Source organism: Roseovarius sp. (assembly GCF_018066915.1).
GTDB lineage: Bacteria > Pseudomonadota > Alphaproteobacteria > Rhodobacterales > Rhodobacteraceae > Roseovarius.
This window is the reverse complement of the sequence record NZ_JAGPVV010000177.1, coordinates 1-41,020: the sequence shown is the minus strand read 5'-3', so window position 1 is coordinate 41,020 and position 41,020 is coordinate 1. Positions and strand designations below refer to the sequence as shown.

Here is a 41,020-nt window from a genome sequence, read left to right as displayed (position 1 = left end):
CCTTGATCGTGACATCCAGCCCGGAATGCACGGCCACGCCCTGCGCCCAGAGAAGAATGTCGCTATCAGCCAGCGAAATCCAAAAGTGGTTTTCGGCCAAACGCAGCAGGATCGGATCGTTGAGAATACCGCCATCCGCATTGGTGATCAGGATGTATTTGCATTGGCCCACGGCCATCTTGGACAGGTCGCGCGGGGTCAGCATCTGGACAAAACGCGCGGCATCGGGGCCGGTGATCTCGACCTGACGCTCGACCGCCACATCGCAGACGATGGCGTCATTCACGAGGGTCCAGAAATTCTGCTCCGGATCGCCGAAATCACGGGGGATATACATATGATTGTAGACCGAAAATCCCTTGGCGCCCCAACGCACTGTGGCGTCGAAATAAGGGGATTTGCGGATCTGAGTGCCGAACCCAAAGTCGTCTGCGTGCATCATGGTTTTCGCCCTTGCTGTCCCGTCGCGCCATCAGCGGCGGACTGTCTGAAACTGGCGATCTTCTAGGGCCAAATGATGCTGCAAATCGGACTGAAAAAACGATCCGCGCAGACTGAACAGGCTGATTTTTGGTCGTGAACGGGCTGCCCGGTCGGGCGGATCATTTGGCGTCCTTCGCCGTCAGAATCGCAAGGTTCGGCGGACCGGATTTGACCCGGCGCGTGGCGATATAAGTCATGTAGCGGTCGATGCCCAATTCACCCGCAAGCATGGCCTCCATCACGCTCTGGAACCGCGCGAGGCTGGGGCAAATGACCCGCATGACATAATCCATGCCCCCACCTGTCGCGACGCATTCAGTGATCTCGTCCCGCGCACGAACAAACCCCTCGAACCGGTCGAAATCCGATTTGCGGTGATGGGTGAGCGAGACGGTCACGACGACCTCGGAGAAGTCGCAGATCTTTTCGAGCACGAGGTCCGCGTGATAGCCGCGAATGAAGCCTGCGGCCTTCAGCCGGTCGAGACGCGCCCAACAGGGGGTCGGGGAAATATTGGCAATCTCGGCCAACCGGGTCTTGCTCAGGGGGCCATGCTGCTGCACCGCATGCAGAATGCGGATATCCGTCGCATCAAGCCCGAGCCGTTTCATCCGTGGTTAACCCCCTTGCCAGAACAGAGCCACAGGCATGGCGCAGGATCACCCCTGCGCGGTTCACCCTATCGCGCATATCCGTGCAACCTCGTCATTTTGCAACCTGTTTTGCCGCAAAAGCGACGCGCTTTTCGGTGCTTTGATCTGGTCCTGACGCATGTGATTGAACACCGGACCCTTTCCTTGGTAGAGGTCGACGGCAATCAGGTCAAACGAGGGCGGAGACAGTCATGAGCGGATTACTGGCGCTATTCGATGATGTGGCCGCTATCGCCAAGCTGGCCGCGACGCAACTGGATGATGTTGCGGCTCAGGCAAGCAAGGCCGGGACCAAGGCCGCCGGTGTGATCATCGACGATGCTGCCGTCACGCCGAAATACGCCACCGGCCTGCCTGCTGCGCGCGAGTTGCCGATTGTGTGGAAAATCGCCCGCGCGTCCTTTTTCAACAAGCTTGTGATCCTCTTGCCCGTGGCGCTGCTGTTGGATGCCTTTCTGCCATGGATGCTGACTCCGCTATTGATGATTGGCGGTGCTTATCTGTGTTTCGAAGGGGCTGAAAAGGTCTGGCACCTGATCATGCCGCACAAGGAGCATGGCCCGCAAGAGGCTGACACCCTCGAAGCGGCACATCTCGAAGAGCAGCGCGTCAAAGGGGCGATCAAGACCGATTTCATCCTGTCAGCAGAGATCATGACCATCGCCCTGTCGCAGATCGACAGCGGCACCTTCTGGATAGAGGCAGTTGCCTTGGCCATGGTGGCCATCGGCATCACCGTCTTGGTGTATGGGGCTGTGGCCATGCTTGTGAAGGCGGATGATGTCGGCCTGCATCTGAGCATGAGCGGGCGCTTTGCCCCCACGCGGGCGGTGGGGCGGGGCATTGTCCGGTCCATGCCCGGTGTCTTGGTGGGGATCGGGGCCATCGGCACGGTGGCAATGCTGTGGGTCGGCGGCAGCATCATCGTGCATGGGCTGCACAGCCTTGGCTGGCATCTGCCCTATGAGCAGATCAAGCACGCGGCGCAGGGGGCGGCAGAGATGGCCGGCACGATGCCAGGTCTGGTGACATGGGTTGTCACGGCGGGGCTGGACGGGATTGTCGGGCTGGCCACGGGTCTTGCACTCATTCCGGTTGTCACGCGCGCGCTTGTTCCGGTCGCCGGGTGGCTCTTTCCCGAAAAGTCGTGACCGTGACGGCCTCTCTTGTGGCGGTGTCCGCCGCCCCTGAGCCTCTTCCAACTTTCCTTGGCTTGCACGGTGGCACCTCTTGAGACACGGCTCGGCAGAGATGACGCAATCGGGGGTGCGCGAGGCACTCTTGCGTCGTGGTCTGGCGCAGCCCGGTGCCCGTTGGACCAAGCTGCTTGGCGGGCGCAGCAATCAGAGCTGGCGCGTGGACGCGCAAGAGCAGCCCATTGTCGTCAAGCTCTTTGCTGCGGGGTCCGACAATCCCCTGTTTCCCAATGACCCGGCGTCGGAGGTTGCCAGCCTCAGGCATCTGGAAGGCACACATCTTGCGCCTGTCTGGCTTGATGATTTTTCCACGGAGGCCGGGTATTGCGTTGTCTATGGGCATGTTCCGGGGGAGACTTGGCAGGAAGGCGCTGCCGAGATTGCAGCACTCCTGCACCGGGTTCATGGGCTGATCGGGCCGGACCATCTGCGCAGGGTGCCCGATGGCAGCGCAGAATTGGTGCAGCAGACCGAGGCGATCCTAGACCAATGTGCCCCTTCGGATGCAGAAATGCTCCGAAAACTGCAACCCGCCAGAGTGATCGCCGCGTCAGGCCGCCAATGCTTGCTGCACGGCGATCCAGTGCCCGGCAATATCGTAGGCACCCCCGGCAATTGGTGGCTTATTGATTGGCAATGTCCGGCGCTCGGCGATCCGTGCGAGGATATCGCGCTGTTCCTGTCGCCCGCGATGCAACTGGCTTATCGCGGGGCACCGCTGTCGGTTGGCGAATCCCAGAGCTTTCTGGCGGCCTATCCGGACGGGGACGCCATCGAACGCTACCACTCCCTTGCAGGATTTTACCACTGGCGGATGGCGGCCTATTGCCTGTGGCTCGATTCGCGCGGAAATTGCTCTGCCCGCGAGGGTGCAGAGGCAGAAATCGCCGCGATGACAGAAGCATGCCCCTGAAATCGCATAAAAAGTAATCACTGCGTTGCAGCGATACCTCTATGAGGCGAGATTGGGCGCATGGCGAAATTTCAGGTTTCCTTGGACCTTGAGCTATGGCATAAGGAACCCCAAGTCCTTTTGGGATGTTACGGTCCATAATGGATAGGAGAATGAAATGAACAAGATTACGACTTTTGTCGCTGCTGCCGCTCTGGCCGCTTCCGCCGCTGCTCCGGTTCTTGCTGAAGAAGCAAAAACCAATGCTGACCCGTTTGTGTCCACCCAAGGTCAGGGTAACGGCTTGGGTCTGGGCGTTAACACTGGCACCGCTGTGGCGGTGGTTGCAGGTGCGATCATTGTTGGCGCGGTTGCCGCTGCGGGTGGCGATGGCTCGTCCTCCTCGACGACCACCAACTGATAGCGGCTCGGCGTTTTTACGAACGTCAGACTGTATACCTGATACGAAAAACGGGCCTTATGGCCCGTTTTTTGCGTTATCAGGGATAGGATGGGGGGAGACCCAACAACTCGTCCAATTGCCGCGCGATCCAACCGCGCGGGATGAAATGACCGCGGCTATGAACGTCGAGCATCACTTTGCCCTCGGCACAGTCCTCCCATGAGGTGCGCTGAAAGCTGAGCGGTTCTGTCACGCTCCAGTCCCCACGTGACACGCCGGGCTCGGTGCAATCCAACCTGTCACGCCAGAGTTTGACCGGCCATGTTGTCTCGCCCTCTGGACCAAAGGGGAAATCCATGACTGTGTCAGAGGTGCCGTGGACGTGGCGAATCTCTTGCGGGGCGGTCGCGCAGGTTTCCGATTGGCGCAAGGTCCCCGAGATGGCCAGCAGGGCAGCGACCCATTCGCCCCTCTCACACACATAGCGCCAGGCCATCGCGGACCCATAGGAATAGCCCGAAACGAAGAGGCGGGAGCGGTCTATCGGATAGCGTGTGGCGGCATCCTCGATCACGGCGGCGGCAAAGGCTACATCATCGGTTTGGGCGGTCCAAAAATCCCATGTCCGGCCCTCGCCATTGGGGGCCAGCAACAGCACGCCGCGCTGCCGTGTGGCACCCGCGACGCGAGGATGTTTGACCACGACCGAGCCTTGCCGCTTCCAGCCATGAAAATGCAACAGCACGGGAAGGGCAGTTTTTCCGTCCCAGCCATCCGGTTCCAGCACATGATAGGACCACGTGCCCAAGGGGCAGGGCACCTCGGCATGACAGGGCTCTGTTGTTGCCTCAAGGGCGAGCGCCAGACCGGGCCAGAGACAACACAGCAGGAACAACAGGGAACGCATGACATCTCCGACAAGTGACCTGCGATCAGACTATGCACCGCGTCTGAAATGTCATGTCACAAGGGTGTCAGGATGGGCCCCGAACACTCTGTGCCGGGGCCTTAATAGTCAGATCAACGCAAAGATACGCGCAGGCCCCCCAGAGCCGCCGCGATGTTTGGGCGCGCCGATCACGATGGTTGCCCCGGCGGCGGGCACCTTGTCGAGATTGGCCAGACATTCGATGCCGAACCGGCCCGTCGGCAACCAGGCGTAATGGGTGGCGAAATCGGCGGAGGGGCCGTGATCGAGCGACAGCGTATCGCTGGCAATCGAGCGGGCACCGGTTTCCTCGATCAGCATCTGCGCCGCCTCGATGTGAAAGCCGGGATAGTGCTGTTTCTCGCCATCAAAGCCGCGAAAGGCTTCGGTGCCGGTCTTGGCCCCCCAGCCGGAATGCAGCGCCACACAGGCCCCATCGGGGATCGGGCCATGGGTTGCAATCCATGCCTTGAGATCGTCAGGGGTGAGCATCGTGTCGGCATCCTGCGCCGCGCGGGCTGCGATATCCACCACACAGAGCGGCGCGACCAGATCGCCCACGGCGATTTCATCGACCGACGCCCCATCCGCAGAAAAATGCAGCGGGGCATCCACATGCGTGCCCGTGTGTTCGTTGACCGTCAGCGTCATCAGGTTAAAGCCGTTTTCGGCAAAGTTGAAATTCTGCTCGGTCGAGATGCCGGGCGCACCGAAATAGGTGGGAAAATCCGCGTCATAGGTATGGGTCAGGTCCTCGACCTTGGCATGTCCATTCGCCAGAGCGGGCGTGCCGCCAAGGGGCGAGAAGGCGGCGGCCGCCCCTATCCCCGCTGCGGCGGTGAAAAAGCTGCGGCGCGACAGCATCCTGTCCTTGACCGCGTTGATGATACAGGCGTCACACATGGCATGTCCTTTCGGGTTTCGGTGCATATGGGGTGCAGCCTAGCATGATTCTGCGGTATGCAAGGGGGCGGCTTTGGTCGGAACTTGAAAACAAGGAGCATGCCATGGTGGCGCTGATGCGCTTGCTGATCTTTGGGTTGATCGCTCTGACGGTGCTCTATCTGGCGATTTCCTGGTACTCGCGTTCCGTTCGGCGGCAGAAAATGGAGCGCGATTGGGAAGAGGCGGGTCGTCCCGGCGACAGGAATGCCTATATAGAGGCTGGGATGAAGCAATATGAGCACTCGCTGCGCAAGCGGCTGATCTGGCTGGTCTATATTGTTCCGGTGACGACGGTGGTGGTCATCATATATCTGACGAACTTCATGTAAGGGGGCCGACGATGGTCTATGTCAAATGGGTGTTCTGGGGTCTGTTCTGGACCTGCGTGATTGCGTTTCTGCATTACACGCTGCCGCAGCATGATGTGGTGCGGATCACGGACACCTATGAAAAGCGGGTCAATCCGGGGGATAATTCGCTCTTCTGGTCCAATGCGGATACCGGAGAGGACCCGACGGCGACCGAACGGGATGTGTTCTTCATCCAGACGTTCCGCGCCAATGACAAGCCGATGATCTACCGCAACGAGGATACGGGCTGGGGCTGGCCACCCTATTTCAAGTTCGATACCTCGAATTTGCAGGCCGAAGCCTCGGACATGATGTCCAAGAAAGCCGCCGAGAATGCCCAGTGGGTCGTCGTGCGCCACTATGGCTGGCGGGTAGAGTTTTTCTCTATATATCCCAATGCCGTCAGCATCTGGCCGGTTGCGGGGCCGGATGTGCGGATCATTCCATGGGTCAAGATTGTGATCCTCCTCCTGCTTGCCGCATCTGCTTGGGCCATCCGGGTTCGCTGGCGGCGGTTCTGGGAGGGGCGTCAAGAGAAGGGCGACACGGAATGGAGCGTCGGGCGCGGATAAACCCGCGCCCCCCGGTTTCAGCGTTTGCCGTAGTAGAGACCCACGACATGCTCTGCCTCGGCAAAGAACAACCAGCGTGATGCCGCGATCCCTGCGACATGCGCGATGACCGCAACCAAGGCGAGGGCATGGCTGAACGGCACCAGCAACAGCAGGATGGGCAGGGCATATCCCAAGCCAAAGGCAATGCCGCGCAGTTTCAGGGCGTGTTTACGCCCAACCTGAAAGACCAGTTCACGCAAGAGGTAGTTTGGCCCGGTATGGGGTGGCTCAAACGCGCGGACAGAGCCGATATGCCCGAGGCCCGTTGCTGTCGCCATATCCGTGCCCGAGGCGGCAAAGGCACCATCGCCGCGCACCCACCACAGGATTTGCAGCACCCCTGCAATCGGGATCAGGATCAGCGCCGCGCTGACCTGTCCCGCCAAGAGCGCGCCCCCCGCCAGTGAAATCGCGATCAAGAGCGCGGGTGTCAGAGGCGTTTTCCAGCGCGGCACGGTTTTCAGTTGGGCATAGATCATCGACGTGGTGAACACGGTGCCAAGAGCGAGCGCCGTGCCGAGCCAGCCCAAGAGCGCCAGACGTTCGTCAAAGAACACAAGCCCGGCGCCGTAAATCCCCATGACGACAAGCGCCGCGACTGCGCAGACGCCTTCACGGCTCAGCCAGCTTGATCGCCATTGGCTAAACGCCTTCCACGCCCGTTCAGGATGCCCGAGGTGAAAGGTCGAGGCCATCAGCCCGCCCACGGCCAGTGCATAGCCGATGGCGAAAAAGACAAAGGCAACCCAACCCGAGACCGCAGGCAGGCCCAGACCCAGCCAAAAAAGCAGGCCAAAGCCCAAGCCCGAGAGTGTGGTAAAGACGATGACGGAAGGGGCTGGATGCATCAGAGCTTCTCCAAGGTCTTGTCGAGCCAGCCAAGGAAGCCCTTGGGTTCCTCAATCACGGGGGCGAGGAACGGCGCCAGAATGTCGATCTCGCCCACCGGCTTGGGCTGGTCGAGCCGGTCCTTGGGGCGCGGCGGCAGGTATTTGTTGACGGGTTTGGTGGCCTGCTCTGGCATGAGGTCTAGGCCGCCGCGTTCGGCGGTCAGCTTTGAGACATTGCTCTCGGGGTCCGCGAAATCGCCGAAATGGCGGGCACCGGCGGGGCAAGTGCGCACGCAGGCAGGCACGCGGTCGACCTCGGGGAGGTTCTCGTTATAGATTCGGTCCACGCAGAGGGTGCATTTCTTCATCACGCCTTCGGCCGCGTCCATTTCGCGCGCGCCATAGGGGCACGCCCAGGCACAGAGACCGCAGCCGATGCAGTCGGTTTCGTTGACCAGAACGATCCCATCCTCGACCCGTTTATAGCTGGCGCCCGTGGGGCAGACGGTGACGCAAGGCGCATCCTCGCAATGCAGGCAGGATTTGGGGAAATGCACCAATTGCGCGGCGGGGTGCGGCATAGCCGAGGTTGCCAGCGGCTGGGCCTCGTAGCTGTGAACGCGGTTGAGGAACGTGCCCGATGGGTCCGCGCCGTAGGGCTGCTGATCACTGAGGGGTGCGCCGTAATTCTCGGTGTTCCAGCCCTTGCAGGACACGACGCAGGCATGACAGCCGACGCAGGTGTCAAGGTCGATCACAAGGCCCAGCTTGCGGGTGGTGGTTTCGGGAAGCGTTGTCATGCGCGGCGCTCCTCACTGTTATGGGGCCGGATGCTTACCGGCTCTTCCCGGCTCTTGTCCCATGTGGCGATGAACCAGATGAACGAGCCGACGCTGAACGCGACAAAGGCCAGAATGGCCAGCAATGTCAGGGTTTTGCCGCTCATTTCCCGACCTTCCATTTCAGGTTGTCAGGACCCTTGCCCACTGGCGATTTGATCGGCGCAAAGGCGGGCTGTGCTTCTTGGGGTGGCGTGGCTTTCTCGATCTTGACGCGCAGATCGAACCACGCGGCCTGTCCGGTGATGGGATCGGAATTGGACCATCTCAGACCATCCCCCTTGGGCGGCAAAAGCTCGTGGATAAGATGGTTGAGCAGAAAGCCGCGCGTGGCCTCGGGGGCATCCTCGGAGAGCGCCCAAGCGCCCTTGCGCTTGCCGATGGCGTTCCATGTCCAGACCGTGTTTTCGTTGAGCGCGGCCATGTGGGCCACGGGCACGGTAATCTCGCCATGGGCAGAGGTGACGCGTGCCCAATCCCCGTCGCTGAACCCGTGTTTCTCCCAGAGTTTGGTGGGCAGATAGAGCGGATTTTGTCCGTGGATCTGGCGGAGCCATGCGTTTTGCGTGCCCCAAGAGTGATACATCGCCATCGGGCGCTGTGTCAGCGCGTGGACGGGGAATTCATCGGGGTCGACATGCGTGTCCTCGAAGGGAGGATACCAGATTGGCAGCGGGTCCATCGTGGCCTTGATCCGATCGCGCAGGTGGTCGGGGGGCTGGCGGGTGCCATGCCCCTCGGCGGCCAGTTGGAATTTGCGCATGGTTTCAACGTAGAGATCAAACACATAGGGCTGCGGCGTGTCAAAGAGGCCCATGCCGACGGCCCAGTTCTGATAGGCCATGTTCCACGGTTTGTAATACTGCGCGCCGTCGGGGATGTGGCTGACGAAAAAGCCGCCGTTCTCGATATAGCGGTCAAGCTGCTCGGGATTGGGGGCGCCGCGCCCGGTCTCTGTGCCGTCGCCGCGAAAGCCCGAGAGCGGGCCGATTCCGGGCTTACGCTCGTGATTGACGATGTAATCGGCGTAATCGGTGTACTTGGCCGCGCCATCCTCGGCGGTGAAGCCGGGCAATTTCAGTTTATTGGCCAGTTGCACCAGCACGGTTTGAAAGCCGCGCACATCGCGGTCGGGTTTGATCACCGGCCAGCGGATCGCATCGGCGGCGGCATCCGCCTCGCAGATTGGGCGATCCAGCAGCGAGATGCAGTCGTGGCGTTCCAGATAAGTGGTGTCGGGCAGGATCAGATCGGCATAGGCGACCATTTCAGAGCTATAGGCATCCGAATAGATGATGCGGGGGATGACATAGGCGCCGCTCTCATCCTTGTCCGTCAGCATCTCGATCACGCCGCGCGTGTTCATCGAGGAATTCCACGACATGTTGGCCATGTACATGAAAAGCGTGTCGATCTTGTAGGGATCACCGGCATGGGCATTGGAGATGACCATATGCATCAACCCATGCGCCGACATCGGGTTTTCCCAGGTAAACGCCTTGTCGATGCGGGCGGGCGTGCCGTCAGGCTTGAGCGCCAGATCCTCGGGGCCGCGCACAAAGCCCAAGTGCGGGCCGTCGAGCGGGCAATCGGGCTGCACGCCGCAATGCGGTTTGGGATGGGCGGTGATGGGCTTGGGATAGGGCGGTTTGAAGCGGAAACCGCCGGGCACTTCGACCGTGCCGAGCAGGATTTGCAGCACATGCAGGGCGCGACAGGTCTGGAACCCGTTGGAATGGGCCGAAATTCCACGCATGGCGTGAAAGCTGACGGGGCGGCCGGTCATGGTCTGATGGGTCTCGCCGCGGAAATCGGTCCATTCGTGGTTGAGCGTGATCGCCTCGTCAAAGGCCACGCGGGCGATTTCGGCGGCGATGCGGCGGATCTTGTCAGGGGTGATGCCGCAGCGCGCCGAGACCGCTTCGGGGGCATATTGCGGATCGAGATAGCGTTCGGCCATCAGGTGCATCACAGGGCGATGCGTGATGCCGTCGGCCACATATGTGGCGCTGAGATCAGGACGCACTCCGGGTGTGTCAAAGGCGGTGAGCTGGCCGGTCTTGCGGTCGATCACCAGTGGTTTGCCATCGGCGTCACGCAGGAAAAGCCCGTGTTCGGGCGATTTGGGGTCGGCATTCATCAGAACAGGGGCATTGGTGTAGCGGGCGAGGTAATCGAGGTCAATCTTGCCTGCCTGCATCAGTTCGTGAATGAGAGACAGGATAAAAAGTCCATCTGTTCCGGGGGTTATGCCCACCCAGTCATCGGCCACGGCGTTGTATCCCGAGCGGATCGGGTTCACGCCGATGACGCGCGCGCCCCGCGCCTTGATCCGACCAATGCCCATCTTGATCGGGTTGCTGTCATGGTCTTCGGCCACGCCGAAGAGGATGAAAAGCTTGGTATGATCCCAATCCGGCTGGCCAAATTCCCAGAATGCGCCGCCCATGGTGTAGATACCCGCCGCCGCCATGTTGACCGAGCAAAATCCGCCGTGTGCGGCATAGTTGGGTGTGCCGAAATTCTGCGCCCAAAAGCTGGTGAAAGACTGTGATTGATCGCGCCCTGTGAAGAACGCGAGCTTGGACGGATCGTTATGGCGGATCGGTTCGAGCCAGTCAGTGGCGATTTGCAGCGCCTCGTCCCAAGAGATTTCCTGAAACTCGCCCGAGCCACGGGGGCCGACCCGCTTGAGCGGCGCGCGCAGGCGCGAGGGGGCGTTGACCTGCATGATACCCGCCGAGCCCTTGGCGCAGAGCACGCCCTTGTTCACTGGGTGATCGCGATTGCCCTCGATATAGGCAACCTTGCCGCCCTTGAGATGCACATTGATGCCGCAGCGGCAGGCGCACATGTAACAGGTGGTTTTGCGCACCTCATCCGAGACATGCGGCGAAGTGTCGATGCGGGGCTGATGTGTCATGGCTGGCCTTTTCCTCCGTCGGCGTCACGTTATGGCAGAAAGCACCAGTTCGCGACCATCTTCTCGTTTGTTTTCATTTCCTGAAAACATGTCTCGGAAATTCCGAATTTACAGGTCTGTTTTCCCGATATGAAGCCTCATTCGTGCGATAGAAGGCGCTGTGCATCGCCCGCGATCATGCGTTCCTCTTGGGCCGGGACGATCCAGCAGGCGATGTTCGAGCCGGGGGCGTGCAGGCGGGTTGCGCCCGTTGCATTGGCGCGGGCGTCGATCTGCGCCCCGAGCCAGGCCAGTCCGTCCATGATCCGGGCGCGCACGGGGGCCGCGTTTTCGCCGATGCCGCCGGTAAAGGCCACGGCGTCGAGGCCCCCCATTGCGGCGATCAACGATCCGGCGTGGCGGATGGCCCAGTAGCAGAAATGCTCGACCGCGAAGGCGCTTGCCGGGGAGGGGTCAGCGAGCAGCGCGCGCATATCCGAGAGACCGCCTGAGAGGCCGCGCAGCCCGCTTTCCTTGTTCAAAAGCGTGTGGGTGGCCGCGATGCCATCCTCCTCGGCCAAGCGCAGCACCGCGTTGCCGTCGATCATGCCGGTGCGGGTGCCCATGGTCAGCCCCTCAAGGGGCGAGTAACCCATTGATGTGGCGATAGATTGCCCGTCACGAATGGCGCAGATCGACGCGCCGTTGCCAAGGTGAAGGGCCAAGAGGCGCGCCGGCAGGGGCGTGCCGGTCAGGGCGGGCAGGCTGTCGACCAAAGAGGCATAGGAGATGCCGTGAAAGCCATAGCGCCGGATGCCGCGCGCCTCGATCTGCGGCGGCAGGGCGTAGCGGGTGGCGACCTCGGGGTTGCTCGCGTGAAAGGCGGTGTCGAACGCGGCCACCTGCGGCAGTTCGGGGGCAAGCGCGGACAGCGTTTCAATCGCGGCGATGTTGTGTGGGTTGTGCAGCGGGGCAAGCGGCGTGCAGGCTTTGATCGCGGTCAGCACCGCAGGCGTGAGGCGCGTGGGCTGGGTCAGTGCGGTGCCACCATGCACCACGCGATGCGCGGCGGCGGCAAAGCGATTGATGGGAAAGCCTTGGGTTTCAAGTGCTTGCAGGATGGCGTGCAGGGCTGTGGCGTGGTCAGGGAAGTCCTGAGCAGTTTTCACATCACCCAGTTTTAGGGTGCCGGGGCCGCCGATCCCATCGGCGATCCCGGTCAGGATTTGGGTGAGCGTGCCGTCAAAAACGGCAAGCTTGATCGAGGATGACCCGGCATTCAGGACCAGAATGAGATCGCTGTTGCCGGGTCTCGACATGGGTCAGACCTGCTGCTCGCGCATGTCGGCGGGGTTGATCCCGGCGACGGCCACGGGCTTTTTCATTGCGTCGCGGCGGAAGGGCTCGCCCAGTTCCTGATTGATCATGGCCTCGATGAGGGTGGTCTTGCCATGCTCCATCTGGTCCTTGATCGCGGTGTTGAGCGCGTCGGTCAGTTCCTCCATCGTGCGGGCGATGACACCCTTGAGGCCGCAAGCCTGTGCAATCCCGGCATAGCTGACCTGCTGATCCAGCTCTGTTCCAACGAAATTGTCGTCAAACCAAAGGGTTGAGTTGCGCTTTTCAGCGCCCCACTGGTAATTGCGGAACACGATCTGCGTCACGGCGGGCCATTCCGAGCGGCCGATGGCGGTCAGTTCATTGACCGCGATGCCAAAGGCGCCGTCGCCCGCAAAGCCCACCACGGGAACATCCGGACAGCCGATCTTCGCGCCCACGATGGAGGGCAGGCCATAGCCGCAGGGGCCAAAGAGGCCGGGGGCGAGGTATTTGCGGCCTTCTTCGAACGACGGATAGGCATTGCCGATGGCGCAGTTGTTGCCGATGTCGGACGAAATGATCGCCTCGCGCGGCAGGGCGGATTGGATCGCGCGCCATGCCATGCGGGGGCTCATCCAATCGGGTTTATCGGCGCGGGCGCGCTCGTTCCAGGTGGTGCCGGGATCGTCATCCTCGTGGTCCATCGAGCTGAGCTGTTGTGCCCATGTCGATTTTGTCTGCGCAATCAGAGCCTTGCGGTCTGCGCGGTCGGTGTCGCCCGCGCTCTCGCCCAATTTGGCGAGGATCGAGGTGGCGACCTTTTTGGCGTCGCCGACGATGCCCACGGTCACTTTCTTGGTCAGGCCGATGCGGTCGGGGTTGATGTCGACCTGAATGATCTTGGCCTCTTTGGGCCAATAGTCGATGCCATAGCCCGGCAGGGTCGAGAAGGGATTGAGGCGCGTGCCAAGGCAGAGCACGACATCGGCGCGCGAGATGAGTTCCATCCCCGCCTTGGAGCCGTTGTAGCCCAAGGGCCCGGCGAAGAGCGGATGCGAGCCGGGGAAGGCGTCATTGTGCTGATAGCCCACGCAAACCGGGGCATCGAGACGCTCGGCCAGTTGGCGCGAGGCGTCGATGCCGTCCGCCAACACCACACCGGCCCCGTTGAGGATGACGGGAAACTTGGCCTCGGTCAGAAGTTTGGCCGCCTCGGCAATCGCGGTCTCGCCGCCGGAGGGGCGTTCAAATTCGACGATGGCGGGCAATTCGATGTCGATCACTTGCGTCCAGAAATCGCGGGGCACGTTGATCTGGGCCGGCGCAGAGGCGCGTTTTGCCTTGAGAATCACACGGTTGAGTGTTTCGGCGATGCGGGTGGGATCGCGCACCTCTTCCTGATAGGCGACCATGTCTTCGAACAGTTTCATCTGTTCGACCTCTTGGAAGCCACCCTGACCAATGGTCTTGTTGGCGGCTTGCGGGGTCACGAGGAGGAGGGGGGTATGGTTCCAGTAGGCGGTTTTGACGGCGGTCACGAAATTGGTGATGCCGGGGCCGTTCTGGGCGATCATCATCGACATCTTGCCGGTGGCACGGGTGTAGCCATCGGCCATCATGCCGGCAGAGCCTTCGTGCGCGCAGTCCCAAAAGGTGATCCCGGCCTTGGGGAAAATATCCGAAATCGGCATCATGGCAGAGCCGATGATCCCAAAAGCGTGTTGGATTCCATGCAGTTGCAGGGTTTTGACAAAGGCCTCTTCGGTGGTCATCTTCATCGGCTGGGTCCTCTGGGTCGGGCGCGCGGTGGCGGTTAAGGGGATATCTCAAGCGAAACTAGCGGTCTGTGAGGGTTACTTCTAGGGCCAGAAGGTGATGTAGGGTAAGACCAGAGTAATTTAAAAATGAGAACTCAGGTATCAAAAATCGAGGATATGTATTGGATCATTATCTTTGAGAGGCGATCGCGGCACATCCAAGCCTATGAAAAAAAACACAAAGAGTGCCAATCTAGCCCTGTGGCGTCAACTCTGGGGTCAAGGCCAATTCCCGGGCAATGTGGGCAATCCCCTGCGGGATGCGGTCCGAGGGGATCGAGGAATAGGCGAGGCGGTAGAAATTGCGGGGTCTGTCGCTGCCGTGAAAGAACGGGTGGCCCGGTTCGATCAGCACGCCCGATTTTCTGAGGCTGCTGTCGATCTGGCCCATGTCGATGTGATCCGGGGCCTGCATCCAGATGGAAGAGCCGCCAAAAACACCGCGCCCGGCGATGTCGAGGCCGTGTTCGGCCAGTGCGCTCTCCATCACGCTGCGGCGGCGGGCAAAGACCTGACCCATCCGGCGCACGAGGCTGTCGTAGTGCCCAAGCGAGAGGAAATAGGCCGCCGTGCGTTGGATATGGCCCGGCGGATGGCGCAGAACCGAGGCGCGCAGGGCCCGGCACTCGCGGATAAACGATTTGGAACCAACAAGATAGCCTAGGCGTAAGCCGGGGAAGATCGACTTGGAGAAGGAGCCCACATAGATCACCCGCCCCTCGGTATCGAGAGATTTCAGAGCCGGGAGAGGGGCGCGGAGGAAGGAGACCTCGAACTCGTAGTCATCTTCGACGATCAGCGCCTCCATCTCGGCGGCGCGGGTGAGCAGCGCCTTGCGCCGTGCTAGGGGCATGGTGGCATTGGTGGGGGCCTGATGGCTGGGCGTGGTAAAGATCACGTCGGCCGCATCGGGCAGGTTTTCGGGCGGCAGACCGTCGCGGTCTACGTCCACCGGCATCAGATGGCAGCGGGATTGCATGAGAATGTCGCGCAGGGCGTGGTAGCAGGGGTTTTCGATGGCTGCGGTGCGGCGTTGGGTCAAAAGCACCTGCGCGGTCAGCCACAAAGCGTTCTGCGCGCCCATTGTGACAAGGATTTCATCGGGTTGCGCGATGATGCCGCGGCGCGGCAAAGTGTGGCGGGCGATAAACTCGATCAGCTTGGGATCGTCCTGATCGTAGTAATCGGCGGTGAGCGCCTGAAAATCCTTGGCCCCAAGGGCCTGAAGCGCGCAGTGACGCCAGTTGGCATGGTCAAAGAGCGCTGGATCGGTCTGGCCATAGATGAAGGGATAGGGGTAGCGCGCCCAGTCCTGCGGCTTTTCGGGCGTGTCGCCACCCGTGAAGCGGCGGCCAAGCGCGCGGGACCAGTCAATCGTGTCGCCGCGTGGCGCGGGCGCGGTGAACGCCGGAGGTTCTGGTGCGTTTTCAGAGACATAGTAGCCAGAGCGGTCCCGCGAGGCGAGGTAGTCATTGGCCTGCAACTCGGTGAGCGCCAAGGTCACGGTGATGCGGCTGACGCCCAGATGCGCGGCGAGTTTGCGGGAGGAGGGCAGTTTCTCGCCTTTGCGAAAGCGGCCTGACAGGATGCCCTGCGCGATCATCTGCTGAATCTGCGCCTGAAGCGTGCCCTCGGCCTCGGGGGCAAGAAAGAAGGTTTCGACCGGAATCGCCATGGGGACAGATTAGACTGGACTTATCATCCTTGCAATCTGGTCTGGTTTGGGGCGTGGCGTGGAATTGTAAGCTCTGTAAGGTCTGTCAGGGGATTTTGTAAGGTCGCTCAGGGCGCGGGAAAGAGGCTGTCAAACGCGGCTGTGCCCGCCGGGGAAAAGCGGACGATCCGGGTGCCGGAGACACGCTTTGCCCAGCCTTGAGATTCGATATGCGTGAGCAGGCCGCGCCCCAGACGCCCGGCCAGATGCGCGCGGCGTTCGGACCAGTCGAGACAGTCGCGGCAGAGGGGCGTGCGGGGAGAGGGAAGGCGCGTCACGTCAAGCCCGAGAGTGGCGATGAAGCGGTGGCCGCTGTCGGTGAGCGTGAGGGTCGTGTCATCGTGGTGGAGATAGCCACGGGCGCGCAGGCTGTCATACATCCGGGTGCCCATGTCGCCCGCGAGGTGGTTGTAGCACACGCGGGCGCGGCGCAACTCGGGGTCGCGGGGGCCGGGGCGGGTGCGCAGATGGCCTGCTCCGGCCGCAAAGCCCATCAGGGTTTCGAGAAGATGCGCGACGTCCTCCGAGGCAAGGCGGGTGTATTTGTGCCGCCCCTGCCGCGATTGGGTGACGAGACCGCCGGTTTCCAGCCGCGCCAGATGGGCGGAGGCGGTTTGTGCGGTCACGCCCGCCTCGGCCGCCAGTTCGGTGGCGGTCAGGGCCTTGCCGCTCATCAGGGCGGTGAGGATATTGGCGCGGGCCGGGTCGCCGATGAGGGCGGCAATGCGGGCGATGTCGGGACCTGTTTTCATAGTTCGATAGTAGCCGAAGCATTAACGCCGCGCAATCGGGTAGATCGGGGGCTGCAACCATTTGGAAAGGAGTGCCTGACATGCTCACATGTGTGATTCGCTATCATATTGATCCAACCAAGAAGGAGGCATTTGCACAGTATGCCCGCAACTGGGGCGAGGCGATCCCGCGCTGTGGGGCGGATCTGATCGGCTATTATGCCCCGCATGAAGGCAGCAGCACGCTGGCCTATGGCATTTATAACATCCCCTCTCTGGCGGCGTATGAGACCTATCGCGCGCGGCTGGCCGATGATCCGCTGGGGCGCGAGAATTATGCGTTCGCGCAGCGCGAGCGGTTTTTGTTGCGCGAGGACCGCGTTTTCCTCAAGCTGGTAAGCGGATGAGGCCGGTGGAATTTGTCGCGGCGACGAGGGTCCGCCCAAGCGGAAGGCCGAGGCGGGATGCCGTGGAAGCCGTGGCAGAGACATGCCGCCGAAGCGGATTGCTGGGGCAGCAGGCCGTGGAAGCCGTGGCGGAGAGCCGCAGGAATAGGCTAAGGCTGGCAGCCAAGGCAAGCGGTCAAGGCATAGAGCCAAGGCGCGCGGCCAAGGGAAACGGCGCAGCCAAGCGGGAGGGCGTGAGATGATTGCAGTAATATTCGAGGTGATCCCCGGTGAGGGACAAAAGGAGCCATATCTGGAAATGGCGGCCAAGATGCGGCCATTGGCCGAGGCGATCCCCGGCTTTATCAGCGTTGAGCGCTTTCAGAGCCTGACCAACCCCGGCAAGCTCTTGTCGTTGTCGTTCTGGGAGGATGAGGCGGCGGTGATCCGGTGGCGGCAATTGGCGGCACATCGCGGTGCGCAAAAGGCCGGGCGCGAGGTGATGTTTGATGATTACCGGCTGCGCGTGGTCAGCGTGATCCGGGATTACGGTATGAATGAGCGGGACGAGGCGCCCGAGGATAGTCGCGCGGCGCATGGGGCGTGAGGCCGCTTGCGCGGCGGATCAAGGACAGAGGAGGACCATCGGCGACAGAGGGCGGCAGGCAGAGAGGGCGCAGGAGTGGCGGAGGCGACGCGCGCCTGACACACTCTTCGCCAAGCTGTGATTTGAATGTGCGAGTCCATGCCGTTAGCCAGAAGGTGTTTGGAACGGGGATTGGTTCATATGGCATTGCACGAGAAAATCATTCTGTCACCGCAGGACAAGCTGGATGCGCTGGCGGTTCTGGTGCTGCGGCTGGGGTTGGCGTGGTTCATTTTCCTCTGGGCGGCGCACAAGATCATCACGCCGGGGCAATATCAGGACCTTGCGCGCAATATCGACAAGATCGACGTGAGCCTGAGCCAAGTGTATCTGGCCGGGGGCGCGCAGATTGTGCTGTGCCTGTTGGTGGCGCTGGGGGTGCTGCGATACTTTTCCTATGGCAGCCTGCTGATCATGCATTTCTTTACCGTGACGCGGCGCTGGGAAGGGTTCTTTGACCCTTTCGCCGTGAATGACCGGGGATTTCCCGTCAATCGCAACCAAGTGATTGATCTGGCGGTGTTGGCGGCCTTCATCGCGCTGGTTCTGCTGATCCGGCGGGATCATTTCAGCGTCAGCGGCTGGCTTGCGCGGCATGACCGGGCGCGGTGGTGGATGTAGCGATTGGCACTGGCGCGGGTTGGTCGGGCTGCCTAAAAGGGGCGGGACCATATCTGAAAGGACATCCCATGAGTGAGATTACCCGTCTTCATACCGGCCCCCGCATGAGCCAAGCGGTTGTGCATAACGGCATCGTCTATCTGGCAGGCCAGGTTGGCAAGCCCGGCGACAACGTGACCGAGCAGACCAAAAGCTGTCTGGCGCAGGTCGATGCGCTGTTGGCCGAGACCGGGAGCGACAAGACGCGCATCCTGCAAACCATCGTCTGGCTGGCCGATATGAAGGATTTTGCCGAGATGAATGCGGTCTGGGATGCTTGGGTGCCGCAGGGCCACACACCCGCGCGCGCGGCCGGTGAGGCCAAGCTTGCGACGCCGGACTATCTGGTCGAGTTCATCGTGACGGCGGCGCAGAAGTAAGAATTTGCCCGATCTTTGCGTCTTTTGATGCGCGTCCCGGGCTTGACGGGCAACATGAACCCGCCTCGGAGTGATCCGGGGCGGGTTTTTCTTGCGCGCCTCAGCCGCGCAGAGCGGGCAGGCCGATGCCGGTGGCCTCGAACCCGCCATCGACGGCGATGATCTGGCCGGTGACATAGCTGGAGGCTGGAGAGCAGAGGAAGGTGATGACAGAGGCGATTTCATCCTCGCTGCCATAGCGGTTGAGGGGGATCGCGTCATGGTAGGCGGCGATGATGTCGGGGGTATGCACGGCCATGGCGAGCTTGGTCGCGACCGGGCCGGGGCAGACGCAATTGGCGCGCACGCCGAATTCGCCAAGCTCTGCCGCCTGTTGCAGGGTCAGGTGTTTGACGGCGGCCTTGGAGGTGCCATAGGCGACGCGCAGGGTCGAGGCGCGCAGGCCCGAGATGGAGGCGATATTGACGATGGCCCCCTGCGCCGCGCAGAGCGCATCGCGGAGCGCCTGAGACATCAGGAACACGCCGTCGAGATTGGTCTCCATCACGGTGCGCCAGCGGGCGAAATCGGTTTCGGCAAGGGGGCCGAAATCGGCCACGCCGGCGTTGTTGACGAGGGCATCGACAGAAGCGGCGGTGGCGGTCACATGCGCGGCCATGCGCGCCACCTGATCGGGCTCTGAGACATCGCAGAGCACCGGATCAACGCCCGAGAGTGCGCTTGCGGCCTCTTGCAGCGCGGGCGCGTCGCGGTCGATCATCACCACGCGCCAGCCCTGGGCCAGAAACTGCCGGGTGGTGGCAAGGCCGATGCCGCGGGCGGCGCCGGTGACAACGGCGGTTTTCGGGGCGGCGGTTTTCGGGGTGTCGGTCATCTTGGCTCAGTCCTGTTGCGGGGTGGCGTCATGGCGATAGGCGGGGCGGCCGATGCTGTCATAGGCGATGAAGCCCGCGCGTTTGGCATCCTTGACCGAGTAGATGTTGCGCAGGTCGGCCATGCGGGGGCTGGTCATCTTGCGCGCCAGACGTTTGAGGTCGAGGGCGCGGAATTCGTTCCATTCGGTCAGCAGGACCAGGAGATCGGCCTTGTTGGCGCATTTGTAGGGGTCGTCGTGCCAGACAACACCGGGCAAGAGCGCCTCGCCCTCGCGCTGACCCTGAGGGTCGGTCACGCGTACGCGCGCGCCGCCGCCGACAAGGGCGGGAATGATGGTGAGCGCGGGGGCATCGCGCATGTCATCGGTGTTGGGCTTGAAGGTGACGCCGAGGATGGCGATGGTCTTGCCGTTGAAGGAGCCGTCGCAGAGATCGAGCAGTTTGTCGATCATTCGGCGCTTCATCTCCTCGTTCACGGTGATGACCTTTTCGGTGATCTGCATGGGCAGGCCGTGGTCCTGACCAATGCGGGCAAGCGCCCGCGTGTCCTTGGGAAAGCAGGAGCCGCCATAGCCGGGGCCTGCGTGCAGGAATTTGTTGCCGATGCGCCCATCAAGGCCGATGCCGTGGCTGACCTGTTTCACATCCGCGCCGGTGCGTTCGCAGAGGGCCGCGATTTCGTTGATGAAGGTGATCTTGGTCGCGAGAAAGGCGTTGGCGGCGTATTTGATCATCTCGGCGGATTCGAGATCGGTGGTGACGATGGGAAAGTCGCGCAGGTAGAGCGGGCGGTAGATTTCGGCCATGACTTCGGCGGCGCGGTCGGTCTGGACGCCGACGACGACGCGGTCGGGTTTCATGAAATCGTCGATGGCCGCCCCTTCGCGCAGAAATTCGGGGTTGGAGGCGACATCGAAATCGAGGCTCGAGTTGGCCTTTTTGATCACCTTCTTGACGGCGCGGTTGGTGCCGACGGGGACGGTGGATTTGGTGACAATCACCACATAGCCCTTGGCGGCGCGGGCAATCTCTTCGGCGGCGGCCATGACATAGCTGAGGTCGGCGTGCCCGTCGCCGCGCCGGGTGGGGGTGCCCACGGCGATGAACACCGCCTCGGCCCCGTCGATGGCCTCGGCCAAGTCCGTGGTGAAGCGGAGGCGACCGGCCTCGACATTCTTGGCCATGAGGGCGTCAAGCCCCGGCTCGAAGATCGGAACCTCGCCGCGCAGGAGCATCGCGATCTTGTCGGGGTTCTTGTCGACGCAGGTCACGTCATGGCCGAAATCGGAAAAACATACCCCGGAGACAAGGCCCACGTAGCCCGTTCCGATCATCGCAATTTTCATGTTACATGCCCTTTGACGCAAAACCTCTGGATTTGACTGTATTGGTGGTCGAATCGGGTGTGTCAACGCGTTGCGGGGTCCTGTAGGGGAAAACGGGCACGCCTGTGGCGTTAGGTGGATAAGGAGAGACACGATGGGTGCAAAGCTGTTTGGGACGGACGGGGTCCGGGGGCAGGCCAACAGCTGGCCGATGACGGCGGATGTGGCGCTGCGGCTGGGGGCGGCGGCGGGGCGGTATTTCCGCCGCGACAAGCAGGAGCATCGCGTGGTGATCGGCAAGGACACGCGGCTGTCGGGCTATATGATCGAATATGCGCTGACGGCCGGGTTCACCTCGACGGGTATGAACGTGTTTCTGCTGGGGCCGGTGCCGACGCCGGCGATTGGCTATCTCACGCATAGTTTGCGGGCCGATGTGGGGGTGATGATTTCGGCCAGTCACAACCCGGCCTCTGACAACGGGATCAAGCTCTTTGGGCCGGATGGCTACAAGCTGAGCGATGAGGCGGAGGCGGGGATTGCGCGGCTGCTGGATGAGGGCACGCGGCTGGCCGCGCCCGAGAATATTGGCCGGGCCAAGCGGATCGAGGACGCGCGCGGGCGCTATGTGGAATATGCCAAGACCACCTTTCCGCATCGGCGGCGGTTGGAGGGGCTGCGGATCGTGCTCGATTGCGCCAATGGCGCGGCCTATCGCACCGCACCAGAGGTTCTCTGGGAATTGGGGGCCGAGGTGATCCCGATGGGGGTGGAGCCGGACGGGTTCAACATCAACCTCGATTGCGGATCGACCAAGCCGCAGGCCGCTGCGCGCCGGGTGCTTGAGACGCGGGCCGATCTGGGCATTTGTCTGGATGGCGATGCCGACCGGGTGGTGTTGATCGACGAACAGGGCCGGATCGCTGACGGGGATCAGTTCATGGGGCTGATTGCGACGCGCTGGGCCAAGGAAGGCCGGTTGGCGGGCAATACGCTGGTGGCGACGGTGATGTCCAATCTGGGGCTCGAGCGGCATCTGGAGACGCAGGGGATCACGCTCAAGCGCACGGCGGTCGGGGATCGCTATGTGGTCGAGGCGATGCGCGCGGGCGGGCACAATCTGGGCGGAGAGCAGTCGGGCCATATCGTGATGACGGATTATGCCACCACTGGGGATGGGTTGATCGGGGCGTTGCAATTTCTGGCGGCGATGATCGAGACCGGCGAGCGGGCAAGCCGTCTGGCGCAGGTGTTCGAACCGGTGCCGCAGAAGCTGATCAATGTGCGCTTTGCCAAGGGCAAGAACCCGATGGGATCGGATGCGGTGCAAAGCGCCGTGGCGGCGGCAGAAAAGCTCTTGGGCGGCGATGGGCGGTTGCTGGTGCGTCCTTCGGGGACGGAACCGATGATCCGGGTGATGGCAGAGGCGCTCAATCCGGCGGTGCTGGATCAGGTGATGGAGGCGGTTGTCGGGGCGGTGCGGCAGGAGAGTTGAGGGGGGATAAAATTGGCTTTGATCCCAAGCACCCCGCGCAGCGCAACGGATGCAGGTCGACACGAGATTGGAGCCTCCAAACGCAAAACGGCCCCGCCGGATCGGTGGGGCCGTTTCGTGTCTGACAAACAGCAACCGGCGGGGTGCCGGTTGCGGTCTGGTTAGCGGTCGCCCTTGAGGGCTGCGCCGAGGATGTCGCCCAGCGACGCGCCCGAGTCCGACGAGCCATACTGTTCGACGGCTTCTTTCTCTTCGGCGATTTCGCGGGCCTTGATCGACAGACCCAGACGGCGGGTCTTGGCGTCGACATTGGTCACGCGCACGTCGAGCTTGTCCCCGACCGAGAAACGCTCGGGGCGCTGTTCGGCACGGTCACGCGACAGGTCGGAGCGGCGGATAAAGGACTTCATGCCCTCATATTCCACTTCGATGCCACCATCCTCGATGGCGGTCACGGCCACGGTGATCACCGAGCCACGCTTGACGCCACCAACGGCTTCGGAGAACTTGTCGCCGCCCAGAGCCTTGATCGAGAGCGAGATACGCTCTTTCTCGATGTCGACTTCGGACACGACGGCATGAACCATGTCGCCCTTCTTGTAGTTCTGGATGGCGTCTTCGCCGCGCTCGTCCCAGCTGAGGTCCGAGAGGTGGACCATGCCGTCGATCTCGCCTTCGAGACCGATGAACAGACCGAATTCGGTGATGTTCTTGACTTCGCCCTCGACCTCGGTGCCCTCGGGGTGTGTTTCTGCAAACACTTCCCACGGGTTGCGCATGGTCTGCTTGAGACCGAGCGACACGCGCCGCTTGGCACCGTCGATTTCCAGCACCATGACTTCGACTTCCTGAGAGGTCGAAACGATCTTGCCGGGGTGGACGTTTTTCTTGGTCCAGGACATTTCCGAGACGTGAACCAGACCTTCGACGCCCGGCTCCAGCTCAACAAATGCGCCGTAATCGGTGATGTTGGTCACGCGGCCGGTGTGCACCGATTCGAGCGGGTATTTGGCGGCCACGAGATCCCACGGATCTTCTTGAAGCTGCTTCATGCCCAGCGAAATGCGGTGGGTGTCCTTGTTGATCTTGATGACCTGCACCTTGACGGTTTCGCCGATTGTCAGGATCTCGGAGGGGTGGTTGACGCGACGCCATGCCATGTCGGTGACATGCAAGAGGCCGTCCACACCGCCCAGATCGACGAAGGCGCCGTATTCGGTGATGTTCTTGACCACACCGTCGACGGTCTGGCCTTCGGTCAGGTTGCCGATCACCTCGGCGCGCTGTTCGGCGCGGCTTTCTTCGAGGATGGCGCGGCGCGACACGACGATGTTGCCCCGGCGGCGGTCCATCTTGAGGATTTGGAACGGCTGCTTGAGACCCATCAGCGGGCCGGCGTCCCGCACGGGGCGGACATCGACCTGAGAGCCGGGCAGGAAGGCCACGGCACCGCCCAGATCGACGGTAAAGCCACCTTTGACGCGGCCAAAGATGGCGCCATCGACGCGCTCTTCGTCAGCATAAGCCTTTTCAAGACGGTCCCATGCCTCTTCGCGGCGGGCCATCTCGCGGCTGATCACGGCTTCGCCCTTGGCGTTCTCGGCGGAACGCAGGAACACTTCGACCTCATCGCCGACGGCGATGTTGGGGGTCTCACCGGGATTTGCGAATTCTTTCAGATCAACGCGGCCTTCCATCTTGTAGCCGACGTCGATGATGGCCTGTCCCGCTTCGATTGCGATGACGCGGCCTTTGACAACAGACCCTTCCTCGGGTGTGTCCATTTCGAAGCTTTCGTTCAAGAGGGCTTCGAATTCCTCCATAGATGTATGTTGAGCCATGTGGTCTCTGGTTTCCTTTTAACGGTTTTCTGGCCGTGCGGTTGTCTCCGCCGGTCTTTCAGGGTTTCGTTGGTCGGGCGGGTCACAAAACAAAGAGGGCCGGTGGTTCCGACCCTGCTCGATCCCTTTGTCCTGTGGCCTTATTCGCCTATGGTGACAGGCGCGCGTATACAGGGGCTTGGCGGGATAATCAAGCCTGTCGGGATTCAGCGATCAGAGCGGGGCCGTTACCGGCAGCCTTCCCGGCTGAGTTCGCCGTCGGGCATCACGGTGTTGCACAGAATCGCCCCGTCAAAGCGGGCGTTGGTGATGTCGGCATCCTTGAGCCGGGCCCCGGACAGGTCCGCGCCGCGAAAGTCGGCGTCGCGCAGGGATGCGCCGACAAAGGTCGCGGCCTTGAGCGAGGCATCGCGCAGGTTGATGCGGTCGGCGCGGGCCTCGTCCAACTGGGCGAGAAAGAGGTCAGTGGTGGAAAAGTCGCTATCCTCAAGCGTGGCGCCAGTGAGGTTGGCCCCGATGAATGCCTGACCGGCAAAGGCGGCTTCTGTCAGATCGCAGCCGGGGCAAGAGCCGGTATCGCTGAGTTCGGTCGAATCGCTGAGGGCGGGGCTGGCCAATGCCATGAGGCAGGCGGCCAAGGCGAGGGGGCGGGTCATCGCAAATATCTCCGGGTCGTTCCAGTCAAAGGGTGAGGGAACCGGGGGCAGGAGTGCCCCCGGTGGGTCACAGGTTACTGGAGGGCTTTGTCCTTGGCCTGAACGCGCTTGACGATGCGCTGGTTCAACGCCTGATCCTCGCTCGCGGCCTGCGCGATTTCGAGATAGCTGTCCATGGTCAGGCCGTCGGTGGCTTCGATCACTTCGGTGATCTCGGCGTTGGCCTCTTCGACGATGGCGGCCTGCTGATCCTCGGTTTCCGCGCTCTGGAGGAGGGGGGTGTATTTCTCGCGCACGCTGGCCACTTCGAGCAGGGCATTGGTGAAGGCGTCAAGCTCTTGCGCGGAATAGTCCCCGGCCTCTTGCGCCGCGACGCTCTGGGCGGTGAAGACGGTCATCGGGGCCGCGGCGAGGGCCAAGGCGATGGCGGTGGTGGATGCGGTCAGTGTCTTTTGGAAGGACATGCTGCCTCCTTTCGGCTCTGGTTTGCGTTTGCAACAGGGCGGGCCTGTTGCAGACAAACCTAAGGGCCATGGCCGGGCATGCAACCCGGATGGGCGATATCTTGCCGGGAGGGTCCCTAGCCTTGGGCGGCGGTGACGATGGCGATGGCGCGGGCGGTGGCCTCTTCGATGGTCATCTCGGAGGTGTCGAGTTGCACCGCGTCTTCGGCGGGTTTGAGGGGGGCGGTGGCGCGGGCGCTGTCGCGGGCGTCGCGTTCGCGCAGGTCCTGGGCCACCTCGTCGAGGGTCACGGTATGGCCTTTGCCGGTCAGTTCCAGATGGCGGCGGCGGGCACGCTCGGCATCGGAGGCGGTGACGTAGAGTTTGACCTCGGCCTCGGGGCAGATGACGGTGCCGATGTCGCGCCCGTCGAGCACGGCCCCGCCCGCGCGCCGGGCAAAGGCACGTTGGAAATCGAGAAGCGCCTGACGCACTTCGGGGATGGCGGCCACGCGGCTGGCGGCCTGACTGACGTCGGGGGTGCGCAGGTCGTCGGCGTCGAGATCCTCGGGGCGCAGGGAGTGCGCCGCCTCGACCGGGTCGAGCCCCGTGAGCATGCGCCGCCCGGTTGCGCGGTAGAGCAGGCCGGTATCAAGATGGGCAAAGCCGAAATGCGCGGCCAAGGCACGCCCGATGGTGCCCTTGCCCGCCGCAGCGGGACCGTCGATTGCAATGGTGAATGCCATGGGCTGCCCTTTCGTGGTCGAACCCTCTGCCTAGCCGATTGGGGCGCGGGCCTCAAGCATCGCTTGACGCGCGGGCGGGGCCAAGGCATCACGCCTCTATGATGATATACAAGATATTGCGCGGGCCGGAATGGGCCCAACTGCGGGCGGCGGGCGAGAGTGTCGGCGCGCCGGTGGACGTGGCGGATGGCTATGTGCATTTTTCCACCGCTGAACAGGCGGCCGAGACAGCGGCCAAGCATTTCGCCGGGGTCGAGGGCCTGATGCTGGTGGCGGTGGAGGTGGACCGCTTGGGTGACGCTCTGAAATGGGAGCCGTCGCGCGGCGGCGCGCTCTTTCCGCATCTCTACCGCGAGATGCGCCTGTCGGATGTGGCATGGGCACAGCCCCTGCCACTGGTGGCGGGCGTGCATCAGTTTCCGGCAGGTCTGGAATGAGCGGGATGGAGCGTCTGGGTCTTGGCCTCTTGCACCGGGTCGATCCGGAGCGGGCGCATGGTCTGGCGCTCCGCGCGTTGCAACTGGGTCTGGTGCCCACGCCGGGGCCGCATACAAGCGCGCGGCTGCGGACCAATCTGGCGGGGCTGCGCCTGCCCAATCCGGTGGGGTTGGCGGCGGGGTTTGACAAGAACGCCGAGGCGCTGGGGCCGCTGAGCCGCGCCGGGTTTGGGTTTATCGAGGTGGGGGCGGTCACGCCGCGCGCGCAGCCGGGCAATCCGCGCCCGCGTCTTTTTCGGCTGAGCGAGGATCGGGCGGTGATCAACCGGTTCGGGTTCAACAATCTCGGGATGGAGGCGGCGGCGGCCCGGTTGGCGGCGCGGCCAAAGGATGCCGTGATCGGCCTCAACCTTGGGGCCAACAAGGACAGCGCCGACCGGGCCGAGGATTTCGCCCGCGTTCTGGCGCATTGCGGCGCGCATCTGGATTTCGCCACGGTGAATGTGAGCAGCCCCAACACCGAGAAACTGCGCGAGTTGCAGGGGGCAGAGGCGCTGATGGGCCTCTTGAAAGGGGTCATGGAGGCGCGCGATTGGTTGCCACAGCCGATCCCCGTCTTTCTCAAGATCGCGCCGGATCTGAGCGATGTGGAATTGAGCGAAATCGCCGATGTGGCGCGGGCCTCGGGCCTTAACGGGATTATCGCCACCAACACCACGCTGGGCCGTGAGGGGCTGGTGAGTGCAGCAAAGGCTGAGGCGGGGGGGCTGTCGGGGCAGCCACTCTTTGAGAAATCAACGCGGGTATTGGCGCGGCTGTCGCAATTGACGGGCGGAGAAATGCCGCTGATTGGCGTGGGGGGGATTGCCAGCGCAGAGCAGGCCTATGCCAAGATCCGCGCCGGGGCGACGGCGGTGCAGCTCTATTCGGCGCTGGTGTATCAGGGGATGTCGCTTGTGACCGAGATCGCGCGGGGGCTGGAGCGGCTCTTGGCGCGCGATGGGTTTGGCAGCGTGGCCGAGGCGGTGGGCACCGGGCGGGACGCATGGCTCTGATCACCTACTGGCACAATCCGCGGTGTTCCAAATCGCGGGCTGGGTTAGCGCTGTTGCAGGAGCATGGGGCGGATGTGGTGGTGCGGCGCTATCTGGAGGAGGCGCCGAGTGTGGCAGAGGTGCGGCGTGTTCTGGCGCTGTTGGGTGTTGCGCCGATTGAGATGATGCGGCCCTGCGAGCCGCAGTTCAAGGCGCTGGGATTGGCGCGCGAGAGTGCGGCAGAGGATTTGCTGGCGGCCATGGCGGCGCATCCGATCCTGATCGAGCGGCCGATTGCGATTGGTGCTGTGCGTGCCGTGATCGGGCGGCCACCGGAGGCGGTGCTGGAGGTTTTGTGACCTTTGGACCCAAGCGGAGAGCCGCGCGGTGCCTGTCCGCCGGGTGGGTGCATCAACAGATATGATAGGCAATTTATGCCTGCCAAGTCTTCCGCGTTCTTGCTGAGATGAAACGTTGCAAAAGCGCCCGCCCGAGGGGGCGGACGGGCGCTGCGCGGCGGTGCCTGCGGCACCTTGATTCCGCGCTTTGGAGATTGGGGCGACTTGTCCCCTCAACAATTCGGGATATTGACCGCAAGACCGCCCAAAGAGGTTTCCTTGTATTTCTCGCTCATGTCGAGGCCGGTCTGGCGCATGGTCTCGATACAGGCGTCGAGCGGCACGAGGTGGGTGCCATCACCACGCAGGGCGAGAGAGGCGGCAGAGACCGCCTTGATCGCGCCCAGACCATTGCGCTCGATACAAGGCACCTGCACCAGACCGCGCACCGGGTCGCAGGTCATGCCCAAGTGATGCTCAAGCGCGATTTCGGCGGCGTTTTCGATCTGGGCGGGGGTGCCGCCCAAGACCGCCGCAAGCCCCGCCGCGCCCATGGCGGCGGCGCTGCCCACCTCGGCCTGACAGCCTGCCTCGGCCCCCGAGATGGAGGCGTTGTATTTCACCAGACCGCCGATGGCGGCGGCGGTGAGCAGGAATTCCTCGATCTGGTTTTCATGGGCACCGGGCACATGCTCCAGCCAGTATTTGATCACCGCCGGCACCACGCCTGCCGCGCCATTGGTGGGGGCGGTCACGACCTGACCACCGGCGGCGTTTTCCTCGTTCACCGCCATGGCATAGGCGCTCATCCAGTCGTTGATCTTGTGCGGGGCGGTGAGGTTGGTGCCGCGTTCGGCCACGAGCGCGTCGCGGATGCCCTTGGCACGGCGCTTGACCTTGAGGCCGCCGGGCAGGATGCCTTCGGCGTTGAGGCCGCGTTCGATGCAGTCGTTCATCACCTGCCAGATGCGCGCCACGCCAGAGCGCAGATTTTCCGGGCCGCCGCGCGCGACCTCATTGGCGCGTTTCATCTGGGCGATGCTCTTGCCCGAGCGTTCGGCCATTTCCAGCATTTCGGCGGCGGATTTGAACGGGTAGGGGATGGGCGTGCCGTCGTCGGTGGCCTTGCCTGCGGCCAGTTCCGCGTCGGTCAGCACAAAGCCGCCGCCGATGGAATAATAAGTTTCCTGCAGGATCACATCGCCTTGGGCGTCGGTGGCCATCAGGATCATGCCATTGGCATGGCCGGGCAGGTTGGGGCCGAAATCGAAGATCAGGTCTTCCTTGGGGTGGAATTTGAGCGCGGGCAGGCCGGGGGGCGTGACGGTGTGGCTGTCGCGGATTTCTTCCAGCGTGGCCTCGGCGCGGTCGTGATCATAGGTGTCGGGGAGAAAGCCCGCGAGGCCAAGGATCGTGGCGCGGTCGGTGGCATGGCCCACGCCGGTAAAGGCAAGGCTGCCATGCAGCGAGCCGCGCAACCCGGCGTAATGGAAGGGGGAGGCGCGCATTTTATCCAAGAAACGCGCGGCGGCGACCATCGGCCCCATCGTATGCGAGGAGGAGGGGCCGATGCCCACCTTGAACATATCGAAGACGGATAGAAACATAAGGCGCGCTCCCTGATTGCGGGTCTTATCGCCGCTTGCCCCTTGATCTACTTGTCCGAAAGCGACGCTTCAAGGGTGGCTCCTTGCCATGTGATCGGATCAGGTGGCGCTGCCCTCGGGCGGATTGCAATAATCGGGCGCGGTGAAGGGGCGCGCGCCCAAGCCTTCGGCGGCGGCCACGCGGCGGGTTGCGGGGCGGGATTCGAGATGCGTCAGCAGCGCGTGCAGACGCGGCCATGCGCTTGCGTCATAGCTGCCGCGCAGGCCCTCGGGATAGAGCGCGCGCCACCGCATCAGGCAGGCGAGGTAGTAATCGAGCACCGAGGGGGTTTGGGCCGAGAACCACGGCGCGGCGCGGGTTTCGAGGATATCCAGACAATCGCCAAAACGCGCCTGCATCGTGCTGCGCAAGAGGTGCTGCGCGTCGCGGTCATGGCCCACGTATTTCTCGGCATAAAAACTCATGCGCAGGGCGGTGTGGGCGGTATTCGCGAGGTAGAAGAGCCATTTGAGAAAATCGCCGCGCGCGGGCGCATCGGGGGCAGGGGCCAGCCGCCCGTGCCGGTCGGAAAGCCAAAGGAGGATCGCGCCTGTTTCGAAAATCGCCCCCTCGGGCGTTTCGAGCGTGGGGATCAGCCCACCGGGGTTGAGCGCCAGATAGGCGGGGGCGGCGTGCGCCTGTTTCGAGCGTTCCAGCAGCGCCGTTTCATAGGGCACGCCCAATTCCTCAAGCGTGAGGCGGACAATGACCGAGGCGTTGTCGGGGGCGTAATGCAGGCGGTAGGGCGCGGTCATCGTGTCCTCTCGGGCGCAGGGAATTTGAGTATTTGGAGAACGATGAAAGGTGCGGTCAGTCCTTGGGGCCGACATTCTCGGCGAAGGATTTGGAGAAGGCGGATTTCTGCTCGGCGCTGGCCTCGGTCTGATGCTGTGCGCGCCAATTGTCATAGGGCATGCCGTAGAAGATTTCGCGCGCGTCGTCCTTGGACATCTCGATGCCACGGGCGTTGGCGGCCTCTTGATACCAGCGGCTGAGGCAGTTGCGGCAGAAACCGGCGAGATTCATCATGTCGATATTCTGCACATCGGGGCGTTTTTCCATCAGATGCGCGCGCAGGGCACGAAAGGCGGCGGCCTCAAGCTCGATTCTGGTCTGGTCGTCCATGGTCACTCTCCTTTGAGGGATGGGTCAGAGGCCGGTCTGGGCCGCGACCTCTTGCAGGATGGGGGCGAGGCGGAGCGCCCAAGCGGTCTGTTGCGCGGGGGTCTCGATCAGGTCGTTGCGCAATTCGATCAGCACATTGGGCCGCTCATAGGCAATCGCATGGCGGGCGATGGCATCGCCGGGCAGATGGCCGGTGTAAGGCTCGTTATCGCCGACGCAAAGGTCAGGCTCTTGGGTGAGGCGCGCCAGAAGCGGCTTGGCCAGACGCGCATCGGCGGCATAGAGCAGGCCGATATGCCAGGGCCGGGGTGGGCGGCCGCGCAATTGCGGCGTGAAGCTGTGGATCGAGACAATGACCGTATCGGCGCGGCGCGCGGCCAATTCGGCCAGCGCGGTGTGATAGGGACGGTAAAGCCGGTTGAGGCGGCGCTCTATATCCTCAGGCGCGGCGTGGCGATTGGCGGGAATGATGGTGCCGTCATAGAGGCGCATCACGAGGGTCGGATCATCCTCGCCCCGGTTGGGGTCGATCACGAGGCGCGAGAAATTGCTGAGGATGGCGGGACCATTCAGCGCCTCTGCGAGCGCGCGGGTGACACCGGCGGCGCCCACGTCATAGGCGATATGGCGGGCCATGTCGGCGGGGGCCACGCCAAGACAGCCGCCGTTGACGAAATCCGGCACGCAATTGCTGGCGTGATCGCAGGTCACGAGCCAGCGTTCGGGGCGGTCCTGCCCGTCAATCTGAAAAGGGTGATACATCATTGGCTTGGTTTTTCCTGTCATCGTCCTTTAGAACAGTTGCGAGACAATGTGAATTGCGCGATAAGGCGCGAAAGGGCGGTGTTAGCGTTAACATTGCCGACGATACAAGAGATGAAGGACGCATGAGATGAGACGCAACCGCAATGTCAAGATCGTGGCCACACTGGGCCCGGCCTCGTCTGATTATGATACGATCCGCGCGCTGCACGAGGCGGGGGCGGATGTGTTTCGTCTCAACATGAGCCACGGCACGCAGGCCGATATTGCCGAACGGCACCGGATCATCCGGCAGGTCGAGGAAGATCTGGACAGCCCGATTGCCATCCTGGGCGATTTGCAGGGGCCGAAACTGCGCGTGGGGGTTTTTGCCAAGGGTGAAGAGGAATTGATCGCCGGGGCGGCGTTCCGGCTTGATCTCAACGAGGCTGAGGGGGACGTTAGCCGCGTTTGCCTGCCGCACCCCGAGATTTTCGCGGCATTGGAGCCGGGGGCGAACCTGCTGGTCAATGATGGCAAAATCCGTCTGCGCGTGACCGCCTGTGGGCCGGAGTATGCCGATTGCGAGGTGATCGCGGGCGGCACGATTTCGAATCGTAAGGGCGTGAACGTGCCCGATGTGGTGCTGCCGCTGGCGGCGCTGTCGGAAAAGGATTTGTCGGATCTGGAATTCATCTGTGATCTGGGGGTGGATTGGCTGGCGCTGAGTTTCGTGCAGCGGCCAGAGGATGTGACCGAGGCGCGGGCCTTGGTTAAGGGGCGGGCTGCGATCATGTCGAAGATCGAAAAGCCTGCGGGCGTAAAGCGGTTTGACGAGATTCTGGCGGTCAGCGATGGGATCATGGTGGCGCGCGGCGATCTGGGGGTGGAATTGCCGGTGCAGAATGTGCCGCCCATTCAAAAGCGGTTGATCCGGCGTTGCCGGGCCGCGGCCAAGCCGGTGATCGTGGCGACGCAGATGCTCGAATCGATGATCGACAGCCCGATGCCCACGCGCGCCGAGGTCTCGGACGTGGCGACCGCGATCTATGAAGGGTCGGACGCGATCATGCTCTCGGCGGAATCGGCGGCGGGGCATTTCCCCGTTGAGGCGGTGCGCACGATGGACAACGTGGCGATCGAGGTCGAGAGCGATCCGACCTATCGCGAGGTGATCGAAGCGAGCCGCCGGGTGGACCGTCAGACCGTGGCCGACGGCATCGTCGCCGCTGCGCGCGAGATTGCGGAGACCGCCGATATCAAGGTGATCTGTTGCTATACGGAATCGGGCACAACCGCTCTCTTGACCGCGCGCGAGCGGCCGCGTGTGCCGATTCTGGCGCTGACCAGTCTCTTGGGCACGGCGCGGCGGCTGGCGCTGACCTGGGGTGTGACCTGTGTCATGACCGGGGAACTGACGCGCTTCAAGATGGCGGTGATCAATGCCGCGCGGGCGGCGCGGGCGCATGGATACGCGACCGAAGCCGATCAGATCGTGGTTGTTGCGGGCGTGCCCTTCAACATGCCGGGCACGACCAATATCCTGCGTGTGGCCCCATGTCAGGAAAGTTTGATTTACGCCACCGATCCGGGTTAAACTCGGGCTGTTGAGTTCAAGGTATTTTCCGGAGGTATGTGATGGACCCTGATCTGGCGATGGCCATTGGCATGGTGCTGGGGGTGTTTTCCATACCTTCGATCCTCTCGGCCTTTTCCGAAGGGCATCCGCCGCGCGTGGCGGCCTTTACGCTGATGGCGTCGGGCGGGCTGGTGGTCTGGGCGATCAGCCACAAGCCGGGCGGCTACAGTTTCGGTGACCTGCCCGAGGTGCTGGTGCGCGTGATCGCGCGCTATGTTGGGTGAGCGGCGCAAATTCGGCGCGCAAACCCTCTTGAACAAACTCGTGGTGCCGCGTATACGGCGCGCTCATCCCGCAGGACCGGCCAGATGTGGCATGCCGAGTCGTGTGGTTCTACCGACCTACAAGAGGAGCCGGAAATGCCCAAGATGAAGACCAAGTCGAGCTGCAAAAAGCGGTTCAAAGTGACGGCCTCTGGCCGCGTGGTGGCCGCACAGGCCGGCAAGCGCCATGGCATGATCAAACGTACCAAGAAATTCATCCGCAACGCCCGTGGCACGACCACGCTGTCGAGGCCTGATGAAGGGATCATCAAGCCGATGATGCCCTACGCGCGCTAAGGAGGATTTAGGATATGTCACGCGTCAAAGGTGGGGTTGTCACCCACGCCCGTCACAAGAAAGTCATCAAGGCCGCCAAGGGTTACTATGGCCGCCGTAAAAACACCTTCAAGGTGGCCGCACAGGCCGTCGACAAGGCCAACCAATACGCGACCCGCGACCGCAAGAACCGCAAGCGCAATTTCCGCGCGCTGTGGATTCAGCGGATCAACGCGGCGGTGCGCGCCCACGATGAATCGCTGACCTACTCGCGCTTCATCAACGGTCTGGCACTGGCCGGGGTCGAGGTGGACCGCAAGGTTCTGGCCGATCTGGCCGTGCACGAGCCCGCAGCCTTTGCTGCCATCGTGGACCAAGCCAAGGGTGCGCTGGCCGCCTGAGCCGGTTTGCATCGAGATAGAAACCGCCGTTCGGATGTCTCCGGGCGGCGGTTTTTTCATGGGCGCAGGATGCTGGAATAGAGCAGGAGGCCGTGATCGGCCAAATCGCGCTCGATCCGCGCCCAGAGGCTGCCAAAGGCGATGGGATCAGTGCCGGTGGCCTGCGCGATCTCTGTCAGGCTGCGCCGCCCGTCGATGGCGGCCAGAAGGGGGGCCGCCTCTTTTGGCAGGGCAAGCCGCGCCTCGATTCCGTTGAATCGCAGTTTGGGCGTCTGGCCGCTCGCAATGGCGCGGGCAAGGTCAGGCGCGCGCAGGCCCTTGAGATGTGGGATGAGGGTGCGGTCGCGGCCCATTGCGGGGCTGCGCCCCTCGCGCGCGCGGATGGCATAGCCCACATGCGTCTTGATCGTGCCGCGCAGCTTTTCGGCCACGGCCATGCGCGCGGTTGCGCTCAGGTGATCGGGCGCGGCGGTGATGCGGCTGAGATCATAGAGCACCGGCAGGGCAAAGCCCGAGAGCGCCCAGCCGGTTTGATCAAGCGTCTGCACAAGCGTTGTCACATCAAAGGCGCGGTCTTGGGAATGCAGGAGCAGGTCGTAAAAGCCTGCGTCGCTGTCCTTGTGATCGCCAAGATTGGGGTTGGATTTGAACGGATGCCCGTCGGGCAGGGTGATCACCACTTCTTTGGCGGCTCTGAGGCGCGCCTCGGGCGGCAGGCCTGCGTAGAGCGCGCCGAACGCCTCTTGCAGCGGATAGACCCCGGCGCGCCCATAGGGGGCATAGACCATGAACCCCATGCCGCCACCGGGCGCGAGCGCCGCCAAGAGCGCGGCAAATCCCGCCGCCGGGTCGGGCAGATGATGCAGCACGCCGCAGCAGTCGATATAGTCGAATTGGCCGTGGCTGGCCGCGTCCATCAGGCTGCCGGTGACAAAGCGGATACCGCTCAGGCCGCGCACGCGGGCGCGCTCCTCGGCAATGGCGCGCGACGCGGTGGAGAGGTCGAGATAGGTGATCTCGGCTGCGCGCCCTGCGTCCTTCATCTGTTGCGCCAGTTGGATGAGCCCGTCGCCCGTGCCGCCGCCCGCAATGAGCGCGCGCAAGGGTTTGCTCCAGTCGCGCCGCCCCTGAAAGAGGAAATGGTCAATTTCCAGCACATGCGAGGGCGAGCCGGTGATCAGGCGCTTGGCCTCGTCCGCCGGATCGCGGGCGGGATAGGGATAGGCCTCATACTGCGCCTTGACCTCACTCATGGGCGCGGCCCCTCGTTCATCGTTCCAAAAATACTCAAATCTGCGCGCGCCTCACTCGAAGAGCTTGCGCAATTGGCGCGCGGCCTTGTCCTCGATCTTTTCGCGCAGCGCATCTTCGAGGTTCTGGCCCTCTTGCGGGGCGAGGTTCAGCCGTTCCTGCAGTTCGCGTTCCAGCCGGTCCTTGGCCTCTTGCTCCAGCTTGTCGCGCTCGGCCTTGAGGTTCATGCGCACCGCCTTTTCCAGATCGGGTTTGATTCGGGGGTTGGCCCATGGCCCCTCAATGCGCACCGGGATGGCAAGGCCGCGAGAATTGTCGCCCTCGAGCAGGACGGGCGTGAAGAGATAGTCGATGTCGCGCGCCCCAAGCCCGATGCGCCCCTGACCCGAGGCGCGGGCGAGCGGCAGGCGCATGGCGAGGTCTTGGTTGATGAGGTTGCCGCCATTCATCGTAAAGCTTGCCGTCATCGCGTCAAAGATCGTGGTGCCGCCCGTCACATCGCCCGCGCGCATCAGCCGGTCGAGGTCAAAGCCGGAAATCACCCCGCGCCCAGTGCGCAAGGCCCCCTTGCCCGAGAGCGAGCGCATGATCGCATCCACGGAATTGCCCACGCCCAGAAACTCTACCTCGCCGCTGCCTGCGGCGGCAAAGCGCGTGATGCCCGCCGCATCGGTCAGAAATCGCTCGAGGTTGAGATCGCTCACCGCAAGGTTGCCCCCGACCGAGAGGCCAGAGCGGTTGTTGGCGATGAATTGCCCGGTGACGAGCCCGTCATAGGCGCGCAATTCGCGCAGTTCGAACACGGCGCGGGAATTGTCCAGTGTCATCAGGCTGCGGGTCTTGCCCAGTTTCAGATCGCCCAGATTGATGCTGTCGGCGATGAGCGCGATTTCCCCATTGGCGAGGGCAAGGGCGCTGGCGTCGATCGCGCTCTTGGACCAGCCGCTGTCGGGGCTGGCCGTGCCATTGCTGTCGGCCCCTGCGAACTGCGAGAGGTCAAGCGCACCGGCGTTGAGTTGGGCGTTGATGCGCGGCACATCGCCCGCAAGGGAAATATCCGCCGCCCCGGCGATGGCATTGCCGCCCAAGTTGAGCGCGAGATTGCGCAGCGAGAGTTGCAGCGCGTCGGTGAGCGTGAGGTCGGTGCCGCCTTTGACGCTGGCACCAAAACCACGGGGCAGGTCCAGCCGGTCAAGGCCAAGTGCTGCCAGAAAGGCATCGGTATCGTCAAGGTCGATGTCGAGCCGCCCTTGGAGTTGCGGCTGCGCGCCACCGCGCCCGGCAAAGGCCACGCTGCCCCCCGGTCCCGATAGCCGCGCCGAGAGGGCCGTGACCGCCCCGTCGATGAATTGCCCGACCTGATCGAGATGGCCTGAGAGGGTCACGGGCGCGCTGCCCTGACGCAGCACCGCCTCAAAGGTTGCGGTGCCGTCGTAATCGGGCCAGCGCAGATCGAAATCCATGTTACGGAACGCCTGCACCGTGCCGGTGGCGTGATCGGTATAGCTGAGGCTGGCGCCGGTGATGAGCGCGCGGTCGAGGGTGAGCGCGAGCCGGTTCGAGGTGGCAAGGGTGCCATCCGATTGCCCGGAGGGGGCCACGCCCTCGACCCCCAGTTCCCAATTCACCCGCCCGTCGCGGGCGCGTTCCAGCCGGATCTCGGGATTGACCGCCTCGAGCCCGGTGATGCGAATGTCGCCACCAAAGAGCGCCTGCGGTTCCACCCCGATCTTGAGACTGTCGGCGCGCAGCATCGGGCCTGCGTCGGACCAGTCGGCATTGGCGATTTCGACTGCGCCCGTGGACACGCCGAGAATGGGATAAAAGCTGATCTTGGTGTCGCCGGACATGGTGACCTGACGGCCGGTCGCCTTGGTGATCTGGTCGGCGGCGATGCGCGCGATGCGTTCGCCCGGCAGGAAAAAGAGCGCGCCAAGGATGATGGCGGCCATGACCATGACCAGCCCCAACAGTCGAAACAGCCACCGCATGGCATCGCCCCCTTTGCCTGCTCCACTCGGGCACAGTCTAGGCGTGTGGGGTGGCGGGGGGCAACCGCTTTTGGGCTTTGCGGGCGGGCGGGGGCAGAGTATATCGCGCGCATGTCCCAGAACCCGCCCAACCTCCGCCCCGATCTCGCGCCGCGTGCGCGTCTGACTGACACGCCCCGCGCGGGCCAGCCGACCATTGGCATGGTCAGCCTTGGCTGTCCCAAGGCGTTGGTGGACAGTGAGCGGATTTTGACGCGGTTGCGCGCCGAGGGTTATGGGATTTCGGCCGACTATGCCGGGGCCGATGCGGTGATCGTCAACACCTGCGGTTTTCTCGATAGTGCCAAGGCCGAGAGCCTCGAGGCAATTGGCGAGGCTTTGGCCGAGAACGGCCGGGTGATTGTCACAGGGTGTCTGGGGGCAGAGCCCGAGTATATCACCGGGGTGCATCCCCGCGTTCTGGCCGTGACCGGGCCGCATCAATATGAGCAGGTGCTGGATGCCGTGCATCTGGCGGTGCCGCCCAGCCCCGATCCGTTCATTGATCTCTTGCCCGCCTCTGGTGTCAGCCTGACGCCGCGCCATTACAGCTATCTCAAGATTTCCGAGGGCTGCAATCACAAGTGCAAATTCTGCATCATCCCCGACATGCGCGGCAAGTTGCAGAGCCGCCCGGCCCATGCGGTGATCCGCGAGGCGGCCAAGCTGGTGGAAAGCGGCGTCAAGGAACTCTTGGTGATCTCTCAGGATACTTCGGCCTATGGCGTTGACATCCGCCATGCCGAAGAGCGGGGGCATCGCGCGCATATCACCGATCTGGCGCGCGATCTGGGGTCACTGGGCGCATGGGTCCGGCTGCATTATGTCTATCCCTACCCGCATGTGCGCGACCTCATTCCGCTGATGGCTGAGGGGTTGGTGCTGCCCTATTTGGATATTCCGTTCCAGCATGCGCATCCCGAGGTATTGCGGCGCATGGCGCGGCCTGCGGCGGCGGCCAAGACATTGGACGAGATTGCGGCATGGCGGCGGGATTGCCCCGAGATCGCCCTGCGCTCGACCTTTATCGTGGGCTATCCGGGCGAGACCGAGGCGGAGTTTCAGACTTTGCTCGATTGGCTGGATGAGGCGCAGTTGGACCGGGTGGGGTGTTTTCAATACGAGAATGTCGCAGGCGCCCGGTCAAACGCCTTGGCCGATCATGTGGCGGCAGAGGTCAAGCAAGAGCGCTGGGATCGCTTCATGGAAAAGGCGCAGGCGATTTCCGAGGCCAAGCTGGCGGCCAAGGTGGGGCAGCGGATGGACGTGATCGTGGACGAGATCGACGCCGATGGCATCGCCACCTGCCGCACCAAAGCCGACGCGCCTGAGATCGACGGGAACCTGTTTATTGATGAGGGGACGGATGGGATCGCCGTGGGCGATATCGTTTCGGTTGTGGTGGACGAGGCGGGGGAGTATGATTTGTGGGGACGGTTGGGGGAGTAGTTTCGGCCCCCTTGAGATGCTCCAATTGCGCCCCCTTCTCGTCATCCTCGGGCTTGATCCGAGGATCTCTTGTCACGTTGGAGAGTCCTGCTTTCGCGGGAATGACGGGGATAGGATGGTGGGTTTCACCTACCGAGCGGGCCGCAAGTAGGGCTTGTATTATATTGGCCCCAACGGATGCCAAACCCAACTATCGGCATCCGTTTCCGAGCCGGACGGATCATATTAATCAACTGATTTAGTTAATAAAAACCTTTCCCCCAATGCCTCGATCGCGGTCTGACCAGACCAGTGATCACGTAATCGTGTTGGTCTTGGCCGCGAGCGGACGGAACTAGAGGGTGGTTGGGGTGTTCATCGCACGTTCGCCTAGAGAACGACTTTGAAAGGAATTGTCATGTCCAACGTGGGAAAAGGAATGCTTGCTGGTCTTGCGGCGACAGTTGTGATGTCGCTGATGATGCTGATGAAAGGGGCCATGGGGCTGATGCCGGGTCTCGATCCGATTGCCATGATCGCCGCGATGATGGGCGTTTCTGCGGCGCTGGCCTGGGCTGTCCATTTCATGATCGGCGTTGTTCTCTGGGGGGGTGGCTTTGCTGTGGTGCAGACCAGTCTGCCGGGCAAACAATTCTGGGTGAGAGGTGTCCTTTTCGCCATCGGGGCCTGGCTCATCATGATGGTGGTTATGATGCCCATGGCGGGGGTCGGAGTCTTCGGCATGAGCCTTGGCATGATGGCGCCGGTCATGACGCTGGTGATGCATGTCGTGTTCGGGGCTGTGCTTGGCGGCGTCTATGGGGCGTTGGTTACGCGCGAAGTTGTGGCGCGGGCCTGACGCGCTTTGGGGCAGGGGCGCGACATTCTGCGCCTCTTCCCCTGTGTCCCTCTCACCCTACCTCCCTAGCTCAGGAGGCCCGACATGACCCACGAAACCCACGTGCTCTATAATGCCCGCTGCCCGGTCTGCCGGGCCGAGATTGCGCATTATGCGGGGTATGTGGAGGCCAAGGGCCTGCCTGTCACAGTCCAAGACCTCAACGCCGGTGGTCTTGAGCACTGGGGCATTGATCCCGATCAGGCCGCGCGGCGGTTGCATGTGCGGCAGGATGGGCGCGTGCTCTCGGGTGTCGAGGCGTTTGCGGCGCTCTGGGCTGCGTTGCCGCGCTATCGTTGGGCGGCGCGGATCGTGGCCTTGCCGGGGCTGCGGCAGGTGGCGTCGCTGATTTATGAGCGGGTGCTGGCGCCGCGTCTTTATGCCAAGCATCTGGCGCGAGAAGCCAAGCGTGCGGCGTCCTGAGGGGCTTTCGCAGGTCTGCGCCCCGCGATAGGGTGCGCGCGACTGACGCGGAGACCCCAGAAACATGACCGATCCCCAGACCCTGTTGCGCCGCCTCTTTGACCGGGCGGTGGCCGTGGCCGACCCGATGCAGAGCCTTGCCCCCTATCTGCCCGCGCGCCCTGAGGGCCGTGTCGTGGTGATCGGCGCGGGCAAGGCGAGCGCGCGCATGGCCGAGGCGGTCGAGGCGGCTTGGGGCCCCTGCGAGGGGCTTGTGATCACGCGCTATGGTTATGCGCGGCCCTGTCAGGGCATCGAGATTGTCGAGGCGGCACATCCGGTGCCGGATGCCGCCGGGCTGGCGGCCACCGCGCGGATGCTGCGGCTGGTCGAGGGATTGGGCGAGGGCGATATGGTGCTGGCGCTGATGTCGGGCGGGGCGTCGTCGCTGCTCGTGCAGCCTGCGGGCGCGATGACGCTGGCGGACAAGCAGGCGGTCAATGCCGCGCTCTTGGCGTCGGGCGCGCCGATTGGCCAGATGAACGTGCTGCGCAAACATCTGAGCCGGGTCAAGGGCGGGCAATTGGCGGCGGCGGCCTATCCGGCGCATCTGCATGCGCTGCTGATTTCCGATGTGCCGGGGGATGATCCGGGCATGATCGGATCAGGGCCTACGGTGGGCGAGGCCAGCACGACGGCAGAGGCGCTCGGGATCGTGGCGCGCTACGGGATTGAATTGCCGGCGTCGGCGCAGGCGGTGCTATCTGGACAAAGCGGCGTTGTGGCGCCAGAGGATGCGCGCCTCAGCCGGGTTAAGAATGTGATCTATGCCGCCCCTGTGCAATCGCTGGAGGCGGCGGCAGAGGTAGCGCGGGCCGAAGGGATCAGCGTGCGTATTCTGGGTGATGCGCTGGAGGGCGAGGCGCGCGATGTGGCGCGCGATCATGCCGCGCTGGCGCGTGAGGTTCAGGCGGGGCTGGCACCGGGGGCGGCACCTGTGTTGCTGCTCTCGGGTGGCGAGTTGACGGTGACACGGCGCG

At 63.1% G+C, this 41,020-nt stretch carries 44 protein-coding genes and 1 pseudogene; 21 read left to right on the top strand and 24 right to left on the bottom strand.

Annotated features, from left to right (window positions below):
- Together KBT70_RS09740 and KBT70_RS09735 are read right to left on the bottom strand one after the other, a co-directional pair.
- Positions 1–442 (bottom strand): annotated as a pseudogene (locus tag KBT70_RS09740) (glycine cleavage system protein T); the annotation flags it as partial.
- A 160-nt stretch (positions 443–602) separates the two neighbouring features.
- Entirely contained in the window at positions 603–1,094 is a 492-nt protein-coding gene (locus KBT70_RS09735; RefSeq protein WP_296632055.1) for an Lrp/AsnC family transcriptional regulator, read from the bottom strand.
- Between the two features lie 233 nt (positions 1,095–1,327).
- Between KBT70_RS09735 and KBT70_RS09730 the strand changes: the two genes are divergently transcribed.
- The 3 genes from KBT70_RS09730 to KBT70_RS09720 all read left to right on the top strand — a co-directional run bounded on the left by KBT70_RS09730 (position 1,328) and on the right by KBT70_RS09720 (position 3,645).
- Positions 1,328–2,287 carry a DUF808 domain-containing protein gene (locus KBT70_RS09730; protein WP_296632052.1) on the top strand — a complete coding sequence of 320 codons (960 nt, stop codon included), beginning with the start codon at positions 1,328–1,330 and terminating at the stop codon, positions 2,285–2,287.
- Between the two features lie 79 nt (positions 2,288–2,366).
- Positions 2,367–3,245, top strand: coding sequence for a phosphotransferase (locus tag KBT70_RS09725; RefSeq protein ID WP_296632048.1), 879 nt, complete (start codon positions 2,367–2,369; stop codon positions 3,243–3,245).
- A gap of 157 nt (positions 3,246–3,402) precedes the next feature.
- The gene (locus tag KBT70_RS09720) at positions 3,403–3,645 is read left to right on the top strand and encodes a hypothetical protein (RefSeq protein WP_296632045.1); all 243 of its coding nucleotides are present in this window, start codon (positions 3,403–3,405) and stop codon (positions 3,643–3,645) included.
- Between the two features lie 79 nt (positions 3,646–3,724).
- Here the strand turns inward: KBT70_RS09720 and KBT70_RS09715 are convergent, their stop codons facing one another.
- Both KBT70_RS09715 and KBT70_RS09710 read right to left on the bottom strand, forming a co-directional pair.
- Positions 3,725–4,534, bottom strand: coding sequence for a polyhydroxybutyrate depolymerase (locus KBT70_RS09715; RefSeq protein WP_296632041.1), 810 nt, complete (start codon positions 4,532–4,534; stop codon positions 3,725–3,727).
- Positions 4,535–4,642: 108 nt separating this feature from the next.
- Positions 4,643–5,458 carry a cyclase family protein gene (locus KBT70_RS09710; protein WP_296632033.1) on the bottom strand — a complete coding sequence of 272 codons (816 nt, stop codon included), beginning with the start codon at positions 5,456–5,458 and terminating at the stop codon, positions 4,643–4,645.
- A 104-nt stretch (positions 5,459–5,562) separates the two neighbouring features.
- Between KBT70_RS09710 and KBT70_RS09705 the strand changes: the two genes are divergently transcribed.
- The gene (locus tag KBT70_RS09705; RefSeq protein ID WP_296632030.1) at positions 5,563–5,829 is read left to right on the top strand and encodes a hypothetical protein; all 267 of its coding nucleotides are present in this window, start codon (positions 5,563–5,565) and stop codon (positions 5,827–5,829) included.
- Positions 5,830–5,840: 11 nt separating this feature from the next.
- Entirely contained in the window at positions 5,841–6,422 is a 582-nt protein-coding gene (locus KBT70_RS09700; protein WP_296632027.1) for a DUF1523 family protein, read from the top strand.
- A gap of 17 nt (positions 6,423–6,439) precedes the next feature.
- Here the strand turns inward: KBT70_RS09700 and KBT70_RS09695 are convergent, their stop codons facing one another.
- From KBT70_RS09695 to KBT70_RS09660, 8 genes are all read right to left on the bottom strand, one after another.
- The gene (locus KBT70_RS09695; protein WP_296632022.1) at positions 6,440–7,312 is read right to left on the bottom strand and encodes a DmsC/YnfH family molybdoenzyme membrane anchor subunit; all 873 of its coding nucleotides are present in this window, start codon (positions 7,310–7,312) and stop codon (positions 6,440–6,442) included.
- Positions 7,312–8,094 (bottom strand): 4Fe-4S dicluster domain-containing protein, encoded by a 783-nt coding sequence (locus tag KBT70_RS09690; RefSeq protein WP_296632019.1) that lies wholly within the window; start codon positions 8,092–8,094, stop codon positions 7,312–7,314. Before KBT70_RS09690 ends, KBT70_RS09695 begins: the two co-directional genes overlap by 1 nt.
- Positions 8,091–8,240, bottom strand: coding sequence for a hypothetical protein (locus KBT70_RS09685; RefSeq protein WP_296632016.1), 150 nt, complete (start codon positions 8,238–8,240; stop codon positions 8,091–8,093). Before KBT70_RS09685 ends, KBT70_RS09690 begins: the two co-directional genes overlap by 4 nt.
- A complete protein-coding gene (locus tag KBT70_RS09680) occupies positions 8,237–11,056 on the bottom strand; it encodes a molybdopterin oxidoreductase family protein (RefSeq protein WP_296632013.1) in 2,820 nt (939 codons plus the stop codon). The genes KBT70_RS09685 and KBT70_RS09680 overlap by 4 nt, the downstream gene beginning before the upstream one ends.
- A 137-nt stretch (positions 11,057–11,193) precedes the next feature.
- Entirely contained in the window at positions 11,194–12,354 is a 1,161-nt protein-coding gene (locus tag KBT70_RS09675; protein ID WP_296632010.1) for an acetate/propionate family kinase, read from the bottom strand.
- A gap of 3 nt (positions 12,355–12,357) precedes the next feature.
- The gene (xsc, locus tag KBT70_RS09670; RefSeq protein ID WP_296632007.1) at positions 12,358–14,133 is read right to left on the bottom strand and encodes a sulfoacetaldehyde acetyltransferase; all 1,776 of its coding nucleotides are present in this window, start codon (positions 14,131–14,133) and stop codon (positions 12,358–12,360) included.
- A gap of 232 nt (positions 14,134–14,365) precedes the next feature.
- On the bottom strand, positions 14,366–15,847 hold the full coding sequence (locus tag KBT70_RS09665; protein ID WP_296632004.1) for a PLP-dependent aminotransferase family protein: 1,482 nt from the start codon (positions 15,845–15,847) through the stop codon (positions 14,366–14,368).
- 107 nt (positions 15,848–15,954) lie between these two features.
- Positions 15,955–16,638 carry a helix-turn-helix transcriptional regulator gene (locus KBT70_RS09660; protein WP_296632002.1) on the bottom strand — a complete coding sequence of 228 codons (684 nt, stop codon included), beginning with the start codon at positions 16,636–16,638 and terminating at the stop codon, positions 15,955–15,957.
- An 80-nt stretch (positions 16,639–16,718) separates the two neighbouring features.
- Between KBT70_RS09660 and KBT70_RS09655 the strand changes: the two genes are divergently transcribed.
- The 4 genes from KBT70_RS09655 to KBT70_RS09640 all read left to right on the top strand — a co-directional run bounded on the left by KBT70_RS09655 (position 16,719) and on the right by KBT70_RS09640 (position 18,689).
- Positions 16,719–17,024 carry an NIPSNAP family protein gene (locus tag KBT70_RS09655; protein ID WP_296631998.1) on the top strand — a complete coding sequence of 102 codons (306 nt, stop codon included), beginning with the start codon at positions 16,719–16,721 and terminating at the stop codon, positions 17,022–17,024.
- Between the two features lie 238 nt (positions 17,025–17,262).
- The gene (locus tag KBT70_RS09650) at positions 17,263–17,610 is read left to right on the top strand and encodes an antibiotic biosynthesis monooxygenase (protein WP_296631995.1); all 348 of its coding nucleotides are present in this window, start codon (positions 17,263–17,265) and stop codon (positions 17,608–17,610) included.
- A 180-nt stretch (positions 17,611–17,790) separates the two neighbouring features.
- Positions 17,791–18,270: a hypothetical protein gene (locus KBT70_RS09645; RefSeq protein ID WP_296631990.1), complete on the top strand. Its 480-nt coding sequence runs from the start codon at positions 17,791–17,793 to the stop codon at positions 18,268–18,270.
- A gap of 68 nt (positions 18,271–18,338) precedes the next feature.
- Entirely contained in the window at positions 18,339–18,689 is a 351-nt protein-coding gene (locus KBT70_RS09640) for a RidA family protein (protein ID WP_296631987.1), read from the top strand.
- 100 nt (positions 18,690–18,789) lie between these two features.
- Here KBT70_RS09640 and KBT70_RS09635 read toward each other — a convergent pair whose 3' ends face one another.
- Together KBT70_RS09635 and KBT70_RS09630 are read right to left on the bottom strand one after the other, a co-directional pair.
- Positions 18,790–19,563, bottom strand: a complete 774-nt coding sequence (locus tag KBT70_RS09635) for an SDR family oxidoreductase (protein WP_296631984.1) — start codon at positions 19,561–19,563, stop codon at positions 18,790–18,792.
- Between the two features lie 6 nt (positions 19,564–19,569).
- Positions 19,570–20,910 carry a UDP-glucose/GDP-mannose dehydrogenase family protein gene (locus tag KBT70_RS09630; RefSeq protein WP_296631981.1) on the bottom strand — a complete coding sequence of 447 codons (1,341 nt, stop codon included), beginning with the start codon at positions 20,908–20,910 and terminating at the stop codon, positions 19,570–19,572.
- Positions 20,911–21,043: 133 nt separating this feature from the next.
- On the opposite strand from KBT70_RS09630, the gene glmM reads away from it, so the two are divergent.
- The gene (gene glmM, locus KBT70_RS09625; RefSeq protein WP_296631978.1) at positions 21,044–22,384 is read left to right on the top strand and encodes a phosphoglucosamine mutase; all 1,341 of its coding nucleotides are present in this window, start codon (positions 21,044–21,046) and stop codon (positions 22,382–22,384) included.
- Positions 22,385–22,545: 161 nt separating this feature from the next.
- Here the strand turns inward: glmM and rpsA are convergent, their stop codons facing one another.
- From rpsA to KBT70_RS09605, 4 genes are all read right to left on the bottom strand, one after another.
- Positions 22,546–24,225 carry a 30S ribosomal protein S1 gene (rpsA, locus tag KBT70_RS09620; protein ID WP_296631975.1) on the bottom strand — a complete coding sequence of 560 codons (1,680 nt, stop codon included), beginning with the start codon at positions 24,223–24,225 and terminating at the stop codon, positions 22,546–22,548.
- A gap of 227 nt (positions 24,226–24,452) precedes the next feature.
- Positions 24,453–24,881, bottom strand: coding sequence for a pentapeptide repeat-containing protein (locus tag KBT70_RS09615; protein WP_296631972.1), 429 nt, complete (start codon positions 24,879–24,881; stop codon positions 24,453–24,455).
- 74 nt (positions 24,882–24,955) lie between these two features.
- Complete coding sequence (locus KBT70_RS09610) at positions 24,956–25,345, bottom strand: DUF4168 domain-containing protein (RefSeq protein WP_296631970.1); 390 nt, start codon at positions 25,343–25,345, stop codon at positions 24,956–24,958.
- A gap of 116 nt (positions 25,346–25,461) precedes the next feature.
- Positions 25,462–26,070 carry a d(CMP) kinase gene (locus KBT70_RS09605; RefSeq protein WP_296631967.1) on the bottom strand — a complete coding sequence of 203 codons (609 nt, stop codon included), beginning with the start codon at positions 26,068–26,070 and terminating at the stop codon, positions 25,462–25,464.
- A 98-nt stretch (positions 26,071–26,168) separates the two neighbouring features.
- On the opposite strand from KBT70_RS09605, the gene KBT70_RS09600 reads away from it, so the two are divergent.
- The 3 genes from KBT70_RS09600 to arsC are packed head-to-tail and all read left to right on the top strand — an operon-like array spanning position 26,169 to position 27,900.
- Complete coding sequence (locus tag KBT70_RS09600; protein WP_296631964.1) at positions 26,169–26,507, top strand: DUF952 domain-containing protein; 339 nt, start codon at positions 26,169–26,171, stop codon at positions 26,505–26,507.
- Positions 26,504–27,562, top strand: a complete 1,059-nt coding sequence (locus KBT70_RS09595; protein ID WP_296631961.1) for a quinone-dependent dihydroorotate dehydrogenase — start codon at positions 26,504–26,506, stop codon at positions 27,560–27,562. The genes KBT70_RS09600 and KBT70_RS09595 overlap by 4 nt, the downstream gene beginning before the upstream one ends.
- Positions 27,553–27,900, top strand: a complete 348-nt coding sequence (arsC, locus tag KBT70_RS09590; protein ID WP_296631957.1) for an arsenate reductase (glutaredoxin) — start codon at positions 27,553–27,555, stop codon at positions 27,898–27,900. The genes KBT70_RS09595 and arsC overlap by 10 nt, the downstream gene beginning before the upstream one ends.
- A 212-nt stretch (positions 27,901–28,112) precedes the next feature.
- On the opposite strand, the gene KBT70_RS09585 is transcribed toward arsC, so the two are convergent.
- The 4 genes from KBT70_RS09585 to KBT70_RS09570 form a co-directional block, all read right to left on the bottom strand.
- A complete protein-coding gene (locus KBT70_RS09585) occupies positions 28,113–29,486 on the bottom strand; it encodes an L-serine ammonia-lyase (protein WP_296631955.1) in 1,374 nt (457 codons plus the stop codon).
- Between the two features lie 99 nt (positions 29,487–29,585).
- The gene (locus KBT70_RS09580; RefSeq protein WP_296631953.1) at positions 29,586–30,281 is read right to left on the bottom strand and encodes a glutathione S-transferase family protein; all 696 of its coding nucleotides are present in this window, start codon (positions 30,279–30,281) and stop codon (positions 29,586–29,588) included.
- Positions 30,282–30,336: 55 nt separating this feature from the next.
- On the bottom strand, positions 30,337–30,651 hold the full coding sequence (locus KBT70_RS09575) for a DUF1244 domain-containing protein (RefSeq protein ID WP_296631949.1): 315 nt from the start codon (positions 30,649–30,651) through the stop codon (positions 30,337–30,339).
- A gap of 24 nt (positions 30,652–30,675) precedes the next feature.
- Positions 30,676–31,416 carry an N-formylglutamate amidohydrolase gene (locus KBT70_RS09570; RefSeq protein ID WP_296632059.1) on the bottom strand — a complete coding sequence of 247 codons (741 nt, stop codon included), beginning with the start codon at positions 31,414–31,416 and terminating at the stop codon, positions 30,676–30,678.
- 127 nt (positions 31,417–31,543) lie between these two features.
- Here KBT70_RS09570 and pyk point away from each other — a divergent pair, with 127 nt between their 5' ends.
- The 4 genes from pyk (at position 31,544) to rplT (ending at position 33,971) form a co-directional block, all read left to right on the top strand.
- Complete coding sequence (gene pyk, locus KBT70_RS09565; RefSeq protein WP_296631947.1) at positions 31,544–32,989, top strand: pyruvate kinase; 1,446 nt, start codon at positions 31,544–31,546, stop codon at positions 32,987–32,989.
- 41 nt (positions 32,990–33,030) lie between these two features.
- A complete protein-coding gene (locus KBT70_RS09560; RefSeq protein WP_296631944.1) occupies positions 33,031–33,255 on the top strand; it encodes a hypothetical protein in 225 nt (74 codons plus the stop codon).
- Positions 33,256–33,390: 135 nt separating this feature from the next.
- The gene (gene rpmI, locus KBT70_RS09555; protein WP_296631942.1) at positions 33,391–33,591 is read left to right on the top strand and encodes a 50S ribosomal protein L35; all 201 of its coding nucleotides are present in this window, start codon (positions 33,391–33,393) and stop codon (positions 33,589–33,591) included.
- A gap of 14 nt (positions 33,592–33,605) precedes the next feature.
- On the top strand, positions 33,606–33,971 hold the full coding sequence (rplT, locus tag KBT70_RS09550) for a 50S ribosomal protein L20 (protein WP_296631939.1): 366 nt from the start codon (positions 33,606–33,608) through the stop codon (positions 33,969–33,971).
- A gap of 56 nt (positions 33,972–34,027) precedes the next feature.
- On the opposite strand, the gene KBT70_RS09545 is transcribed toward rplT, so the two are convergent.
- Positions 34,028–35,224 (bottom strand): class I SAM-dependent methyltransferase, encoded by a 1,197-nt coding sequence (locus KBT70_RS09545; RefSeq protein ID WP_296631936.1) that lies wholly within the window; start codon positions 35,222–35,224, stop codon positions 34,028–34,030.
- Between the two features lie 51 nt (positions 35,225–35,275).
- Positions 35,276–37,213: an AsmA family protein gene (locus KBT70_RS09540; RefSeq protein WP_296631934.1), complete on the bottom strand. Its 1,938-nt coding sequence runs from the start codon at positions 37,211–37,213 to the stop codon at positions 35,276–35,278.
- 111 nt (positions 37,214–37,324) lie between these two features.
- Here KBT70_RS09540 and rimO point away from each other — a divergent pair, with 111 nt between their 5' ends.
- From rimO to KBT70_RS09520, 4 genes are all read left to right on the top strand, one after another.
- Complete coding sequence (rimO, locus tag KBT70_RS09535; RefSeq protein WP_296631931.1) at positions 37,325–38,701, top strand: 30S ribosomal protein S12 methylthiotransferase RimO; 1,377 nt, start codon at positions 37,325–37,327, stop codon at positions 38,699–38,701.
- A gap of 397 nt (positions 38,702–39,098) precedes the next feature.
- Positions 39,099–39,539 (top strand): DUF6789 family protein, encoded by a 441-nt coding sequence (locus KBT70_RS09530; protein ID WP_296631925.1) that lies wholly within the window; start codon positions 39,099–39,101, stop codon positions 39,537–39,539.
- A gap of 84 nt (positions 39,540–39,623) precedes the next feature.
- Entirely contained in the window at positions 39,624–40,001 is a 378-nt protein-coding gene (locus tag KBT70_RS09525) for a DUF393 domain-containing protein (protein ID WP_296631921.1), read from the top strand.
- A 64-nt stretch (positions 40,002–40,065) separates the two neighbouring features.
- A partial coding sequence (locus KBT70_RS09520) for a DUF4147 domain-containing protein (RefSeq protein ID WP_296631917.1) occupies positions 40,066–41,020 on the top strand: 955 nt, incomplete at its 3' end.

Bases quoted from the DNA above. Each gene is read 5' to 3' on its own strand.
- KBT70_RS09735 (WP_296632055.1), bottom strand. From the start codon at position 1,094: ATGAAACGGCTCGGGCTTGATGCGACGGATATCCGCATTCTGCATGCG.
- KBT70_RS09730 (WP_296632052.1), top strand. From the start codon at position 1,328: ATGAGCGGATTACTGGCGCTATTCGATGATGTGGCCGCTATCGCCAAG.
- KBT70_RS09720 (WP_296632045.1), top strand. From the start codon at position 3,403: ATGAACAAGATTACGACTTTTGTCGCTGCTGCCGCTCTGGCCGCTTCC.
- KBT70_RS09715 (WP_296632041.1), bottom strand. From the start codon at position 4,534: ATGCGTTCCCTGTTGTTCCTGCTGTGTTGTCTCTGGCCCGGTCTGGCG.
- KBT70_RS09710 (WP_296632033.1), bottom strand. From the start codon at position 5,458: ATGTGTGACGCCTGTATCATCAACGCGGTCAAGGACAGGATGCTGTCG.
- KBT70_RS09705 (WP_296632030.1), top strand. From the start codon at position 5,563: ATGGTGGCGCTGATGCGCTTGCTGATCTTTGGGTTGATCGCTCTGACG.
- KBT70_RS09700 (WP_296632027.1), top strand. From the start codon at position 5,841: ATGGTCTATGTCAAATGGGTGTTCTGGGGTCTGTTCTGGACCTGCGTG.
- KBT70_RS09695 (WP_296632022.1), bottom strand. From the start codon at position 7,312: ATGCATCCAGCCCCTTCCGTCATCGTCTTTACCACACTCTCGGGCTTG.
- KBT70_RS09690 (WP_296632019.1), bottom strand. From the start codon at position 8,094: ATGACAACGCTTCCCGAAACCACCACCCGCAAGCTGGGCCTTGTGATC.
- KBT70_RS09685 (WP_296632016.1), bottom strand. From the start codon at position 8,240: ATGAGCGGCAAAACCCTGACATTGCTGGCCATTCTGGCCTTTGTCGCG.
- KBT70_RS09680 (WP_296632013.1), bottom strand. From the start codon at position 11,056: ATGACACATCAGCCCCGCATCGACACTTCGCCGCATGTCTCGGATGAG.
- KBT70_RS09675 (WP_296632010.1), bottom strand. From the start codon at position 12,354: ATGTCGAGACCCGGCAACAGCGATCTCATTCTGGTCCTGAATGCCGGG.
- xsc (WP_296632007.1), bottom strand. From the start codon at position 14,133: ATGAAGATGACCACCGAAGAGGCCTTTGTCAAAACCCTGCAACTGCAT.
- KBT70_RS09665 (WP_296632004.1), bottom strand. From the start codon at position 15,847: ATGGCGATTCCGGTCGAAACCTTCTTTCTTGCCCCCGAGGCCGAGGGC.
- KBT70_RS09660 (WP_296632002.1), bottom strand. From the start codon at position 16,638: ATGAAAACAGGTCCCGACATCGCCCGCATTGCCGCCCTCATCGGCGAC.
- KBT70_RS09655 (WP_296631998.1), top strand. From the start codon at position 16,719: ATGCTCACATGTGTGATTCGCTATCATATTGATCCAACCAAGAAGGAG.
- KBT70_RS09650 (WP_296631995.1), top strand. From the start codon at position 17,263: ATGATTGCAGTAATATTCGAGGTGATCCCCGGTGAGGGACAAAAGGAG.
- KBT70_RS09645 (WP_296631990.1), top strand. From the start codon at position 17,791: ATGGCATTGCACGAGAAAATCATTCTGTCACCGCAGGACAAGCTGGAT.
- KBT70_RS09640 (WP_296631987.1), top strand. From the start codon at position 18,339: ATGAGTGAGATTACCCGTCTTCATACCGGCCCCCGCATGAGCCAAGCG.
- KBT70_RS09635 (WP_296631984.1), bottom strand. From the start codon at position 19,563: ATGACCGACACCCCGAAAACCGCCGCCCCGAAAACCGCCGTTGTCACC.
- KBT70_RS09630 (WP_296631981.1), bottom strand. From the start codon at position 20,910: ATGAAAATTGCGATGATCGGAACGGGCTACGTGGGCCTTGTCTCCGGG.
- glmM (WP_296631978.1), top strand. From the start codon at position 21,044: ATGGGTGCAAAGCTGTTTGGGACGGACGGGGTCCGGGGGCAGGCCAAC.
- rpsA (WP_296631975.1), bottom strand. From the start codon at position 24,225: ATGGCTCAACATACATCTATGGAGGAATTCGAAGCCCTCTTGAACGAA.
- KBT70_RS09615 (WP_296631972.1), bottom strand. From the start codon at position 24,881: ATGACCCGCCCCCTCGCCTTGGCCGCCTGCCTCATGGCATTGGCCAGC.
- KBT70_RS09610 (WP_296631970.1), bottom strand. From the start codon at position 25,345: ATGTCCTTCCAAAAGACACTGACCGCATCCACCACCGCCATCGCCTTG.
- KBT70_RS09605 (WP_296631967.1), bottom strand. From the start codon at position 26,070: ATGGCATTCACCATTGCAATCGACGGTCCCGCTGCGGCGGGCAAGGGC.
- KBT70_RS09600 (WP_296631964.1), top strand. From the start codon at position 26,169: ATGATGATATACAAGATATTGCGCGGGCCGGAATGGGCCCAACTGCGG.
- KBT70_RS09595 (WP_296631961.1), top strand. From the start codon at position 26,504: ATGAGCGGGATGGAGCGTCTGGGTCTTGGCCTCTTGCACCGGGTCGAT.
- arsC (WP_296631957.1), top strand. From the start codon at position 27,553: ATGGCTCTGATCACCTACTGGCACAATCCGCGGTGTTCCAAATCGCGG.
- KBT70_RS09585 (WP_296631955.1), bottom strand. From the start codon at position 29,486: ATGTTTCTATCCGTCTTCGATATGTTCAAGGTGGGCATCGGCCCCTCC.
- KBT70_RS09580 (WP_296631953.1), bottom strand. From the start codon at position 30,281: ATGACCGCGCCCTACCGCCTGCATTACGCCCCCGACAACGCCTCGGTC.
- KBT70_RS09575 (WP_296631949.1), bottom strand. From the start codon at position 30,651: ATGGACGACCAGACCAGAATCGAGCTTGAGGCCGCCGCCTTTCGTGCC.
- KBT70_RS09570 (WP_296632059.1), bottom strand. From the start codon at position 31,416: ATGATGTATCACCCTTTTCAGATTGACGGGCAGGACCGCCCCGAACGC.
- pyk (WP_296631947.1), top strand. From the start codon at position 31,544: ATGAGACGCAACCGCAATGTCAAGATCGTGGCCACACTGGGCCCGGCC.
- KBT70_RS09560 (WP_296631944.1), top strand. From the start codon at position 33,031: ATGGACCCTGATCTGGCGATGGCCATTGGCATGGTGCTGGGGGTGTTT.
- rpmI (WP_296631942.1), top strand. From the start codon at position 33,391: ATGCCCAAGATGAAGACCAAGTCGAGCTGCAAAAAGCGGTTCAAAGTG.
- rplT (WP_296631939.1), top strand. From the start codon at position 33,606: ATGTCACGCGTCAAAGGTGGGGTTGTCACCCACGCCCGTCACAAGAAA.
- KBT70_RS09545 (WP_296631936.1), bottom strand. From the start codon at position 35,224: ATGAGTGAGGTCAAGGCGCAGTATGAGGCCTATCCCTATCCCGCCCGC.
- KBT70_RS09540 (WP_296631934.1), bottom strand. From the start codon at position 37,213: ATGCGGTGGCTGTTTCGACTGTTGGGGCTGGTCATGGTCATGGCCGCC.
- rimO (WP_296631931.1), top strand. From the start codon at position 37,325: ATGTCCCAGAACCCGCCCAACCTCCGCCCCGATCTCGCGCCGCGTGCG.
- KBT70_RS09530 (WP_296631925.1), top strand. From the start codon at position 39,099: ATGTCCAACGTGGGAAAAGGAATGCTTGCTGGTCTTGCGGCGACAGTT.
- KBT70_RS09525 (WP_296631921.1), top strand. From the start codon at position 39,624: ATGACCCACGAAACCCACGTGCTCTATAATGCCCGCTGCCCGGTCTGC.